This is a genomic window from Haloferax massiliensis, assembly GCF_001368915.1.
GTDB lineage: Archaea > Halobacteriota > Halobacteria > Halobacteriales > Haloferacaceae > Haloferax > Haloferax massiliensis.
Map to the genome: position 1 here is coordinate 643,976 of NZ_CSTE01000001.1, position 48,975 is coordinate 692,950.

The following is a 48,975-nucleotide window of genomic DNA, read 5'->3' on the forward strand; positions in this document are numbered from 1 at the left end:
GGTCGTCGTAGACGATGACGCTGCCGGGGCCGCCGAACTTCCGGTAGTCGACTTCCGCGCCCGTCTCGGCCGTGACGACGGCGGTCCCCTCGACCGCCGAGTCGGGGGCGTATCGCTCCGGCCCCGTGATGAACACGAGGTCGCCTTTGTGCATGTGCGGTTCCATGCTCCCGCTTTCGACGGCGACCATCGGCGGCCACACGCCGCTCACCGCGAACAGGAGCAACCCGACGGCCAACACGGCGAGCGCGCTCGTCAGGACTTCGCGGACGAACATAAGCGGCCCCTCTTCTGCCGTCCGGAGCCGAGTTAGAACGCCTTCGTCGGAGGCTTGACCGCGCCGCGAGTCGGGGGAGGGCGGGCGACCGTCGTCGTCACTCATCACTCCCAGTTTACCCGGACCGGGTTTCAACGTTCTGGGTTTCGGCATCCTTTTTGCCGCGTGTCGCACACTCCGGGTGTGCCACTGGAGACGCCGGCGCGCATCGTCCGGGCGCTCGTCGGTCGCGGCTACAACGCCGAACGCGAGGCCGTGACCCTCATCGCCGGCTCCGACGACCCCGGCCGGACCCTCGCCCGCGTCGTCGAAGCCGTTCCGGACGACGCGCTTCGCATCACCGCCGACCACGTCCGCGAGGTGCTCGCCTCCGCCCCCGCCGCGGACCCGCCGGGAACCGAATCGACGGGGTCGGCCGCCCCGGACGCCGCCGTATCCGATACCGCCGCCGACCCCGACCCCCCTGTTTCCGCTGCAACACCGCACGACAACGCGGACCACACCACTCAATCAGCTCCAGCTGAAGCGAAGGGCGGACCGGCCGGTCGGAACGTCGACCCATCGCTTCGGTCCCTCGAAATCGCCAACGACATGACCGGTCAGTCGACGGGGACCGGCGAGTACGGCGACTTCGTGAAGGTGTTCCGCGACCGCTACGAGAAGCTCTCGAAGATGCTCCGCGGGCGCGTCAACCACCGCCCCGCGAAGGCCATCTCGAACATGTCCGGCGGCGAGGACGCGGAACTCATCGGCCTCGTCGACGACGTTCGCTCCACCAAGAGCGGCCACTGGATTATCGACCTCGAAGACACGACGGGGACGTTCCCCTGTCTCGTGATGAAGGACAAGGACATCGCGAGCCACGTCGACGAGCTCCTCATGGACGAGTGCATCGCGGTGCAGGGGACGCTGTCGGGCGACGCGGGCATCCTCTTCGTCGACTCGCTGCACTTCCCCGACGTGCCGCGGAGCCACCGCCAAAACACCGCCGACAGGGACGTGCAGGCGGCGCTCATCTCGGACGTACACGTCGGCAGCCAGGAGTTCATGGCCGACGCGTGGAACCGCTTCGCCGACTGGCTCCACACCGAGGAAGCCGAGCGCATCGAGTACCTCCTCATCGCCGGCGACATGGTCGAGGGCGTCGGCGTCTACCCGAATCAGGACGAGGAACTCGACGTCATCGACATCTACGAGCAGTACGAGGCGTTCTCCGAGCACCTCAAATCGGTGCCCGGCGACCTCGACATCGTGATGATTCCGGGCAACCACGACGCGGTCCGACTCGCGGAGCCGCAACCCGGCTTCGACGACGAACTCCGTGACATCATGTCGGCCCACGACGCCCGCATCACGAGCAACCCCTCGATGGTCACCCTCGAAGGCGTCAACGTGCTCATGTACCACGGCGTCTCGCTCGACGAGGTCATCGCCGAACTGCCGGCGGACAAGGCGAGCTACGACGAGCCGCACAAGGCGATGTACCAGCTCCTGAAGAAGCGCCACGTCGCGCCGCAGTTCGGGGGCCACACCCGCCTCGCGCCCGAGGAACTCGACTACCTCGTCATGGAGGACGTGCCCGACATCTTCCACACCGGCCACGTCCACAAGCTCGGCTGGGGGAAGTACCACAACGTCCTCGCGGTCAACTCCGGCTGCTGGCAGGCCCAGACCGACTTCCAGAAATCCGTCAACATCGACCCCGACGCCGGCTACGCGCCCATCGTCGACCTCGACACGCTGAACATGACGGTTCGGAAGTTCTCCTGAGCCGGCCGTTCACTACTGACGTCCGTTCGACTCAGCGACCGCTCTCCCGACAGTATGCTCCCTGATAGCACGCCGGATGTGCGGCGTTCGGGACCATTCCGCCGTCGCTTTTTACCCGCGACGCACACAGAACCGGTGATGACCGACGACGCGCTGTTCGACGCGACGAGCCTGAACGACCTGTCGCTTTCCAATCGAGTCGGGCTGGCACCGATGACGCGCATCAGCGCCACCGACGAGGGCCTTGCGACGAACGAGATGGCCCACTACTACCGGAAGTTCGCCGACGGCGGCTTCGGCTTTCTCGTCACCGAGGGCGTCTACACGGACGACGCGTACAGTCAGGGCTACCTGAACCAGCCGGGGCTCGTCACCGACGACCACGTCGAGGCGTGGACGAACGTCACGGACGCCGTCCACGAGGTCGGGACGCCGATTTTCGCGCAGTTGATGCACGCCGGGGCGCAGTCGCAGGGTAACCCCCACCTCGGCGGCGACCGAACGCTCGCGCCCTCCGCGGTCCAGCCCGACGGCCAGAAGGCCGAAGCCTACGGCGGGAGCGGCGAGTTCGCCGTTCCGAAGGCGGCGGACGAGGCCGACCTCGAAACCGCCCGCGAGGGCTTCGTGCGGGCGGCGACGAACGCGGTCGAGGCCGGCTTCGACGGCGTGGAACTCCACGGCGCGAACGGCTACCTGCTGAACGAGTTCCTCGCGGCCGACGCGAACCGGCGCGACGACGAGTACGGCGGCGGACCCGAGTCCCGCGTCAAGTTCCCCGCGGAGGTCCTTTCGGCGGTCGCCGACGCGGTCCCCGAGGAGTTCGTCGTCGGCGTCCGCGTCTCGCAGGAGAAAGTGACCGACGGCGACTACGAGTGGCCCGAGGGCGAGGACGCGGCCGCGGTCTTCTTCGAGGAACTGTCGGCCGCCGGAGCCGACTACGTCCACGCGACCGAGACCGATGCCACGAGTCCGACCTTCGGCGCTGACGGCCCCTCGCTGGCCGAAGCCGCGGCCGAGTACGTCGCGGACGACACGGTCGTCATCGCCAACGGCGGACTCGGCGACCCGGACGCGGCGCGGGCCGCCGTCGACGCCGGCGCGGACCTCTTTACGCTGGGGACGAGCGCGCTCGCCAACCCGGACTGGCCGGCGCGCGTGGCCGCCGGCGACGACCTCGACGCGTTCGAGCCGACGAAGTTCCTCGCGCCGACCGCCGGGCTCTCGGACCACGAGGTGCCGTCGGAGCCGCCGCTCGCGGACGACTGACGCGCGCTCGACGCCGGACTCTCTGACGCTGAACCGACCACCGAACCCCTTCGCTTCCACTCGAACTCTCGTTTCACAGCTCCTCGACGGTCGCCGTATTCGGACGCGCTAACTCGATTCGACTACCCGAGCGTCACGTCGAGGTAGAGCATCACGACGACGCCGACCATCGTCCCGAACGTCGCCACGCGCTCGTGGCCGTTCGAGTGCGTCTCGGGGACGATTTCGTCGGAGATGACGAACAGCATCGCGCCGGCGGCGAACCCCATCGCGTAGGGGAGCAGCGCCGAGGCGTACTGGATGGCCCACGCGCCGAAGACGGCGAGCGGAATCTCCACGAGACCGGCGCGGATGCCCGCGAACGTCGCGTAGGTCGTGTTCCGAAGCCCGGCGTTGACGGCGGCGATGGAGACGGCGAGTCCCTCGGGGATGTTCTGGATGCCGATGGCGAGCATCAGCGGGATGGCGGTCCCGAGGTCGCCGGAGCCGAAGCCGACGCCGACGGCGAGGCCCTCGGGCATGTTGTGGATGGTGATGGCGACGATAAACAGGATGACCGAGGCCATCTTCTTCTCCGTTTCCGGGGCGTCCGTCCGGGTCTTCCCGGTCACGAGGATGTGGACGTGCGGAATCCACAGGTCCGCCTGGTCGAGGACGACGACGCCGATGACGAAGCCGACGAGGACGGGAATCGGACTTCCGCCCGCCGCCTCGATGCCGGGGAGGATGAGGCTCGTGAAGCTCGCGGCGAGCATGACGCCGGCGGCGAAGCCGAGGAGCGTGTCGAGCGAGCGCTTCGAGGGGTCGCGCCAGACGAGAATGAGAAGCGCGCCCAGCATGTTCATGCCGGCGATGACGATGCCGCCGAGGAGACCCTGCATCACCGGGTCCGAGCCGGCGAGCGAGACAAACAGCTCTTCGACCGCCATCACGGTCGTCTCACGCTCGGCGGTCGGTTTCCGCGTCGTTCGGTCATGGGCCACCTGACGGGCGGGAGGTATGTATTCCCTCCGTCGGTTCTCGTCGCCCGCGCCACCCGCGTCGGTCGGGACGGCGGGAGCGAGTCGAGTGGTCGCGGCCCGCGGGGGACCGGGCTACCCCGTCTCGTCGAGGACGTACCGGACCGTCGGCGACCCTTCGAACCGCGGACCGTGGCCGACCCGGTCGAAGCCGGCGTGCTCGACCGCGTCGCAAAGCGGCGTCTCGGATTCGAGGACGAGCACCTCGACCGGCAGGGATTCGGCGCTGGCGAAGCGGAGCGGTTCCTCCAGTAGTCGCCGCACCGCCGTCTCGGTCCCGCCGAGTCGGGTGACGTGGAGGACGCCGTCGCGGACGTCGAAGCCGACGAACCCGAGCACCGGTTCGTCGTCCGCCGGCGCGTCGGCGTGGGGGTCCGAGCCGGTGTCGGCGGTGGCGAGGCGAACCGTCCGGTCGCGTATCAGCCGCCGCATCGCCCGTACCGGCGCGTCGGCGACGGCGGCCAGCGCCTCGGCGTCGGCGTCCACGGCGTCTCTGACATCCATGCCCGAACGTTCCGCGGCTTCGGTGATAAATCTCCGCCCGCGAGGCGTCGGTACGGGCCGTCTCAGCGCCGGATTCGCGGGTGACGGCAACGGTTGAACCGGAGGACATAGTTATACGTCCCCCCGCGTTAGCCCCTCGCATGTTTACCAACGAAGCCCCGAAGCGACGCGACGCACCGGAGGGACGATGCGCGTAGTCGCGAAGTTCGGCGGCACCTCGCTCGGCAGCGGCGACCGAATCAACCGCGCCGCGGACTCCATCGCCGCGGCCGTCGAACACGGCCACGAAATCGCCGTCGTCGCCTCCGCGATGGGCTCGACGACCGACGACCTCCTCGACGAGATCAAGTTCGAGGCCGACGACCGCGACCGCGCCGAAATCGTCTCGATGGGCGAGCGGACCAGCGTGCGCATGCTCAAGGCGGCGCTGGCCGCCCGCGGCGTCAACGCCCTGTTCGTCGAACCCGGTACGGACGAGTGGCCGGTCATCACCAACGACCTCGGCGAGGTCGACGTCGAGGCCACGAGAGAGCGGGCCGCGAAGCTCGCGGCCGAACTCGACGGCGTCGTCCCGGTCATCACCGGCTTCCTCGCGCAGAACCACGACGGCGAAATCACGACGCTCGGTCGCGGCGGCTCCGACACCTCCGCCGTGATGCTCGGCAACTACATGGACGCCGACGAGGTCGTCATCGTGACCGACGTCGAGGGCGTCATGACCGGCGACCCGCGCGTGGTCGAAGGCGCGCGCAACGTCGGCCGCATCACCGTCGACGAGCTTCGGAACCTCTCGTTCCGCGGGGCCGAGGTCGTCGCGCCGTCGGCGCTGTCGTACAAGGACGCGGCGCTCGACGTTCGGGTCGTCCACTACCAGCACGGCGACCTGCTCACCGGCGGGACGCTCATCGAAGGCGAGTTCCACAACCTCATCGACATGCAGGAAGAGCCCCTCGCGTGTCTCACCGTCGCCGGGCGGGCGATTCGCAACCGACCGGGCATCCTCGCGGACCTCTCGACCGCCCTCCGAGAGGAGGACATCAACGTCGACTCGGTCGCCTCCGGGATGGACTCCATCACGTTCTACGTCCTCGAAGACGACTCCGACCGGGCCGAGGCCGTCCTCCACGACCGCGTCGTCGCCGACGACGCGCTGTCTTCTGTCACCGTCGAAGACGACATCGCCGTCGTCCGCGTCACCGGCGGCGAACTTCCGAACCGCCCCGGCGTCATCCTCGACATCGTTCAGCCGCTGTCCGATGCCGGCATCAACATCCACGACGCCATCACCTCCGCGACCTCCGTCGCCATCTTCGTGGCGTGGGACGACCGCGAGGAGACGCTCGGCATCATCCAAGACAAGTTCTGAGCCGGCCCCGCCCCGCAACTCGGTTCGAATCTATTTTCGCCGCCCTCGCGTCCCCGCCAGCGACGGCCAACGTCCGGTAGTACGCGACGGCCGCCGAGGTCGATTCGTGGCGGTTCGTGGCGACAGCCGACCAGCCGGCGACACCGATGTACACTCCCGTTCACGAGCGTCGAAAATCGGGCGTCGTCCATCGATTTTCTGCCTGCCGAATACTTCACATTCGCGGGCCTATTGCGGGCATGAAATCGTACAAGGCCAAGATGGTCGAACCCATCGAACTCCCCTCGCGCGAGGAGCGCGAGGCCGCCCTCGAACGGGCCGGCTACAACGCGTTCAACCTCGACGCCCGCGACGTGTACATCGACCTCCTGACCGACTCGGGGACGGGAACCATGTCCGCAGAGCAGTGGGCGGCGATGATTCGCGGCGACGAGGCCTACGCCGGAAGCGAGTCGTTCGCCCGCCTCGCCGACTCGGTCCGCGACGTGATGGGCTTCGAGCACGTCGTGCCGACCCATCAGGGCCGCGGCGCGGAGAACGTCCTCTACGGCGTCCTCTTGGAGGACGGCGACGTGGTGCCGAACAACTCGCACTTCGATACGACCCGCGCCCACGTCGTCAATCAGGGCGCGGAACCCGTCGACTGCCCGTCGCCCGCCTCGCGGGACCCCAACTCCACGGAGACGTTCAAGGGGAACTTCGACATCGACGCGGGCTACGCGCTCGTCGAGGAGGTCGGTGCCGACGCGATTCCCGTCGTCGTCCTCACCATCACGAACAACTCCGTCGCCGGCCAGCCCGTCTCGATGGCGAACATCCGCGCCACCGCCGAGTTCGCCCGCGACATCGACGCCATGTTCGCCATCGACGCCTGCCGGTTCGCCGAGAACGCCCACTTCATCAAGACCAACGAGGCGGGCTACGAGAACCACTCGGTCGCCGAAATCGCCCGCGCGCAGTTCGAACACGCCGACGCCGTCACCATGTCCGGCAAGAAGGACGCGCTCGTCAACATCGGCGGCTTCGCCGCGATGCGCGACGAGACGGTGTTCGAACACGCGAAACAGCGCGCCATCCTCTACGAGGGCTTTCCCACCTACGGCGGCCTCTCGGGCCGCGACATCGAGGCGATGGCCGTCGGCCTCCGCGAGGCCGTCACGCCGCCGTACGTGTCCGACCGCGTCGAGCAGGTGGCCGAACTGGGCGACCTGCTGGTCGAGGCCGGCGTCCCCGTCTACCAGCCGACGGGTGGTCACGCGGTCTACCTCGACGCCGGCGAGGTGTTCCCGCACGTCCCGAAAGACGAGTTCCCCGGACAGCAACTCGTCTGCGCGCTCTACCTCGAAGGCGGCGTTCGCGGCGTCGAACTCGGCGGCTTCGCGTTCCCCGGCACGGACCGCCCGGACCTCGTGCGCCTCGCGCTCCCGCGGCGCACCTACAGCCGCGAACACCTCGAACACGTCGCGGAGACGGCCGCGAAGGTGATGGAATCGGCCGGCGAGTACGGCGGCCTCGAAATCGTCGCGGAGCCGCCGATGAAGGAGCTTCGGCACTTCTCGGCGCGGCTCGAACCGGTGTCGAACTGACGGCTTCGGGATAGCTACTCGCTTTTTCCCTACTTCCCCTCGTACAGCCGACTCGCCAGCCGCTCCGGCAGGCCGACCTCGCGCACGCGCTCCGCGACGCGGTCGATGTCGTAGTTGACGCGCTCCGCCTCGATTTCCATCGCGTCGAGGTCGGCGACCGCGTAGGCCGCCCGCGGGTCGCCGTCGCGGGGTTGGCCGACGCTTCCGGGGTTCAGCACGATTCCGTCGTCGTAGATTCGGTGGCCCTGGACGTGGGTGTGGCCCAACACCAGCAGGTCCTCGCCGTCGAGGAGCGACGGCGAGAAGTCGTCGGGGTAGGTGTAGCGGTCGGGGTCGTTGGGGTGGCCGTGGGCGAGTTTGACCCGCTCGTCGGCGAGGTGTCGTGTTTTCGGAAGTGAGGATAGCCACTCCATCGACGCCGGGGAGAGCGCGTCGCGGGCGTAATCGACGCCCGCGGCCGCCATGCTGTTGAAGCGGAAGCCGGTCCCCGACGTGACCGCGCGGTCGTGGTTCCCCGAGACCGTCGGCACGTCCCGCTCGGCGAGTTCGGACACGCACTCGTCGGGCCACGGGTTGTAGCCGACCACGTCGCCGGCGCAGACCAATCGGTCGACCGGCGGCATCGATTCGAGCACCGCTTCGAGTGCCGGGAGGTTCCCGTGCACGTCCGAGATGACGCCCAGACGCATGGCTCGGTGTACGGGTGCGCGGCTGAAAAATCTCGGGCCGAGCCGAACTACTCGCCGTTGTAGAAGGCGGTCTCGACCGCGTCGCCGACGGTCGCGGCGGCGGCGCAGACGGCGTGTTCGAACTCGTGGTCGTAGAGTTCGCGGGCCGCGTCGGCGGCGGTCTCCGCGTCGAGGTCGAACGCGCGGGGGTCGTCTTCCTCGTAGGTCGCCACGAGCGTGGGTTCGGTGACGGCTTCCACGACGAGGGCGTCCCTGCGGACGATGCCGATGAAGGCCTCGTCGTCGCCGACGACGCCCGCGATTCGGGGGGTGTCGTAGTCGTCTTTCTCGTAGTCGAGCGCCAGCAGAATCTCCGCGAGGGCGTCCCGCGGCGGGTAGCCGAGGTCGAGTTTCTCCGCGATAGGGTCGACCTGCGAGCCGTTGCCGACGACGACGTAGTCGCCGCCCTCGCGGACGCAGTTGTAGGCGATGTAGGGGTTGTCAGTCTCGGGGGCGTCGGGCGTCGGTCCGACGGTCAGGGCGTCGTCCCGGTCGACGACCTGTCGGTTCGGGAAGGACCGAGAGGAGACGCGATACGCACCGATTCCGGGGCCAACGACGACGAATCGTCCGACGTACATACACGACAGTGGATAGAATAGGGGCAAATAGTTGGCGGTTTATGCACGTCTGTCCGTCACCGTGCGACGAAATCCCACGGAGGAATCGACACGCAACGTTTACAAATACCCGCGAAGTACGAACTGATGCGAAGTCCCATGGGGTAGTGGCCAATCCTGTTGCCTTCTGGGGGCAACGACCCAGGTTCGAATCCTGGTGGGACTACTTCTCAGCGTTCTACTCTCGACGAGGCCGCGCCGTCCCCCGTTCTCCAGTTGAAACGAAGGGGTAGGTCTCAGAAACCAAAGGGGCCCGTTTCGAGTGGAGTTTTTGATTCCAGACTCTCAGACTCACGAATACGGACGGTACGGGCCGCGAAAATCGTTTAGCGGTCGACCGCGAGGAGCGCGACTCGTTCTCTGACCAGCGCGGGGAGGTCGCCGTCGGCGACGCGCAACTCCGTCTCGCCCACGTCGAAGACGTCGCGGACGAGCGCTTCGTCGTAGTCGCCGAGGGTTTCTGCGGGTTCGAGGTCGAGTCGGTCGAACAGCGCGGCCTCGGCGTCGGCCTCGTCGCCGCCGTCGACGAGAATCACGACGGGGAGCGTCCCCTCCGAGACGCCGATTTCGAACGCGCGGTTGATCTGCCGGCGGCCGCTGGCGTAGAGGAGGATTTCGACCGCCCGGTCGCGGGCGATTTCGTTGCCGCGGGCGATGGCCCGGTCGGCGAGTTCGGTCGCCCGTTCGAGGTGTTCGCGGTCCACGACGTAGCGGGCGTCGAACGCCTGCACCGTCGCGCCCGTCTCGTCGGCTATCTCGCCGACGGCCGCGATGAACGAATCGAGGTCCGCGACGGTCGCGTCGGCTTCGACGAGCCTCATTCGAAATCACCCAGACTGGCCTGCTGGTCGGCGCGCTCTTTGGCCGTCTCGAAGCCGGCGTCGTCGGGGACGGCGTCGTCCGGCGCGTCGTCCTCGTCCACCTCGTCCATCGACGGATTCTTTCGACCCGCGGCTTCGAGGATGTTCTGTGCCGTCTTCCTGCGGCCCCGGAGGGCGGCGAGGATGCGCGATTTCTCGGCCTCGCGGAGGTCGGCGCGGCTCTCGACGCCGGCTTCGAACAGCCGGCGGGCGCGCTTCCGGCCGACGCCGCGGACGCCGGCGAGGTCGAGCAGTTCCTCGCGGACGCCGTACTCGACGCGCTTTTTCGCCTCGCGGACCGCGTACACCGAATCGAGGTCGAGTTCGGAGGCGAGTCGCTCGGCCGCGCCGAGGAGCCACTCGGCTGTCTCGACCTTCCCGCGGATGTCGCCGGGGCCGACGCCGTAGCGCTCCGTGATGCGGTCCTCGTCCACCTCGCCGACCCAGTCTTCGAGGAGTTTCGCGGTCTTCAGCGCCGACAGCCAGTCTTCGAACGCCACGTCCTCGTACTCCGAGGGCACGCGCCCGAGGAACTCCGGTTCGCGCTCGTAGCACAGCTCGGTGTAGGTCTCGCGGTCGCCGGACTTCAGGTAGAGCTGATACATGTCCGGCGTCCGGCAGACGAGGTGATAGAGACCGAGCGGCGTCGGATACGTCCGGTCGGTCTCGAACGCGTCGGCGTCTCCGTCGCCGCCGTCCCCGTCTTCGCCGCCTCCACTGCCGCCGTCGTCGGCGACCATCTCGCTGGCCCGCTGGAACCCGCCGGGTTCGTCGTCCGAGTCGCTCCGGTCTCCCTTCGGTTTCTCGGGCGTCTCCCCCGCGAGCGCCCGGAGCTTCTCGGCTCGGTGGTCGGCCGCCCATTCGAGGCCGTCGATGATTTCGGCGGCGCTCATCGGGTCGAGGTAGAGCCGCGAGACGGTGTGGCCGACGGGCGTCGCCCGAATCGTCTCGCCTTCGAACTCGACGAACCCGTTCACTTCGAGGTAGTCGAGCACGCGGTCTGTCACCTGTCCCAGTCGCTCGGGGTCGTCGGTCTGGGTCGCATAGAGCGTCTGGTCGAGGAATTCGAGCAGCCCCTCGCGGGTGTGGGCGAAACCCGAGGCGACCGTGGCGAGCAGGTGCATCCGCAGCGCGGGCTCGGCCGCGAGCTTCGACCGCACGTCTTCTGCGTCGGCCCAGATGTACCGCTCGAACAGTTCGTCGCGGGCGTCGGCGTCCTTCGCCAACAGCACCGCCTCGCCGTAGGGGTCGAGGCCGGGCCGACCGGCGCGGCCCATCATCTGGTGGACTTCGAGCACGTCCAGCGGCTTCATCCCGCCGTAGTCGCCGTCGTAGCGCTGCCAGTCGCGGACGACGACGCGGCGGCTCGGGGTGTTGACGCCGGCGGCGAGCGTCGGCGTCGCGCAGATACATTTGATGAGTCGGTCGCGGAAGGCGTCTTCAACGAGGGTGCGGTGCTCGGCGGCCAGCCCCGCGTGGTGGAACGCCGCGCCCTTGGCGACCGCCGCGGCGAGGTCTTCGGAGGTCTCGGTGTCGGACACGTCGCGTATCTCGGCGGCGAGTTCCGCGAGGTCGCTCCGCTCGTCGCCGGTGATGTACCGCTCCGTCACGTCGGCCATGCGGCGGGCCGCGGACTCGGCGTTGCGCCGCGAGTTCACGAAGACGAGCGAGGAGCCCTGGTCGCCGTCGTCGTCGCCCTCCAACGCGTCGGCGACGAGCGCGGGCGTCTGTCGTTCCCCGCGGCCGACCGGCACCTCGCGTTGGCTCCCGTCGGCGAAGGAGACGGCGTTGCCGTAGTGGACGCCCATCTTGAGGTCGATGGGTCGCCAGTCGGACTTGACGAGCCTCGCGTCGAGCCAGTCGGCGACGACGCCCGCGTTGCCGACGGTCGCCGACAGCGCGACGACCTGCAGGTTCGGGTTGAGCCGGCGGAGCTTCGCCAGCGTGACCTCCAGAGTCGGCCCGCGGTGGCGGTCGTCGACGAGGTGGACCTCGTCGGCGACGACGCAGGTGAGTTGGTCCATCCACGCCGCGTTGTTCCGGACGAGCGAGTCGACCTTCTCGGAGGTGGCGACGATGATGTCGCGCGAGGAGAGCCACTCGCCGTCGGACTCGTAGTTGCCGGTCGAGACGCCGACGTCGATGCCGTACTCCTCCCAGCGCTCGAACTCGGCTTTCTTCTCGGAGGCGAGCGCCCGGAGCGGGACGATGTACAGCGCCTTCCCGCCGCGCGCGACGCTCGACAGCATCGCCAGTTCGGCGACGAGCGTCTTCCCGCTCGCGGTCGGGACGGCGGCCACGAGGCTCTCGCCGTCCGTCAGGCCGGCCTCGACGGCCTCGGCCTGCGGCGGGTACAGCTCCTCGATGCCCTCGTCGCGGAGGGCCTCGGGAACCCCCGTCGGTAGGCCCGTCAGGTCCGCAGTTCGCATTGCATCCCCCTTGGACCGTCCCCCGGTTTAAGCCATCGGGTCGGGGCGGGTGCGGGCGCATCGGTCTCGCGTCGGCAGGGCTTTGTACGGCCCGGCGGTACGATTGCCCATGAAAGTCGAGTACGACCGCGACACCTGTATCGGCATGTTCCAGTGTGTCGACGAGTGGGAGGGCTTCGAGAAGAACGTCGACGACGGCAAGGCCGACCTCGTCGACGCCGAGGAGACCGACGACGGCGTCTTCGTCCGCGAGGTCCCCGAGGACGCCGAGTTCGACGCGAAGTTCGCCGCCCGCGTCTGCCCCGTCGAGGCCATCCGCGTCCTCGACGACGACGGCGAACAGCTCGTCCCCTGACCGCGACGCCGACGGGCCTGCTGTTTTCTCTCGCGTCCGCGACGCGGCCGAACCGTGTGACCGTCGACCGTGGGGCGCGTCCCCGAACCCCTCCGTTTCGACTGGAGATTCGGCCGACGATAGAGTGTAAAAGTTAAGCGGCGGCCCCCTAATCGTGCCACTATGAGCCAAGCGACGAAAATCGTGCTCGGTACCGTCGGCGTGTCGGCCCTGCTGGCCGTCGTGTTCATCGGGATGAGCATCGCCTGAGCGGATGTTCGAGACGCGCACCCTGCCGTCGGACCTCGAATCGGTCCGCGACGAGTACGCCCCCGGCGCGCTCGTCTTGGACGTGGCCGGCGACTTCGACACCATCCCCCCGGAGGCCGCGGAGAACCTCGGGCTGGTGGTCGAGTCGCTCTCCCCGGCGGCGTACCCCGCGGAGTGGCTACCAGACGACGCGCCCCAACAGCTCCGGCGCTACGCGTCGTCCGATTTCACCATCGGGATGCCCGGCGACGGCACGGTGACGTGGTCTCGACAGACCGCGCCGCCGGTCGTGCTGGTGAAGTACCGCGCGAAGGGGACGCCCGACGACTTTCTGGACTTCCTCATCGCCGAGGCGTTCGTGCAGGCCGGCAACGACGAGATTCCCGAACACTTCCTGCCCTTCTTCGGCGAGCGGTTCCCCGACCTCGCCGCGGCGACGCCCCTCGGCCCGAGCGAGACGTATCAGGTCGCCGCCGCGCTCTACGAGGGCTGGGTCGGGCTCCACACCCGCGAGGCGTTCGCGTCGTGGGAGGGGAGCCACGACCGCCTCCACGAGGCGTGGGTCGACGCCGGCGGCCGCCTCGACGACCGACTCGAAAACCTCCCGCGGCTCGTCGCGCTCGGCAGACTCTCGTTCGCCGAGGCGACCGAGTTCGCGTGTTCGGCTATCAAACACGGCCGCGACCTCCCCGCGCCGTTTTCGGCGCTGGACACCGCGGCGTACCGCGACCACGGGCCGAGCTACGCGGTCAAGTGGGCCGAAAAGACGTTCGAGCAACTCGCGGCGGACGACGATGTGGCGTCGGGCGGCGACGCCGACACCGACCCGACCGCCGACGACGCTGACTCGGCGTAGCCGGTCGCGTCGCGTTTCGCCTCAGAACTCGGTCGTGACGGTGCCGTCCTCGTTGAGGTCGACGACGCCGTCGAACAGTTCGCGGAAGCGGTCGAGCGTCTCCTGGTCGTGGACCTCCTTCGAGAGGTGGAACAGCCCCACCGCGTCGAACTCGTCGAGGAGTTCGAGAATCTGCTTCGTCGCCTCGAAGGCGCGGTCCTCGTCGGCGTAGTAGGCCATCTCAGTGACCGAATCGACGCTGAGCCGGAGCTTCCCGTCGTGGCGTTCGAGGAACTGCCGGGTCTTTTCGACGATGGCGTCGAGGTCGTCGGGGGCCGCGACGTAGTGGATGTTGTCCGAACTGCGTCGGGAGTAGCCGCGCTCGATAGAGAGCGTGTCGAGGATGGTGGCGCTGGATTCGTCGACCTCGTAGTGTTCCAGCTTCTGTTCGACCTCGCGCGCGGTGGTCCGCGTCGAGATGACGAGGAAGTGGTCGGTGTCGACCTTGAAGAAATCCGTGTCGATGCGGTCGGTCTCGCCGATGCTCGGATGAAGGAGCAAGATACCTGTGCCGCCCGGAATCGTCTCGGGCGTGTCTTCGATGGCGAGCTCGTAATCCATACCCCAAGCAGTTACCCTGCCGACTTAATCCTTCATACCGCTTGGCCGGCGTCGTCCCGGGACTGTGGTGCGTGTTGACACCTCGCTCGCTCCGCTCAGAACAGCGAGTCCGCCGTGGCCGCGCCGATGACGCTGAACACCGCGCCGACGCTCGTCGCCTTGAGCGTGATGCGGAGCACCGCGAGGTCGAGTTCGTACCCCAGCGCGGAGCCGACGACCTGACCCGACACGTCCGAGAGGAACGTCCCCGGCGCGTCGAACGCGAGCGCGAGGATGAACACGGAGAGATACGAGACGGAGATGAGCGAGATGAACCGGACGGGAATCCCGCCGACCTCGCGCTCCCTGTCGGGGTCGCGGTCGTCGGCCTTGTAGAGCGCGCCGTAGCCCACCGCGAGCACGATACAGAGCGTGAGGAGCGCCTGCGCGAACGACATGCTCCGCGCGAGCACCCACACCTCCTCGGTGACGACGAACGGCCCCGCGAGGAGGAAGCCGCCGACGACCTGCTGGGCGGTGTCGGCGAGCGCGAACCGGCGGCGGACTCCGACCATACACCGGTCGTCGTGACGGCGGTAATTAAAAGGCGCGTCGCGGCGACGGCGACACCGAGCGGCCGGGGGGTTCGACATCGCCGCGGGCCAGTTCGAACGCATTTTCACCCCGGCGCGCGAGGCTTCGGTATGAGCGTCCGCGACGAGTTCGACGCCTGGGCGGCCGACGGCCGCGACAGGGGCATGGAGGACCGACACTGGCACACCGCGAAGCACGCGCTCGCGCGGATGCCCGTCGAGGAAGGCGACACCGTCGTCGACCTCGGAACCGGGAGCGGCTACGCCCTCCGCGCGCTCCGCGACACGAAGGGTATCGGCCGGGGATTCGGCCTCGACGGCTCGCCCGAGATGGTCCAGAACGCCCGCGCGTACACCGACACCGACGACCTCTCGTTTCTCGTCGGCGACTTCGACGACCTCCCGTTCGAGGACGACAGCGTCGACCACGTCTGGTCGATGGAGGCGTTCTACTACGCCGCCGACCCGCACCACACCCTCGAAGAGGTCGCCCGCGTCCTCAGGCCGGGCGGCACGTTCTACTGCGCGGTGAACTACTACGAGGAGAACGTCCACTCCCACGAGTGGCAGGACCTCATCTCCATCGATATGACCCGCTGGTCCCACGCGGAGTACCGCGAGGCGTTCCGCGACGCCGGCCTCCACGTCGCCGAACAGGACTCCATCGCCGACCTCGACATCGACATCCCGGCGGCCGCCGAGTTCCCGACCGACGACTGGGAGACCCGCGAGGCGATGGTCGAACGCTACCGGACGTTCGGCACGCTCCTGACCGTCGGCGTCGCGCCCTGAACTGAACGGCGCGGAAAGACGACCGCCCCGCGCTACTCGACGATGTGAGCCGCCGCCGGGTCGAATCCGACCTCCATCGTCGTCCCGACCTCGAATCCGGCCGCCGATTCTTCGCCGCCGTCTTCGACCGCCACGACGAGTTCCGTCCCGTCCCAGTCGAGTCGCACCCGCGTCGTCGCCCCCTGAAACTCGGTGTCGACGACGGTCCCGCGAATCCGGTTCGTCCCCGCGTCGGCCCGGAGCCGTTCGGGCCGGACGCAGAAGGTGAGTTCGTCGCCGGGTTCGGGTCGGGGGGGCCCTTCGGCCCGCTCCGAACTTCCGTCACCGGGCTGCGTTCTCGACCGTCCGAGCACGCGCCGCCCCTCGGCCAGCGCGAACACCGCGTCGCCGACGCCGACGCGAACCCCCCCCGTTTCCGGTCGAGACTCGACGACCGCGTCGAGGACGTTGTTCTCGCCGAGGAACTCCGCGACGAACCGCGTCCGGGGTCGGTGGTAGAGTTCGCGGGGCTTGCCGACCTGCTCGACGCGGCCGCGGTTGAGGACGGCTAGTCGGTCTGAGACCGCCAGCGCCTCCGACTGGTCGTGGGTGACGTAGACGGTCGTCACGCCGAGTTCCGACTGGATGCGCTTTACCTGTCGGCGGAGCCGGTCGCGGAGGCGGGCGTCCAGCGCCGACATCGGCTCGTCGAGGAGCAGCAGGTCCGGGCCGGGAGCGAGCGCGCGAGCCAGCGCGACCCGCTGTTGTTGCCCGCCCGAGAGCGAGTCGGGGTCGCGGTCTTCGAACCCCGCGAGGTCGACGAGGTCAAGCAGTTCCGCGACGCGGTCGTCGCGGGAGCCGCCGCCCGGCGGGTCGGTAAAGCGGAGGCCGTAGGCGACGTTCTCGCCGACGCTGAGATGCGGGAACAGCGCGTAGTTCTGGAACACGACGCCGACGCCCCGCGACTCGGGCGCGACGCCGGCCATCGACTCGCCGTCGAAGCGGACGGTCCCCTCGGTCGGGGGCTCGAAGCCGGCGATACAGCGGAGCGTGGTCGTCTTGCCGCAGCCGGAGGGTCCGACGAGCGTGAAGAACTCGCCGTCGTCGACCGACAGCGAGACGGAATCGAGCGCCGTCGCCGACCCGTAGCGTTTGGACACCGCGTCGAGTTCGAGTCTCACGGGTTCGCCTCCGAAGTCACGTGCTCCCCTCGCCGGCGGACGGTCATAATTCTCACTTCCCGCGCTCCCCCGCGGCTCGCGTTCTGCGTCCGCCTCGTTTCGACCTTCGGTCCCCTCACAGTTCGCCCCATCGCCCGCCGAAGCGGTCAACGACGAGGAAGCTGGCGGACGTGACGAGAAGCAGGAGACAGCCCATCGCCGTCGCGGGGCCGAGCCGTCGCCCGAGGAACCGCTCGACTGCGACGGGCATCGTGTAGCTCCCCGCCCCCTCCGCGAGGATGATGGTCGAGTCGAACTCGCCGATGCTGATGGCGACGGCGAACGCCGCGCCCGCGACGACGCCGGTCCAGACGAGCGGCAGTTCGATGTCCACGAGCGCGCGGGTTCTGGTCGCGCCGAGCGACCGCGCGGACTCCACGAGCCGGCCGTCGAGCCGGGCGAAAAGCGGCGCGACGTTCCGGGTGACGAAGGGGTACGCGCCGACGGCGTGGGCCGCGACGATGGCGAGCGCGCCGGTGACGCGGATTCGCGTCCCCAGCACGTCGACGCCGAAGACGAGGCCGCGGAGCAGGCCGAGGCCGACGACGATGCCCGAGACGGCGAAGGGGGCCATCGAGAGCACGTCGATGAGCCCGCGCCCGCGGTACCGGCGGGTCGTGAGGACGGCCATCGTCACGCCCATCGGGACGGCCACGACGAGCGTCCCCGCGGCGAAGGCCAGCGAGTTCAGGATGGCCGGGAGGGGCTTGACCTGAAAGCTCGCGCCGGTCGCCTGTCGCTCGGCGAGGAAGGCGTAGTTGGCGAGGGTGAAGCCGCCGTCGCCGCCGGTGACGCTCGCCAGTATCATGCTGGCGATGGGGACGACGAACACCAGTCCGACGACGAGGGCGTAGCCGGCGATGCCCGCCGTCCGGAGCGCCGATTTCGGCGTCCAGTCGGACGGGACGACGGACCGGCGGGGAAGCGGGTTCGCCGCGCCGCCGGCCGACCGCTGGCCCGCCTCGTACCGGAGGTAGACGGCGGTCAGCGTGATGGAGACGGCCGTCTCGACGACCGCGAGGCTGGCGGCCTCGGCGTACGCGAGGTCTCGCACCCGCGAGTAGACGAACACCTCGATGGTCGCCAGTTGGAAGCCGCCGAGCGCGAGGACGATGGGGAACGACGCGAAGGTGAAGATGAACGTCAGCGTCGCGCCGACGCCGATAGACGGCAGGAGTTGCGGGAGGACCACGTCGCGGAAGGCCCGCCGCGGGCTCGCGCCGAGCGAGCGGGCGGTCTCGACGGTTCGGGCGTCCACGCTCTCCCACGCCGCGGTGACGACGCGGGCGACGAGCGGGGCGTTGTAGAACGCGTGGGCGACGACGATGGCTTCGAGCGTGAACAGCAGTTCGACCGGCGGGAGGCCGACGAGCGAGAGCGCGCGGTTCAGCGTCCCGTTGCGGCCGAACGTCGCCACGAAGCCGATGGCGACCATGATGGAAGGCATGACGAACGGGAGGATGGTGAGAGAGCGGAGCGTCTCGCGGCCGCGGAACTCGAAGCGGGCGAACAGCCACGCGGCGGGGAGGCCGAGCGCGAGGCTGGCGAGCGTCGAGTAGAACGCCTGCTTCGCCGTGAACCAGATGATGTCGACGAGGTAGAACTCGCTCGTCAGCACCGCCGCGATGGGTTCGACAGTGAGTCGGCCGTCGGCGAGGACGGCGTCGGCGAAGACGGTGGCGACGGGGTAGTAAAACAGGACCAGAAGGACGACGGCGGTGAGCGCCGCGACGAGGGTGAGCAGTCGCTGTTCGAGGGCGCGGGCGGCCCGTCGAACCGAGGCCGAGACGCGGCTCACCGGCTCACCTCACTTGCTGGCGAACTCGCGGGCCCACGCGTCGGTCCAGTCACTCAGGTTGTTCTGAAGCCGGTCGTAGGAGAACGTGACGGCTTCCGGCGGCTCTTGGGCGTACTGCGCGAACTCCTCGGGGAGTTCCGCGGTGGTCGTCGCCGGGAACTGGACGTTGCGGACGGCGATTTCGGCCTGCACCTCGGGCCGGAGCACGAAGTCCATGAATTCGGCGGCGAGGTCGGGGTTCGACGCGTCGGCGAAGGGGGCCATCCCCTCGGGGTTGGCGTAGCCCTCGTCGTTCAGGAAGCGAATCTGGTGTCTCGCCATGTCCTCGCCGGACTCGGCGGCGTACACCTGATCGGTCGAGTACGAGACGACCATCGGGGCCTCCCCGTTCGAGTAGGCGTTGTAGGAGTCCTCCCAGTTGCCGAGGACGCGCACGTCGTTTTCCTTCAGGCTCGCCCAGTAGTCGAGGTAGCCGTCTTCGCCCTTGGCGTCGATGGTGTGGAGTAAGAACGCCTGTCCCGTCGCCGACGACGTGGGGTTCTGCGCGAGGAGCGCGCCCGCGTACTCGGACTCCAGCAGGCCGTCGAACGTCTCGGGGGCGGCGAAGTCGCCGTCGCCGTAGGTCTCGTCGTAGACGAGCGAGATGTACCCCGTGTCGTAGGGGACCGCGCGGCCCTGCGGGTCGAAGTTCAGTTGCTCGTTCACGTCGCCGATGCGGGACAGCCCCTCGGCGGGCGAGAACAGCGCCTCGTCGAGGTTCTGGTCGATGCGGACGAGCATCTGCGCGTCGAGGCCGACGTAGAGGTCCGCGCCGGACTCGACGCCCTGGAGGGCGCGCTCGATGTAGTAGTTCACGCCCGAGTCGGGCGTCTGCCACTCAAGGGTCGCGTCGAACTCGGATTCGAACGTCTCTTTCAGCCACGGCCCGGGGCTCGAACTCGGCGCGTCGACGAACGAGCCGTAGGTGCCGACGGTGAGCGTCGGCGACTCGCCGCCCGCGGTCGTCCCCTCGGCCGTCTCGGTCGTGTCGCCCGACGCTTCGGTCGTCGTCTCTCCGCCGCCGGTCCCGGTACAGCCGGCGAGGAGCGCGGAGACGCCTCCCGCCCCCGCGGCCTTCAGGAAGCTACGTCGTCTCATTACTCGGTTGTTGTACTCTGTGGTACTTAACGAGCGTGATGTTCTCGAAGGCGGTACGCGGCCGAAACCGTCGGGTTCGAGGCTCGTCGCGGGAGAACGACTTTACCCTCTGCCGGAGTATCGTGAAAGGTGACTGCTTCTCGCCCGTACGTCTTCGGCGGTGTGCTCGCCCTCTTTGCGCTCCTCGCGGCGGTCATGCTCGCGGACGTGCTGGCGACGGTGTTTTTCGCCATCACCGTCGCCTACCTGCTCGTGCCGCTCAGGCGAGGCCTCGAAGCGCGCGGGGCCTCCCGGTGGGTCGCCAGCCTCGCCGCCACCGTCGTCGCGGCGGTCGGCGTCGCCGTGGTGCTCGCGCCGCTCGTCGTCATCCTCTTTCTCCGCCTGAACGACATCCTCGGCCTCGCGGCGCTCCTCCCCGACGTGGTGACCGTGGAGTTCCTCGGGATGGTCGAGACGGTGACGCTGGACGACGTGGTCGCGGTCGGCCTCGACCTGCTCCGGTCGGTCGGCCGCGCCGCCGCCACCGCCGCGCCCGTGGTGCTCATCAAACTCACGCTGTTCGGCTTCCTCGTGTTCGCGCTCCTCCTCAGCGGCGACGCCGTCGGCCGGACGCTCCTCGCGCTGGTCCCCGCCGACTACCGGGACGCGGCGACGGCGCTCAACGAGCGGGCCCGCGAGACGCTGTTCGCCATCTACGTCCTGCAGGCGGCGACCGCCGTCGGCACGTTCGCCATCGGCCTCGTCGTCTTCTGGGCGCTCGGCTACGACTACGTCGTCACGCTCGCCACGGTCGCGGCCATCCTCCAGTTCATCCCCATCGTCGGCCCGAGCGTCCTGCTCGCGGCGATGGCGGCCTACCACGTCGCCGTCGGCGACCTCGTCGCCGCCGCGCTCGTCGTCATCGTCGGCGGATTCGCGGTCGCGTGGCTCCCGGACATCCTGATTCGCCCGCGCCTCGCCAAGGAGACCGCCGACCTGCCGGGGAGCCTCTACTTCGTCGGCTTCGTCGGCGGCCTGCTTAGCCTCGGTCCGGTCGGCATCATCGCCGGCCCGCTCGTCGTCGCGCTCCTCGCGGAGTCGGTGGACCTGCTCGGCGCGGAGCTACGCGTCGACGATGACGGTGACGGTGACGGGGCTGCGGGCGGTGACGCCGTCGACTCGCTCCAGTCGTAACCCCGCCCGTCAGTCCTCGACGACCGCACCGTCGCGGGCCTCCCACTCGGTGAGACTGCCCTCGTAGAACGCCACGTCGTCGTAGCCGAGGTGCGAGAGCACGACGTAGGTGTGGCTGATGCGCCGGGCGGTGTTGCAGTAGAGGACGACTCGCCGGTCCGGCGCGATGCCCGCGGCGTCCAGAATCGAGTCGAGTTCGTCCCGCGGTTTCAGCCCGCGCGTCTCGTCGTCGACGAGTTCGCGCCAGTCGAGGTTGACCGCGCCGGGGAGGTGGCCCTCCTCGTACTCCGCGGGGTCGCGGGTGTCGACGATGACGGTCTCGGGGTCGTCGAGCGCGGCCTCGACCGCCTCGAAGTCCACGAGCGGCGTCTCGGCCGGCTCGGTTATCTCGTAGACCGTCCCCGAGACATCGGTCGCCTCGGTCGTCGTCTCGCGCTCGCGGTTCCACGCGCTGAAGTCGCCGTCGAGGAGGTGGAGTTTCTCGGGGTCGTGCCCGTAGAGGAGCGCTGTGACGAGGAAGCGCGCGGCGAACACGCCGTGGGTGTCGTCGTAGGCGACCACGTCGTCGTCGGCGGCGATGCCCACGCCCGACAGGAGGTCGGTCCACGCGTCGCGGCCGGGGAGCATCCCCACGTCGCCGTCGGCGCTCCGGAATCTGTCGAAGGGTATCGACACCGCGCCGGGGAGGTGTCCGATGCCGTCGAACTCCCAGCCGTCCCGCACGTCCACGACGCGCACGTCGCCGAGTCGGTCCGCGAGCCAATCCGAAGAGACCACGTCTACCATGACCCCACGTTTCCGGGCCGCGGATTTAGGTCCGCCCCTCCTCGCACCCCTCGCCACGTGTCCGGGGTAGCGGATGTTGTTGCTGGTTCCGTCGGATACCGGACTCAGACAGCGCGTGACGGCTGTTCTCCGAGTCGCTTTCGGCGTCTCCCCCGCCATATCTGGGACAATATTGCCGCATCACCCGAGGTCAGGCCGTACATGCCGTCGGTGTGAGAGTTATGGGCCTTCCTGTTGTACGGAGAAACGCGATGTCAAACTCCGATTACGCGAAGGACGTACTCGTCTCTGCGGACTGGGTGGAGAGCCACCTCGACGAGTTCCAGAGCGACGACGCGGCGTACCGACTCGTCGAAGTGGACGTGGACACCGAGGCGTACGACGAGAGTCACGCCCCCGGTGCCATCGGGTTCAACTGGGAGTCCCAGCTGCAGGACCAGACGACCCGCGACGTGCTGACCAAGGAGGACTTCGAGGACCTCCTCGGCTCGCACGGCATCTCCGAGGACTCCACGGTCGTCCTCTACGGCGACAACTCCAACTGGTTCGCCGCCTACACCTACTGGCAGTTCAAGTACTACGGCCACGAGGACGTTCACCTCATGAACGGCGGCCGCGACTACTGGGTCGACAACGACTATCCGACGACCGACGAAGTCCCGTCCTTCCCGGAGCAAGACTACACCGCCAAGGGTCCCTTCGAGGACATCCGCGCGTACCGCGACGACGTCGAGAAGGCGGTCGACAAGGGCCTTCCCCTCGTCGACGTTCGCTCGCCCGAGGAGTTCTCCGGCGAGATTCTCGCGCCCCCGGGACTGCAGGAGACCGCCCAGCGCGGCGGCCACATCCCCGGCGCGAGCAACATCTCGTGGGCCGCGACCGTCAACGACGACGGCACCTTCAAGTCCGCCGACGAACTCCGCGAACTCTACGCGGACCAGGGCATCGAAGGCGACGAGTCCACCATCGCCTACTGCCGCATCGGCGAGCGCTCCTCTATCGCGTGGTTCGCCCTTCACGAACTCCTCGGCTACGAGAACGTCACCAACTACGACGGCTCGTGGACGGAGTGGGGCAACCTCGTCGGCGCGCCCGTCGAAAAGGGTAACTGAGCCGCCTCGGCTCGGTTCGAGTCGGACCCGACCGTACGGTTCTTTTTGCGGCTTACATCGGGAGAACGCTGATGCCGACGGCGACGAGCACGCCCGCGCCGAGAAGCACCATCACGCAGTAGCCCATGATGTCGCGGACCGACAGGCCGCTGATGGAGAGAAGCGGGATGGCCCAGAAGGGCTGAATCATGTTGGTCCACGCGTCGCCCCACGAGGCGGCGACGGCGACCCGCGGGATGGACTCGCCGGACGCCTTCGCGGCCGTGACGAGCGTCTCGCCGATGACGGCCCACTCGCCCCCGCCGGAGGGAACGAAGAAGTTCACGAGGCCGGCGGTGAAGAAGGCGAAGGCCGGGAGCGTCCCGTCGGGCGCGACGGCGACCATTCCCTGTGCGATCTGCGTGGCGAGGCTGACCGAGCCCTCCGGCGCGTAGGCCATGATGCCCATGATGCCCGCGTAGAAGGGGAACTGGAGGATGATGCCCCAGACGTTCTCGACGGCCTCGACGATGGCCTCGATGTACGCCTTCGGCGTCCCGTGGAACAGCAGGCCGAGGAAGAGGAAGCCGAAGTTGACGATGTTCAGGTTGAGGTTGTTCCACGGCATCGTTCCGTTTTGGATTCCCTCGACGAAGTACAGCCCGACGGCGAACAGGCCGACGAGGCCGATGGTCACGCCGATACCGAGCGAGTGCTCGACGCGCGTGGCGAGCGAGGCGTCGTCGGGGACGGCCGTGGAGGCCCACCCGCCGCTCGCCTGCTCGCCGCCGTCGGTCGCCGCCTCGAACTCCGCGGGGTCGATTGGGGTCTTCTTCGCCTCGTCGGTCGGGTACATGAGCGCGAACAGCGCCGGCAGGAAGAGGAAGCCGACCGCGACGACCAACACGAGGTTGGCGACCGTGAAGATGGTCCCGCCGGTGCCGAACGTCGCGTCGAGGATGCCCGCTTCGATGAGGAAGTTATCCTCGGTGTTCAACAACAGCGGAATCGACCCCGCGAGGCCGCCGTGCCAGACGACGAACCCGGAGTACGCGCCGGCGACGACGATGGGGAAGTCGATGCCGCGCATCTCGGTCGCTATCTTCCGGGCGAAAAGCGCCCCGACGACGAGGCCGAGGCCCCAGTGGACGAACGACGCCGCGGCGGCGACGACCGGCACCATCGCGGCCGCGCCCCGTTCCGTGCTCGGGACGCGCGCGAGTCGCGTCAGGAGCCAGTCCACGGGCTTCGTCTGCGCGAGCGCGTAGCCCGTCATCAGGATGAGCGTCATCTGCATCCCGAACGAAAGCAGGTTCCAGAAGCCGCCGTACCAGCCGTCGAGAAGCAGGTTTCCGGCGTGTCCGACGACGCCGGTCCCCTCGCCCGGCGCGACCGATACCAGCGCCAGCACGAACGCCACGCCCGTCAGAATGATGGCGAACAGAAACGCGTCGGGGAGGTACTGTTCGACCAGTTTCGAACTGCGCTCCGCCGCCTGCCTGATAGCGTTTGTCATAGCCCGCGTTATTTCATGATAATACAATACATAATGTTTAATATTCGAACGGGTTCGGCTCGGTTGGATGTCATGAACCGGCCGACTCGGCGGGCGACTTGCCAGTCACCTCCTCGCCCGTCGCAGACTCGAGCCGGACTCGCCGCCGCCGATGGGTACAAACCCGAGACGACCATACGGGGCCGTATGACCGAACTCCTCGACACCCTCCGCGACGACCACGAGACGCCGCTTTCCCGACTCGGCTCCTCGAAGGCGCTGTACGCCGTCACCGGCGGCGAGATGGACGGCGACGCGGTTCGCACGGCCGCCGCGTCCGAGGCCGCCGCCGCCGCCGACCTGTTCGACTGGTGGGCCGACGACGAACCGAACGACGAGGCCGCCGCGCTCTTTTCGGACCTCGCCGACACCGCCCGCGAGCACGCCGAGACCGTCGGCGCGGAGCCGGACGGGTCGAAGCCGAACGTCTACGACGTGCTCGCCGAGTTCGAGACGACCGACGGCCGCCTCGGCGGCGCGCTCGCCCGCGCGCTCGTGTCGCTGAAGACCGTCGAGCAGATGGTCGGCTTCTTCGTCGGCGACGCGGACCCGATGGCCGCAAACGACTTCCGCACGCTCAAGTCCGACCTCAACGACCAACTCGACACTATCGAAGACGCCGTCGACGACCACGTCGAAGACGACGCCGTCGCCCGCGAGGCCGCCGACGCGGTGGTCAAAGCCGCCTACGACGAGTACGTCGAGACGCTCGAAGGCATGGGCGTCAAGCCGAAGAACGTCTGCTGACCCACGTTTCGCCCCTCCGGGTCGCGGAGCGACCCCCTCGGCGTACAACCTTCTCCGTGAGCGATAGCGAACGAAGACTCGCGAGACGCACTGCGTCTCACGATGGCCGAAAAAGCGGCCGCGAGGCTCGGCTTGGGCCTCGCGCGCGGTGCGACGTGCCCGCGAATCTGGCGTCCCGGCGGCCGAGTGTCGACCGCGCCGACTCGGGGCGTAGCGGGTGAGCTCCAGTAGAAACGAAGGGGTCTGTCAGCCGGTCGTCAGACGCCGGGGACGCCCTTGCGGTATTCGAGGACCTCGCTTCGGGCCTCGCGGACCGTCTCGGCGACGTCGCCGTCGAGGTCCTCGGCGAGGTCGTGGAGGACCGTCATGTGCCGGGCGAGTCGCCCGTGGTCCGGTCCCTGCTCGCGCGTCGCCAGCTTCGCGAGCTGGTCGGACTGTTCGTAGAGTCGCTCCTGTACGTCGCCGTCGGTCGCCTCGGCGGCTTCCTTGAGCAGGTTGCTCGCGCGTTCGAGTTCGGCTCGCGTCATACAGGAACGTTCGACAGCCCGCCCCAAAACCGTTCCTCCGGCGACAAGCACCGCCTCGCTCAAGTACGCCGCGACCCAAGGACCGGCAATGAGCGAGTCCGGTCCCCTGTCCGCCGACAGACCCGACGCAGACCGCGAATTCCGCGTCGACGCCCCCTTCGACCCCGCCGGCGACCAACCCGAGGCCATCGAGGCGCTGGCCCGCGGCTTCCGCGAGGGTGCCGACGTACAGACCCTGCTCGGTGTCACCGGCTCCGGCAAGACCAACACCGTCTCGTGGGTCGTCGAGGAGATTCAGAAGCCGACGCTCGTCCTCGCGCACAACAAGACCCTCGCCGCCCAGTTGTACGAGGAGTTCAAGGGGCTGTTTCCCGACAACGCCGTCGAGTACTTCGTCTCCTACTACGACTACTACCAGCCCGAGGCGTACATCGAACAGACCGACACCTACATCGACAAGGACATGTCGATAAACGAGGAAATAGACCGGCTCCGCCACTCCGCGACCCGGTCGCTTCTCACCCGCGACGACGTCATCGTCGTCGCCTCGGTGTCGGCCATCTACGGCCTCGGCGACCCGAAGAACTACACCGACCTGTCGCTCCGGCTGGAGGTCGGCCAACAGATGGACCGCGACGAACTGCTCCGCGCGCTCGTCGACCTCAACTACGAGCGCAACGACGTGGACTTCCGACAGGGCACGTTCCGCGTCCGCGGCGACACCGTCGAGGTGTTCCCGATGTACGGTCGCTACGCCGTCCGCATCGAGTTCTGGGGCGACGAAATCGACCGGATGCTGAAGCTCGACCCGCTTGCGGGCGAGGTGAAGTCGTCGGAGCCGGCGGTGCTCGTCCACCCGGCGGAACACTACTCCATCCCCGAAGAACAGCTCGAAGGAGCCATCTCGGAAATCGAGGAGTTGATGGAACAGCGGGTGAAGCACTTCCAGCGACAGGGCGACCTCGTGGCCGCCCAGCGCATCGAAGAGCGCACCACCTTCGACATCGAGATGCTCCGCGAGACGGGCCACTGCTCCGGCATCGAGAACTACTCGGTCCACCTCTCGGACCGCGAACCCGGCGACGCCCCCTACACGCTCCTCGACTACTTCCCCGACGACTTCCTCACCGTCATCGACGAGTCGCACGTCACGCTCCCGCAGATTAAGGGCCAGTACGCCGGCGACAAGTCCCGGAAGGACTCGCTGGTCGAAAACGGCTTCCGCCTGCCGACGGCCTACGACAACCGCCCGCTCACCTTCGAGGAGTTCGAAGAGACCGTCGGACAGGCGCTTTTCGTCTCCGCGACGCCCGGCGACTACGAGCGCGAGCACTCCGACCAAATCGTCGAGCAAATCGTCCGCCCGACCCACCTCGTGGATCCGAGGGTCGAGGTGACGGAGGCGACCGGGCAGGTCGACGACCTGATGGCCCGCATCGACGAGCGCATCGACCGCGACGAGCGCGTGCTCGTCACGACGCTCACGAAGCGGATGGCCGAGGACCTCACCGAGTACCTCGAAGAGGCCGGCGTCGACGTGGCCTACATGCACGACGAGACCGACACGCTCGAACGCCACGAACTCATCCGGTCGCTCCGCCTCGGCGACATCGACGTGCTCGTCGGCATCAACCTCCTCCGCGAGGGCCTCGACATCCCCGAAGTCTCCTTGGTCGCCATCCTCGACGCCGACCAGCAGGGCTTCCTGCGCTCGGAGACCACGCTCGTCCAGACGATGGGCCGCGCCGCCCGCAACGTCAACGGCGAGGTCGTGCTCTACGCCGACGAGATGACCGACGCGATGGAGGCCGCCATCTCCGAGACTCAGCGCCGCCGCCGCATCCAACAGGCGTTCAACGAGGAACACGGCTACACCCCGACGACCATCGAAAAGGAGGTCGGCGAGACGAACCTGCCGGGGAGCAAGACCGACACCCGCGGCGTCTCCGGCGACGAACCCGCCGACGCGGACGAGGCGGCGGAACAGATAGCGTTCCTCGAAGACCGGATGCAGGAGGCCGCCGACAACCTCGAATTCGAACTCGCCGCCGACATCCGCGACCGCATCCAGACGCTCCGCCGCGAGTTCGACGTGGACGCGCTCGAAGACGGCGTCGCGCCCGAGTACCCCGACGAACACGACGGCGAGGGCGACGACGGCCTGACGCCGCCGGACGAGTTCTGACCGGCCGTGTCCCAACCGCCAACCCTGACGTTCGCGGCCGGCGGCCTCCTCCGCCGCGACGACGGCCGACTCTGTCTCGTCCACCGACCGCGCTACGACGACTGGTCGCTCCCGAAGGGGAAACTCGAACCCGGCGAGACGCTGGTCGAGACCGCCGTCAGGGAGGTCCGCGAGGAGACGCGCTGCGCGGTCGACTGCGGCCGGTTCGCCGGGCGCTACGAGTACCGCGTCCCCGACGACGCGGGGACGCCGGGCGGGCCGAAGGGCGTGTTCGTCTGGCACATGCGCGTCGCCGACGAGCGCCCGTTCGAACCGGACGGCGAGGTCGACGCGCGCCGGTGGGTCACCCCGGCCGAAGCCCTCGAACGGCTCTCCTACGAGACCGAACGGGCGCTGGTCAGACGGCTGTTCGAACCCAACGAGTGAGCGCAGATTTTGGATAGAAACACATGTTACTGGTTTTTCGACGCGCGTCGGTGTGTGGACCGTACCCAAAATGCCGGGGCGACATTAAGACTTATTAGCCCATCCTCGCTATGCCCGTTCCACCGTGATCCGCACCTCGGCGGACGAGCCTGCAACCCACACCGTTCACCACGCCTACCCCAACGGAGGCATTACCTGAATGGTCCGCGGATTCGAGCACTCCGTGCTCGACAGTTCGGGCGGCCACGGCACGCCGGTCCCCCCGGCGTGCGACGCGGTCGCATCCTCGGGAGACGGTGAACGCGCGCGGGTCGGTGCCGCTGATGACTCGGCAAACGGGCTGTTTTCGACGCGTCACTCCACGCGAGTGCACGCGAACGTTACTGCGTACTGACAACAACGAGAACCATGAGCTCTCAGTCTCTCAGTCACGTCCAGAAGTCGTTCCTGAAGTACCAACACATCCTCGTGTTCATCGCTCCCCTGCTGTTCCTCGTCTCGGTGTTAACCATGGCACCGACGCCGTCGGGTGCAGGCATGGAGTACTGGCTCCAGTACTGGTGGCTGTTCCCGGTGTTCCTCACCGGCGCGACCATCGTGAACACGGTCGGCATCAGCGGGTCGGCGCTCTTCGTCCCGTTTCTCATCTTCATCTTCCCCATCTTCGCGCACCCGCTCGACTCGTCGACGCTGGTGAAGGTGGGCCTCATCAGCGAGGCGTTCGGCCTCTCCAGTTCGGCCGTCGCCTTCATCCAGTACGGGCTCGTCGACCGTCGACTGGCGCTGACGCTCGTCGGCGGGTCGATTCCGTTCGTCGTCGGCGGCGCGCTGCTTTCGTTCGTCATCCCCGACGTGGTGTTCCACGCGCTGCTCGGCATCGCGCTGCTCGCCGCGTCGTACCTGCTTTTCACCGCCGACCTCGGTCACGAGGACCACGGTTCGTCGGGCTCCGACCACGCCGCGGCCACCGACGGCGGCGTCTCCGCGAGCCTCCCCAACGACCCCGGTAAGCTCGGCCCCGCGGGCGTCAACACGGCCGACGACGGGACCGTCACCCGCGTCGACCGCGACGGCGACGACTACACCTACACCCGCGGCGGCTACCTGCGCCGCTTCGCCAACTACAGCGTCGGCGGGATGTTCCAGGGCCTCGCCGGCTTCGGTATCGGCGAACTCGGCATCATCTCGATGCTCGGCACGAAAGTTCCCGTCCGCGTCGCCATCGGTACGAACCACATCGTGGTCGCGCTGACCGCCATCCTGGCGTCGCTGGTCCACGTCTTCGGCGGCGGCCTCGTCGGCGGCCACTCGCTGAGCCTCGCGACGACGCCGTGGAACATGGTCGTCTTCACCGTCCCCGCGACGGTCCTCGGCGGCCAGATCGCGCCCTACGTGTCGAACGCGCTGGAGACGAGCGTCATCAAGAACTTCGTCGGCGTCCTGTTCGCCGTCATCTCGCTGGCGCTGTTCCTGATGGCGCTGGGCATCTGACGACCATCGACCCACTCACACATCCGAATCGCCCCCACCGGCACCACTTTCACAGTCCTCGATTCTGAACCCTCACCCATGTACGACCACATCCTGCTTCCGACCGACGGCAGTGACGCGACCGACGCGACAATCGAACACGCGGCGACCCTCGCCGAGACGTACGGCGCGACGGTCCACGTCCTGTCCGTGGCCGACTCGCGCAACCGCTTCGAGTCTCCCTCGGCCGGCATCGCGCCGGACGTGTGGGAGAAGTCCGAACTCGACCGCGCGGAGTCCGCGGCCGACGCCGCAGTCGAGGCGCTCCCCGAGGGCGTCGAGACCGAACGCATCGTCGTCGAGGGCGTCCCGCACTCGACCATCGTCGACTACGCCGCCGACGGCGACATCGACCTCGTCGTGATGGCGACCCACGGCCGCACCGGTCTCGACCACTACCTCGTCGGTTCCGTCACGGAGCGCGTCGTCCGGCAGTCGGACGCGCCGGTGTTGACCGTCCGCGCGGCGGGCGAAGAGTAAGACCCGGGCCTCTCGCGGTCCGCGCTACTCGAACTCTTCGGCCAGCGCGGCGCGGTGCTCGCGGCGCTTCTGGAGCGCCGCGTCGCGCAGTTCGCGCTCCTCTTGGGAGTCGCAGACGAGGTCCGGGACCGGAATCGGCTTCTCGTCGTCGTCAAGCGCGACGAACGTGAAAAAGGAGGTGATGGTCTCGCGGCGGTCGCCCTCGCTCGGCCGCTCGGCGGTCACGTCCACCTTGATGTCCATGCTGGTGCGGCCGGTGTCGAAGACGTACGCCTCGACGGTCACCACGTCGCCCACGTCGATGGGCGCGAGGAAGTCCACGTGGTCCATCGACGCCGTGACCACCTGCCGCTCGGCGAAGCGACGACCGGCGATGGCCCCGCAGACGTCCATCCACTCCAAAATCCGCCCCCCGAGGGCGCGCCCGAGGTTGTTCGTGTCGTTGGGCATCAGAATCTCGCTCATCTCGGCACGAGACGCCGACAGCGACCGCGTCCCGACCGACGACTGCTGTTGCATACCACACAGTCGGAGTCGGACGTGGTTAAATTATTCTACGTCGTGAAAAATGGAAATAAAGGCGATTAATCGCTCGGGTTGGGGGCGGCCGCCGCACGTCGCGCGACGTTTCAACGACCTAGATGATTAATAGTGTTTGTCACGTATGTGACGGTGTCTGCGCGAACCGCAGACCGGTGGTGGGACGCCGACGCCCGTCTCTCGTCCGCGTTCGGGGGAACGTTCCGACGGCTCAGACTCTCGTTCGGCCGGACGAGCGGGGAATCAGCCACGACCCGAAGTCGACGCACCGAGCGGTCTCCCGTCTCACGTCCGCCTCGCGCCTCGCCGAACCGCGACGGCCGGACGACGGGACTCGCGCCGGTCGCCCCCGCAGACCGGGCACGACGCTGCACCGGACCCTCGGTGCGTCGGGTGGGTTCGCGGCCGATTCGCGTATCGGATTTTTTCGCTCACTCGACGCGCTCAGTCTCGACGCCGCCGTCTTCGATCTCGATGTCGACGGCGTCCGCGGAGATGTCCGCCGTCTCGACGCCGTCCAACTCGCCGAGTATCTCGCCGATGTCGTCGAGGCCGAGGAGTTCGCGGGTCTCCTCGTCGAACGCCTTGCTTTCGAGTCCCGCCGCCTGCTGTACGTCGGAACCGCTCAGACCCTTCCCGTAGCGACCGAGCAGCGACGTGAGTTCCTGCGGCAGGACGTACGTCGCCGACGGCGAGGTGCCGATGTTCGCCAGCGTCTCCATGCCTTTGTCGATGATGGCGCGCTCGCCCATCGACTCCGCCGCGCGGGCCCGAAGCACCGTCGAGATGGCGTCGCCCTGCGCTTCGAGAATCTGCGACTGCTTTTCGCCCTGCGCGCGGATGATGTTCGACTGCTTGTCCCCCTCCGCTTTCTCGACGGCGGAGCGGCGCTCGCCCTGCGCTTCGAGAATCATGGCGCGGCGGCGGCGCTCGGCGGAGGTCTGCTGTTCCATCGCGTTCTCGACGTCCTTCGAGGGCTTCACCTCGCGGACCTCGACGGACTCCACGCGGACGCCCCACTCGTCGGTCGGCTCGTCGAGTTCCCGGCGGATGCGCGCGTTGATGTGGTCGCGTCGCGCCAGCGTGTCGTCGAGTTCCATGTCGCCGAGGGCGGCCCGGAGCGTCGTCTGGGCGAGCAGCGAGACGGCCCGGCGGTAGTTGTCGACCTGGAGGAAGGCGCGCTCGGGGTCCATCACGCGGATGTAGACGACGGCGTCGGCCGTGACCGGCGAGTTGTCCTCCGTGATGGCCTCTTGGGAGGGCACGTCTAACGTCTGGGTCCGCATGTCGAAGCGATAGGTCTTCGAGACGAACGGCGGGACGACGTTCAGCCCCGGTTCGAGGATTCCCTTGTAGTCGCCGAACACCGTCAGCGTCCGCTTTTCGTACGCCTGCACGATTTCGACCGCGTCGTACACCGCGGCGACGGCGAGCGCGATGACGACGTAGCCCGCGAGCGTCAGCGGCGTGACGGGGAAGACGACGACTGCGAGGCCGAAGACGACCACCGCGACCGCGAGGGGACCGAGCCACCGCGGGATTCGGCCGGGGTCGCTGTCGACCCGTTCCGCGCCCGACGACGAGGAACTCGCCGAGAGCCGGCCGAGTTGGTAGAACAGGCTGTCCATGGTGGAGAGTGACACCGAAGCGGAATAAAGCTACCCGGCCACCAACTATTTGGCCCCGAACGCCCCACGGCCCGATATGCGAACCAACCGCGGCCGAATCGACGTGGAGGACCTGCTGAAAATCATCCTCCTGCTCGTCCTCGTCTGGCTCGTCCTCGAAATCATCGGCGAGGTGCTCGGGCTGTTCGGCGCGTTGCTCGGCCCGCTCCAGCCGCTTTTGGGCCTCGTCGTCGCGGTGCTCATCATCCTCTGGCTGCTCGACCGAATCTAACCGTCGCCCGCGGCGACGACGATACGCCTTTGTGTCTCTCCCGTGAGACACGGGCGTGTACAGTCTGAACGTCCCGGTTCCGGGGCGGGTCGCCCGCCTCGCGTCCGACCTGTTTCCGTACCTCGCCCCGTTCGACCGGGCCCGCGACCGGCACACCCTCGTCTGTAAGCGGTTCGAAGACGTCGAGTTCGACCGCCTGCGCGAACAGTTGCGGCGCGCGCTCGCCGGGCAACCGGCGTTCGAAGCCCGCGTGACCGATATCCGGTTCTTCGAGGAGCCGCCCCGCGGAGCCGCGCCGGTCGTCTACCTCGCGGTCGAGAGCCCCGGCCTCCTCGACCTCCACCGCACGCTCGCAGACGAGTTCGGCGCTATCGAGGGGATAGAAGGTGACGACTACGTCCCGCACGTCACGCTCGCCCGCGGTGGCAGCCTCGCCGACGCCCGCGCGGTCGCGAGCCAACCGCTCGACCCCATCGAGTGGACCGTCTCACAGCTCGACGTCTACGACTCGTCGTTCCGCGAGACCGCCGCCTCGATTTCGCTTCCGGCCTGACCGCGAGGCCCTGACGGTCGTTGGAGATTCGACTGTCGTCGTCGCCGGCGGCGGCGCGCAGACCACTGTCCGTCACTCTCGCGCCCGGAGTCGCATCCCCATCGGCTCTTCGGGGTGCATCGTCAGCGACCCGCGGAGCGAGAACGGCTCGTCGCGGACGTAGTCGAGTTCGTATCGCTGGGCGACGGTGCCGAGGATGAGCCGGCCTTCGAGCAGCGAGAGGTGCTTGCCGATGCAGTGACGCGGCCCCCCGCCGAACGGGAAGTACGCGAAGCGCGGGCGGTCGACGGTCCGCTCGGACGCCCAGCGGTCCGGGTCGAACGAAAGCGGCTCGTCCCACCAGCGCTCCGAGCGGTGGACGACCCACTGCGGGAGCATGATGGCCGACCCCGCGGGGACGCGATAGCCGCCGAGGCGAACGTCCACCTTCGGCTCGCGGAACATGACGTACACCGGCGGGTACAGCCGCATCGCCTCGTTCAGCACGCGCTCGGTGTATTCCAGTTTTCGCACGTCCTCGAACGTCGGCGTCCGCCCGCCGAGCACCTCGTCCAGTTCGCGGTGGAGTTTCGCCTCCGCCTCGGGGTGTTGCGAGAGCAGATACCACGCGTACGTCAGCGTCAGCGCCGTCGTGTCGTGGCCCGCGAGGAGCATCGTCATCAGCTCGTCGCGGAGGTTCTGTTCGGTCTGCTCGCCCTCGTCGTAGGCGCGGAGCAGAATCGAAAGCAGGTCCATCGGCCGGTCGTCGCCCGTCGCGCCGGCCGGCACCGACGACGCCGGCGTCTCGCCGTACTCGGTCCCGCGGCGCTCCTCGACGATGTCCCAGACGAGCGATTCGAGCTTCGACAGCGCCTCTTTGTACTGGCGGTTCTCCCGCGTCGGTGCCCAGTCGGGCGTCAGGAACCGAAGCGGGTCGGGTTCGAACCGCGCGCCGAGCGGTTCGAGGTTCTCCTGTACCCGCCGGACGCGCCCCTCGTCGAGGTCGGTGCCGAACATGGCGTCGACGATTATCTCGACGGTCAGCCGCGCCATCTCCAACTGCACGTCGACCACGTCGCCGTCTCCCCACGACGACAGCATCGACTCCGTCCGGTCTGTCATCATGCCGGCCATCGTCGAGACGCGTCGCACGTCGAACGCCGGCTGGGCGAGCCGGCGCTGTTTCTTCCACGTCGCGCCCTCGCTCATGAGCAGGCCGTCGCCCAGCAGGTCGCCGATGGCGCGGTCTTGGAACTGCGGCTTCCTGAACTTCGACGCCTCGCTCACGAGCACCGTCTCGACGTCCGTCGGGTTCGTGAGCATGTACGTGTCGAGCGGGCCGAGGTCGAAGTGGATCACGTCGCCGTAGGCGTCCGCGACGGCCGTCAGGAACGTAAACGGGTCGCGGGCGTACTGCCTGCTCGCGCCGAACAACGGGAGGCCCTTCGGTCCGGGAGGGGTCGCACTCATCACCCTGTGTTGGTTCGAACAGGTAAGAACTGCACGGCGGTCGCGGTCGTCGCTCTCGCTCCGACTGCGAGCGCGACCCGCTCAGGGTCGCGGCGGGTCGCCGTCGTAGGCGTCGCGGTCGGTGTAGAAGTTCAGCATGGCGAACTTGAGTTTGTTCGGCGCGATGTCGACCATCTCGGCGCGCTCTTCGACCGGGAACGACCCGCGGACGCCGTACTTGCCCATCGAGGAGCTCTCGCGGGTGTAGCGCTTGTCGGCCAGCACGCGGACGCCGAAGTCGTCGGGCGCGCGGATGACCCGCCCGAGCGCCTGTCTGGTCTTCCGAATCGTCGGAATCTCGACGGCGTAGCGCCAGCCGGCGTCCCTCTTGCCGCGGTAGGCGCGGTCGTAGGCGGCCTGTACCGCCTCCAGCCGCTCGGAGAGATGCGGGTAGGGAACGCCGACGACCACGACGGTTCGGGCGTCGTCGCCGTCGAAGCTCACGCTCTCGGCGAGCGTCCCCCACAGCGAGGTGAGAAGCACCGCGCCGTCCTTGCCGACGAACTCGCGGCGCAACTCCTCGGCGCGGACGCCCGGCTCGTCCAAAAACAGCTCCGCGTCGACGTCCGGATTCGTCCGCAGGCGCTCGTGGTGGCGCTCCGCCTCGGCGTACGACGGGAAGAACACGAGCGTGTTGCCCGGCGTGAAGGCGGCCGCGTCAGCGAGCATCTCCTCGATGGTCTCCTGCGTGCCGGGGTCGTCGCGTTCGGAGGAGAACAGCGCGGGCAGCGAGACGGAGAACGTCCGGCGGTTCTCCTCGGGGTATTCGAGGCCGTAGGCCATCGTCACCGGGTCTTCGAGGCCCAGCGTGCCCTCCGTCACGTCGAACGGGCGGAGCGTCGCCGACATCAGGATGCTCGCGTGGACCTCCTCGAACAGCTCTTTCGTGACCTCTCGCGGGATGCAGGTGTACAGCTCTGCGCGGCCGTAAATCTCGTCTGTGCCGCCGTCGCGGCGGACCGACAGCATCGGGTGGCGGCCGAGTTCGCCGCCCATCTCCGTCCAGTCGGCGATGAAGTTCGCCGCCTGGAGCGTCTGGCACTCCTTGCGCGTCGTCGCCTCGCCGTTCTTGTACGCGTCTTCGTACTGCTCGTCCAACTGCTTGCCCAACTGGAGGGCGAGTTCGACCTCCACGTCGATGCCGCGGCCCTCGTAGGACTGCAGGAACTCCATCGTCAGGTCGTCGCGGCGGCCCTGATTGGCGATAGAGAGGTCGTACCAGTTCTCGCCGACCTGCTCGCGCTCGCCGAAGCCGAACGCCTCCTCGTAGCTGTCGCGAAGCGCGTCGAGGAACGTCCCGATGACGTTGCGGGCGCTCTCGGCCCGCGAGTCGTCTTCGTCTTCCAGCTCGTTCATCGCGCTTTCGAGCGTGTTCTCGGTGAGCGCGCGACTCGCGTGGTCGCGGGCGGCGCTCTCGATGTTGTGCGCCTCGTCGAACACCGTAATCACGTCGTCGGGGTCGCGGTCCAACCACCGGAAGAACTGCTCGCGTATCATCGGGTCGAGCAGGTGGTGGTAGTTGCAGACGACGAGGTCGATGCCCTCCATGCCCTCTTTGAGCAGTTCGTAGCCGCAGAGGTTCTGCTTCCCCGCGTACTCGAAAATCTCGTCGGGCGTCCGCACGTCGTCGAACAGCCACTGGAAGAACTCGTCTGTGTTCCGCGTGAGGTTGTTGTAGTAGTGCTCGCAGTAGTTGCCCTCCTTCAACTCCTCCAGTTCGTCGTCGAGGGCGTCGAGTTCGTCCGTGACGGCGCTTCGCGCGTCGGCCGCGCCGGACTCGCCCTCACGCATCCCGTCGAGGAGCGACTGCGCCTGCTCGGAGAGTTCGGCCTTGTCGGACTCCTTTTCGACGATGCTCCGGGTCGTATCGCGGAGGGTCTGACACTCCTGAAAGCCCACGTCGATGTGGCACATCGAGGACTTCCCCCGGAACACCACCGCGCGGATGGCCTCCTCTCTGGTGATGGCGCGGGCGTCCTCGACGAACTGGCGCATCTGCTGGTGGACGTTCGTCGTGATGACGACCGTCTTGTCGTGCTCGCGGGCGTACGAGAGCGCGGGCACGAGCGCGGAGATGGTCTTCCCCGTCCCGGTCGCCCCTTCGAGGAGGACGTTCCGCTCGTCGTCGAGGGCGTCGGCGATGCCGGCCATCGCCGCCTCCTGATTGGGGTACGGCTCGTCGTACGGGAAGAACCGCCACGCTCCGTCCGCGTCGCCGTCGTCGGGTGCGCCGTTGGCGTGGGCCACGGGAGAATCTCGGCCGCCATCCGATTAAAAGGCTCGGAGCCCTCGACACCGCCGGAGACGACGGGGACGGTGTGTGGCTCTCTCCGCCCTCGGCGGCGTCGTCTGAGAAGAAAACGACCGTGTCGGACTCGTTTCGGGCCCGACTGCTACTCTTCGAGCAGTTCGACGATGAGGCCCTTCTGGGCGTGCAGGCGGTTCTCCGCTTGGTCCCAGACGAGCGAGCGCTCGCCTTCGAGCACGTCGCCGGTAATCTCCTCGCCGCGGTGGGCCGGCAGGCAGTGCATGACCTTCGCGTCGGTGTCAGAAAGCAGGTCCTCGTTGAGCTGGAACCCCTCGAACGCCTGCAGTTTCTCGTGGCGCTGGTCCTCTTGGCCCATCGAAATCCACACGTCGGTGTAGACCACGTCCGCGTCCGCGACGGCCTCCTCGGGGTCGGTCGTAATCGTCGGGACCGAGCCGAGCTCTGCGGCCTTTTCGAGCACGTCGTCGTCGACGCCGTACTCCGGCGGGGTCGCCACCGTGAGGTCGATACCGGCCATCGCACAGCCGAGGACGAACGACTGGCCGACGTTGTTGCCGTCGCCGACCCACGCCGCGGACACCTCGGCGAAGTCGCCGACGTGCTCGCGGATGGTGAGCAGGTCGGCGAGCGTCTGACAGGGGTGGGCGTCGTCGGTCAGGCCGTTGATGACCGGCGCGTCGGAGTGCTCGGCGATTTCGAGCAGGTCCTCGTGGTCGAACAGGCGGACCATGATGGCGTCGCCGTAGCGACCCAGCACGCGCGCGGTGTCCGAAAGCGGCTCGCCGTGGCCGAGCTGGATGTCCTCGGGGCCGAGGAACAGCGCGTGGCCGCCCAGTTCGGTCATCCCCGTCTCGAAGGAGACACGCGTCCGGGTACTCGGCTTCTCGAAGAGCATCGCCAGCGTCGCTCGGGTGAGCTGCGTCTCGTCGTCGCCGGACTTGATGTCGGCGGCGCGGGTGAGGACGCGGTCTAACTCCGATGCGCTGATGTCGTCGATGTCGGTGAAGTGGGTGGTTTCGAGCATTGTGTCGTGTGTCGTGTCTCCGTGTCGGTTCGTCGTCTCGGTCGTTCGGTCGCCGCCGCTCGGCTCGCCTCAGTCGTCAGCGAGGCGCTCGCACACGTCGACGAGCACGTCGATGGCGCTGTCGAACTCGGCGAGGTCGAGGTGTTCGTTCGGGGCGTGGTCGAGGTCCGAGTCGCCGGGGCCGTAGGTCGCCATCGGGCAGTCCCACGTCCCGGCGAAGATGTTCATGTCGCTGGTTCCGGTCTTGCGGAGGAGCCGGGGCTTCACGCCGCCGACGTTGCGGATGGCGACGCGGAACGCCCGCGCCACGTCGGTGCGGGGGCTCATCATGACCGGCGGGATGGGTTTGTTCCAGTGGACGCCGCCGCGGGTGAGTTCGCTCTCCGCGACCTCGCGCACGTCGTCGATGGTGTACCGCGGCGGGACGCGGAACTGCACGTCCACCGTCGCCTCGACCGCGAGGCCGTCGTCGCTCGGGCCGCCGTCGAAGCGCACCGGCTTGGTCGTCACCGTGTCGAAGACGCCGTCGCGCTCCTCGTCGAAGAAGTCGGCCACGCGGGACCACCACGCGACCGCGGACTGGATGGCGTTCTCCTCGGGGCGCGAGGAGTGGCCCAGTTCGCTCGTCGAGATGTACGTCCCGGAGAGGAAGCCGCGGTAGCCGAGGGTGACGCCGTCCCAGCCCGAGGGTTCGCCGTTGACGACCGCGTCGGGCTCCTCGCGGTCCTCCACGAGGTGCCACGCGCCGCGCGAGGAGGTCTCCTCGCCGACGACGCCGACGAACGAGACGCCCGTCTCGACGGCCGCCGCGGCCATCGAACAGAGCGGTCCGGTCGCGTCGACGCTGCCGCGTCCCCAGAGGACGCCGTCTTCGATTTTCACCGGCACGTCGCCGGGGACGGTGTCGATGTGGGAGGTGAGAAGCACCGCGTCGTCGGCCGGCGCGCGGACGTTGCCGACCTCGTCTATCCACACCTCGCGGTCGTGCGCCTCGAAGAACGCCTTCAGCACCTCGGCGGCCGCCTCCTCCTCACCCGACACCGAGGGCGTCGAGACCATGTCGTAGAGGAGGTGGCGCGCCTCGGCCCACTCGCCTTCGTCGAGGGCGTCGGTCCCGTCGTCGGAGACGGCGCTCGCGTCGGTCTCGGCGTCGGCCGCTCCCGCGTTCTCCACGTCTGCCTCGTCGTCTTCGCGTTCGATTTCGGCGTTCATGATAACACGTTCGTCATGGCGTCGACCGCGCGGTCGGCGTGTTCCTCCTCGATGACCAGCGGCGGCAGGAACCGGACGACTGTCCGGCCCGCCGGGAGCGCGAGCAACTGCTCGGACAGCGCGAGGTGCTTCAGCGTGCGGTTCGCGCCGCGTTTGACCTCGACGCCGACCATGAGGCCGTCGCCGCGGACCTCGCGGACCGGCAGGTCGTGTTCCTCGACGGCGGCTTCGAGTTCCGTCGTGAGGTAGTCGCCCACCGCGGCCGCGTGGCCCGGCAGGTCTTCCTCGACGATTGTGTCGAGGGTGGCGTTCGCCGCCGCACAGACCACGGGACCGCCGGAGAACGTCGAGCCGTGGGAGGCCGCGCCGTCGGCAATCCAGTCGGCACACAGCGTCGCGCCGAGCGGGAGACCGTTGGCGATGCCCTTCGCGCTCGTGAGGATGTCGGGGACGACGCCGGCGTTCTCGCAGGCCCACAGCGACCCGGTGCGACCGATGCCGGTCTGAATCTCGTCGAAGACGAGCGCGGCACCCGCGTCCTCGGTCAGGTCGCGGGCGGTCTGGAGATATTCCGCCGTCGCGGGGTTGATGCCGCCTTCGCCCTGAATCGGCTCTAAGAACACGGCGGCCGTCTCGTCGTCGACGGCCTCGGCGAGTTCCGCTTCGTCGCCGTAGCTGACGAACTCCACGCCGCCGGCGACCGGCTCGTAGGGCTTCTTGTACTTCTGTTTCCACGTCAGCGCGAGGCTCCCGAGGGTGCGACCGTGGAAGGCGCGCTTCGTGGCGACGATTTTCTCGCGGCCGGTCGCCGAGCGGGCGAACTTCATCGCCGCCTCGTTGGCTTCGGTGCCGGAGTTACAGAGCCAGACGTTCGAGATGTCGCCGGGCGCGAGCGTCGCCAGCTTCTCGTACAGTTCGGTGCGGACCTCGACGGGGTACGACGCCTGCACGTAGGTCAGCTTCGCGGCCTGTTCCTGAATCGCGGAGGTGACCGCTGGGTGGGAGTGGCCGAGCGCCGCGACGGCGTAGCTCGCGCCGAAGTCGAGGTACTCGGTGCCGTCGTCCGAGTAGAGATACGGCCCCTCGCCGGACTCGATGGCGATGGGTTTCTCGTTGAAGACGAAGCCGCTCATTGTTCGGCCCCCTCGGCTTCGACCAGCGCGCCGGGCGTCACGTGCGTGCCGCCGCCGTTGAGCGCCGTCACGATGGGGTCGTTGAGGTTCGCGTCGGAGACGACGACCTCGGCGGCCCCGCCGTCGAGCGCCTCCTTCGCGGCCATGACCTTCTTCGTCATGAACCCCTCGGCGGCCGATTCGAGCGCCGAGAACCCCTCGGGCGTGTCGGCCGTCTCGATGAGCGTCGACTCGTCGTCGGGGTCGGCGTAGACGCCCTTCACGTCGGTGAGGACGACGAGTTTCGCGCCGAGCGCGCCCGCGACAGCGGCCGCGGCGCGGTCGGCGTCGGCGTTGACCGGCACGCCGTCGTCGGCGAGCATCGGAACGGTCACGATGGGCGTGTAGCCGCCGTCGAGGAGCGCTTCGAGGAGCGTCGCGTTCACCGAGGTAATCTTCCCGGAGTGGTCGCCGCGCTTGATCTTCTTCTTGCCGTCTTCGACGACGCGGACGGCCGACTTGCGCGGGCCGGTCAGGAGACCGCCGTCGACGCCCGAGAGGCCGAGCGCGTCGACGCCCGCCTCGCGGAACAGCGCCGTCAGGTCCGTGTTGAGCTTGCCGGGCATCACCATCGAGAAGACCTCCATGGTGCGCTCGTCGGTGAAGCGCCCGGAGACGCCCGAGGGCGACTCGACGTAGGTCGGCTCCTCGCCGAGTTCTTCGAGCGTCTCGTCGACGGCGGTCGAGCCGCCGTGGACGACGACGACGTCGGTGCCGTTGGCGACGAGGTGGGCCACGTCGGAGACGGCCCCCTGCGGGTCGACGGCTTTCGCGCCGCCGATTTTGACGACGACCGGCGGCTCGGAACCGCCATCGGTGAGTAGGTTCGCTTCGTTGTCGACGAGCTGTTCGTGTGCCGCGAGCAGTTCCTCGCGTGTGTATCCTGTCATAGTCGAAATGGTGCGTAAATCGTGGGCCGGGGCGAGCGTTCGGGGGCGGTGCGGTCAGGGCGAGCCGACGGGGTGGAAGCCGGTGAAGTCGAGTCCGGCGGTCTCGTCCAGCCCGAGCGCGATGTTGGCGGCGTGGACCGCCTGCCCCGCGGAGCCTTTCATCATGTTGTCGATGGCCGAGAAGACGACGAGTCGTCGGTTTCCGGGGTCGATTTCGAAGCCGACCTCGCCGAAGTTCGTCCCGGCGACCGACTTCGGTTCCGGGTAGCGGTAGACGCCGCCGCCGCCGGCGACGGTGCGCATGAACGGTTCGTCGCCGTAGGAGCCGCGGAACGCTTTCCACATGTCGCCCTTCGAGACGGGGCCGTCGGGGAAGACGTGACAGGTCGCCGCCGCGCCGCGGACCATGTCGACCGCGTGGACGGTAAACGAGACCGAAAGTCCGAGGTACTCCTCGATTTCGGCCTCGTGGCGGTGGCCGGTCGGCGCGTAGGGGCGGACGATGCCCGAGCGCTCGGCGTGCGACGACGCCTTGCTCGCGCCCGCGCCGCCCTCCGACGAGCCGACTTTCACGTCCACGACGACCTGCTCGTCGCCGGAGAGGATGCCGGCGTCGAAAAGCGGCTTGAGGCCGAGAATCGTCGCGGTCGCGTTACAGCCGCCCGCGGCGATGAGGTCCGCGCCGGGGAGGTTCTCGCGGTTCAGTTCGGGGAGCGCGTACTCCGACTGTTCGAGGTATTCGGGGCAGACGTGGCCGTCGTACCACTCGTCGTACTGCGCCGCCTCCGAGAGGCGGAAGTCCGCGGAGAGGTCGACGACGGTGTCCGCCGCGTCCTGAAAGGCGTCGATGTGCTCCATCGAGACGCCGTGGGGCGTCGCCGTGAACAGCACGTCGACGGATTCGAGGTCCTCCGGCGAGGTGAAACGGAGGTCGAGGTGACGAAGGTTCGGGTGGACGTGACCGACGGTTTTGCGCTCGTAGGAGCGGCTCGTCGCCTGTTCGATATCGAAGTTCGGGTGGCCGTCGAGCAGACGGAGCAGTTCGCCGCCGGTGAACCCGGAGCCGCCGACGACGCCCGCGGTGAGCTGGTCGCTCACGCCGAGACCTCCGCCAGCGACTGCTCGCCGTCGGCCTTGGCTTCGAGCCAGTCGACGACCGTCGCGGGAACGTCCGCCTCGACGGCGTCGTTGAGCGCCTTGAACTCGACGGTGTGGTTGACCTCGTGGACGGTGTAACTATCTCCCGTCTCCATGAGGTCGACGCCGAGCAGGCCGCCGCCGACCGCGTCGGACGCCTGCTTCACGAGTTCCTTCGCGCGGTCGTCGAGTTCGAACTCCTCGACGCTCGCGCCCTTCGCGGCGTTCGTGAGCCAGTGGTCCGACGAGCGGACCATCGCGGCGACGGGTTCGCCGTCGACGGCGAGCACGCGGATGTCGCGGCCCGGCTTCTCGACGAACTCCTGGATGTAGAACACCTTGTGCTCGTAGTTGCCGAGCGTCGACTTGTGTTCGAGGATGGCCTCGGCGGCCGACTCGGAGTCGATTTTCGCCATCAGGCGACCCCACGAGCCGACCACCGGCTTGAGGACGCAGGGGTAGCCGAACTCCTCGACGATTTCCATCGCCGATTCGACCGTGAACGCGACTTTCGTGTTCGGCGTGGGAACGCCCGCGTCCGCGAGCGCGAGGCTGTTTTTCGCCTTGTCGGCGCAGATGTCGGCGGTCTCGTGGGAGTTGACGACCGGGATTCCGTACGACTGCAGGAAGCGCGTGATGTAGATGCTCCTGCTCGTCGCCAGACAGCGGTCGACCACCACGTCGAGTCCGTCGAACGATTCCGGCGGCTCAGTGAGGTCGAACTGCTCTTTCCGAACGTCTATCTTCGTCACCTCGTGGCCGCGGTCGCGAAGCTCGTTGAGCAGGAGCTTCTCGTCGCGGCGAATCCGGGAATAGAGCAGTCCAACGTGCAATTTACTCTCCCCAGTCCTCTTCGAGTTCGGGCGCTTCTTCGAGTGTCACGGGGTCGAGGGAGACGACTTCCAGCTCTGCGCCCGTGGCGGGGCTGTCGATGATTTCGCCGACTTCGACGTCGGCCGGCAGCTCGATTTCCTCTCCGCTCAGCGGGTCTTCCGCGGTGATGGTGTCGCTCATTACATCCGTGGCTGGTCGACGGACGGTATTAAAGGCGTCGAAAATTACGCGAGGAAAATAAGCGCAAAGAAGTCTCTAACGGGTGTTATCTGTCGAATCGGCCGAACGTACGGACCGACCGAACGACGCGTCGAGCTTGGGTGCCACGCTCACTCGACGCCGGAGACGGGACCGGTCGTCGGACCGGTCGACCCGTCCCCCGCGTCGGGCGTGGTGGTCGTCGTCGCGGCGCGGTCGCTCGCGGTCGTCGAAGCAGGCCCGCGGGCGTCGCGCGTCCGGACTCAGACATAGCTCGAAACCTCCTCGTCGAGGCCCTCGGCGGCCGCCGCGAGCGAGTCGCGGGCGTCGGCGACGGCGGCGGCGTCGTCCGAGAGCTCGTCGCGGGCCGTCGAGAGCGTCGCCTCCACGGCGGCGGGCGCGGGCCCGCCGACCGAATCGCGACTCGCCACGCTCTCGGTCGGGTCGAGCGCGGCTTCGACGGCCTCGGCTGTCACGTGCGTAAAGAGTGACTCACCTAATACGTCCGTAGCGACGGCGTCAAGTGTTGCCACGTCGGGCGTTCCCTCCGAGCGGGCGGCCGCCTCCGCGACGACCTCGTGGGCCGTGCGGAACGGCAGGCCGGCCATCGCCAGCAGGTCCGCCACGCCGGTCGCGGTCGAAAAGCCGTCGCCCGCGGCCGCGGCGAGTTCGTCCTCGGGCCACGTCGCCGACCCGACCGCGCCCGCGGCCACCGCGGCCGCCTCGGCCACGTCGTCGACGGTGCGGAACGCGTGTTTGTGGGCGCGCTGGAGGTCGCGGTTGTACGCGCGCGGCAGTCCCTTCAGCGTCGTCAGGAGGCCGGTGAGTTCCCCGACCGCGTCGCCCGCGACGGCGCGGACGAGCTCCATCGTGTCGGGGTTCTTCTTCTGCGGCATGATGGAGGAGGTCGACGAGTAGTCGTCCGACAGCTCGACGAGGCCCTTGTTCGAGAATATCACGAGGTCCTCGGCGAGACCGGAGAGCGTGACCGCGTGGGTCGTGAGCGCCGACAGCGTCTCCGCGAGGAAGTCGCGGGTCGCCGAGGCGTCCATCGAGTTCTCCATCACGCGGTCGAAGCCGAGCAGGTCGGACACGAGTTCGCGGTTCACGTCGAATGGCGTGCCCGCGAACGCCGCCGACCCGAGCGGCGACTGGTTGATGCGCTCGTACGCGCACATGAGGCGGGCGCAGTCGCGGGCGACCGCCCGCTCGTACGAGCACAGGAAGTGCGCGACCGTCGTCGGTTGCGCGGGCTGGAGGTGCGTGTAGCCGGGCATCACCGTCTCGGTGTGTTCGGCGGCCGTCTCGATTAACGACTCGCGCAGGGCGAGCGCGGCGTCGAGGGCCGAAAGCACGTCCTCGCGCAGGCGGTAGCGGATGCAGGTCGCCACCTCGTCGTTGCGCGAGCGGGCGGTGTGCATCTTCCCGCCGTCGGGGCCGACGATGTCGATGACGGCGGCCTCGATGGCCTCGTGGACGTCTTCGCCGCCCGAAAGCGCGTCGTGGCCCGCGGCCTCGACCTCGTCCAGCGCGGCGAGAATCTCGCTTGCGACCTCGGACTCGATGACGTCCTGTGACGCGAGCATCACGACGTGCGCCCGGTCGACGGCGAGGTCGGCCTCGAAGATGCGCTCGTCGGCCGCGAGGCTCGACATGAACCCGCGGGCGGGGCCGCCGCTGAAGCGGTCCCGGCGGATGACGCCCTCGGAGTCGCCGTCCTCGCCTGCCATCTCAGTCGCTACCGCCGTCGGCGGCGAGCTCGGGCTTCTGCTTTTCGACGCTCTGGTTGGCGAGACGCGCCTGGAAGCCGTGGTACTTGGCGACGCCCGTGGCGTCGGCCTGCTTGATGCCGTCGACCGTCTCCGTGTTGAAGGAGGCGGCCGACTCGGAGTAGGCGGCGTACTCGGACTCGCGGCCGACCGGGCGGGCCTGTCCGCCCTCGAACTTGATGGTCACGGTGCCCGTGACGCGCTGTTGGGTCTTCTCGACGAAGGCGTTCAGCGCGCCCACGAGCGGGGCGTCGATGAGGCCCTCGTAGGCCTTCTGGGACCACTCGTTGTCGACGGTGGCCTTGAAGTCACGCTCTTCTTTCGTGAGGACGAGGCCTTCGAGCGCCTCGTGGGCGTTCAGGAGCGTCGTCGCGGCCGGGTGCTCGTAGTTCTCGCGCACCTTGAGGCCGAGCATGCGGTCTTCCATCATGTCGGTGCGGCCGACGCCGTGCTTGCCGGCCTTCTCGTTGAGAAGCGAGATGAGTTCGAGGGGTTCGAGTTCCTCGTCGTCGACGGCGACCGGGTAGCCGTCTTCGAACGCGATTTCGATGAGCTCCGTCTCGTCCGAGGGCTGGTCGGTCCACTCGTAGATGTCCTCCGGCGGGACGTAGCCGGGGTCTTCGAGGTTGCCGCCCTCGATGGAACGGCTCCAGAGGTTCGTGTCGATGGACCAGACGCCCTCGTTGCCGCCCTGCACCGGGAGGTCCTTCTCGGCGGCGTACTCGATTTCCCACTCGCGGGTCATGCCCATCTCGCGGACGGGCGCGATGACTTCGAGGTCGGAGGCGCGCCAGACCGCCTCGAAGCGGAGCTGGTCGTTACCCTTGCCCGTACAGCCGTGCGCGATGCCGTCACAGTCCTGCTCCTCCGCGAGTCCGAGGATGGCCTTGGCGATGACCGGGCGCGCGAGCGCGGTGCCGAGCGGATAGCCCTGATAGTCCGCGTTGGCGCACACCGAGTCGAGACAGAGCTGTGCGAACTCCTGTTTCGCGTCGACGACGTGGTGCTCCAGTCCGAGGGCCTCGGCCGTCTCGTAGGCCTCCTCGAACTCCTCTTCGGGCTGGCCGACGTCGACGGTGACGCCGACGACTTCGTCGTATCCGTACTCCTCTTCGAGAATCGGGACGCAGACTGTCGTGTCGAGTCCGCCCGAGAACGCGAGTGCGACTTTCTTCATGTACTCGTCTGTGGCGGGGACATACAGATAAATTCTTTGCATTCGTTTTATGAAATTAAGTGGTAGAGATGCCTATGGGCACGAAAACAGGAGATTAGCGATTTCGACGTGTCCCGAAGGAGATGATGATTGTGGCCCTAAAGGGCCCGTCGTCGGGGTCGGACAGCCGCGGCTCGCAGTGGGGCAAAAGTGGCGCAAGTACTGCGAGCCGCCATCGTTGTGAGACGCTACAACGTCGTCCCTATTAAACGCTTGCGGCGACGCAAACGTTTCCTCAGTCGAGCAACTCCCCGGCGAGTTCGACCAGCAGTTCGTTGTCGACGAGCGCGAGGACGAGCGCGATAATCGCGACCACGACGACTGCGATGACGAGCCACTCGATAAGGGTCATAGCACCCGCAACGTGACGACTCCTCCAATAAGTGTTCTGTGGCCGGCCGAGGCGGTCGGCGTCGACGGGGCGCAAACGCCGCGTCGGGACGAATCAGGCGCTCTCGGTCGAGGCCTCTCCGTCCGCCGCGCCGCCGCGGAAGACCAGTCGCTCCACGAGGTCCGACCGCTGCATCAGCACCGTCCCGAGCGCGCTCATGACGAAGACGTAGCCGACGGCGAACGCCGGGATGATTTCGCGCATCACCGGCGTCGTGCCCGCGGCGGCCAGCGCCGCGATGACGAGCGAGAACTCGCCGCGGGGGACCATCCCGACGCCGACCCGGAGCGACCGGTGCGCCGAGAGGTCGTACGCCCGGCCGCCGAGGTAGCCCGAGACGACCTTCGACGGCGTCGAAACGACGACCGCGATGGCCAGCGGGACGGCCGCCGCCGCCAACAGCGTCGGGTCGGTTCCGAGGCCGATCCAGAAGAAGAACACCGCGGCGAACACGTCGCGCACGGAGACGAGCAGGTGTTCGAGCCGCTCTCTGTGGCCGCTCGTCGAAAAGCCCATGCCGACGAAGAACGCCGCGACGGCCTCGCTCACCCCGAGCGCGAGCGCCGCGCCCGAGATGGGGACGACGACCGCGAGCGCCCGCAGGACGAACGCCTCCTGGTTCTCCACGTCGAGGACGCGGGCGAAAAGCGCCGTCCCGTACTGGACGGCCACGAACAGGAGGCCCAGGAAGCCGAAGGCGATGGCGAGCGACCGCCCGATGGCCGCGACGCCGCCGTCGCCGCCGAGCACGAGCGAGGTGACGACCGCGAGGTAGACCGCGATGGCGAGGTCCTCGAAGACGAGCGTGCCCAAAATCGGCTCCGACTCGGGGTCCGCAATCCACCCGAGGTCGATGAGCGTCTTCGTCACGATGGCCGACGACGAGATGTAGACGATGCCGCCGAGCAGGAGCGCCTCGACCGGCGACCACCCGAGGACGAGGCCGATGGCGACGCCGATGGGGAGGTTCACCGCGAGGTCGATGACGCCCGCGCGGCCGATTTTCGCCCCGGACGCCCGGAGCCGGTCGAGGCTGAACTCCAAGCCGAGGAAAAACAGGAGGAGGACGATACCGAGTTCCGCCAGAATCGTCACGACCTCGCCGTTCGGGACGTACGGGAGGCCGAACCGCCCGGCGACGTACGGTCCGGCGACGACGCCGCCGACGACGTAGAGGGGAATCACCGACAGGCCGAGGCGGAGCGCGACCGCTCCGACGACCGCGAGGACGGCGAACAGGTAGCCGAATTCGAGGAGCGCCGCCGCCATCAGGTCCCTTTGACGAGCGCGACGAAGTCTCGGCAGGCCGTCTTGGGACCGATGACGACGAGCGTGTCGCCGGCTTCGACCATCGCGTCGCCGCCGGGCGAGGTGATGACCTCGTCTCCGCGCTCGATGGCGATGACGGACGCGCCGGTCGCCTGTCTGAGGTCGGACTCGCGGAGGTTCTTGCCCGCGATGTCGGAGTCCGCGCCGACTTCGACCCACTCGATGAGCGTGTTGTCGCCCAGAAGCGTCTCGATGGTCTCGGTCTGGACCGGCTGGAAGTACGCGCCTTCGAGGAGCGTCCCCACCTGCCGGGCGAGCTTGTCGGTGAGCTCGAACAGCTTCTCCGAGTCGCTGTCGGCGCTCGCGCGCCGGAACACCTCTCGTTTCCCCGTGTTGTGCGTCACGATGACGAGCCGGGAGCCGTCGCCGAGCTCAACCTCGTGTTTCTTCCCGACGCCCGGAAGGTCGCTCTCGTAGACAGTCATGACTCGACGATTAGCGAGCGGACGAAATAAAGCCGCCTTCCGCTCAGGCGAGAAGCCAGAGCGTCACCGCGATGGCGGTACAGGCGACCGGCGGAATCGAGAGGTTGTCGTCGATGACGTAGCCGGCGACGACCGGCTTCGCGCCG

Annotated in this window: 47 protein-coding genes, 1 tRNA gene and 1 pseudogene (1 of these 49 running past the window's edge); 18 read left to right on the forward strand and 31 right to left on the reverse strand. The window is 68.2% G+C overall.

Annotated elements, in window-relative coordinates; genetic code table 11:
• Positions 1-382: the beginning of a S26 family signal peptidase gene (locus tag BN996_RS03090; protein WP_193310921.1), read on the reverse strand. Its footprint begins 458 nt before the window's first position; the window shows 382 of its 840 coding nt (coding positions 1-382); the start codon lies at positions 380-382; its stop codon lies off the left edge, out of view.
• Positions 383-460: 78 nt separating this feature from the next.
• On the opposite strand from BN996_RS03090, the gene BN996_RS03095 reads away from it, so the two are divergent.
• Together BN996_RS03095 and BN996_RS03100 are read left to right on the forward strand one after the other, a co-directional pair.
• Positions 461-2,047: a DNA-directed DNA polymerase II small subunit gene (locus BN996_RS03095; protein WP_042663594.1), complete on the forward strand. Its 1,587-nt coding sequence runs from the start codon at positions 461-463 to the stop codon at positions 2,045-2,047.
• Between the two features lie 138 nt (positions 2,048-2,185).
• Complete coding sequence (locus BN996_RS03100) at positions 2,186-3,313, forward strand: oxidoreductase (RefSeq protein ID WP_089777124.1); 1,128 nt, start codon at positions 2,186-2,188, stop codon at positions 3,311-3,313.
• A gap of 122 nt (positions 3,314-3,435) precedes the next feature.
• On the opposite strand, the gene BN996_RS03105 is transcribed toward BN996_RS03100, so the two are convergent.
• Positions 3,436-4,245, reverse strand: coding sequence for a ZIP family metal transporter (locus BN996_RS03105; RefSeq protein ID WP_089777306.1), 810 nt, complete (start codon positions 4,243-4,245; stop codon positions 3,436-3,438).
• A 162-nt stretch (positions 4,246-4,407) separates the two neighbouring features.
• On the reverse strand, positions 4,408-4,836 hold the full coding sequence (locus tag BN996_RS03110; RefSeq protein ID WP_042663596.1) for a hypothetical protein: 429 nt from the start codon (positions 4,834-4,836) through the stop codon (positions 4,408-4,410).
• 187 nt (positions 4,837-5,023) lie between these two features.
• On the opposite strand from BN996_RS03110, the gene BN996_RS03115 reads away from it, so the two are divergent.
• Positions 5,024-6,202: an aspartate kinase gene (locus BN996_RS03115; protein WP_042663597.1), complete on the forward strand. Its 1,179-nt coding sequence runs from the start codon at positions 5,024-5,026 to the stop codon at positions 6,200-6,202.
• Between the two features lie 239 nt (positions 6,203-6,441).
• On the forward strand, positions 6,442-7,788 hold the full coding sequence (locus tag BN996_RS03120) for a tryptophanase (RefSeq protein WP_089777125.1): 1,347 nt from the start codon (positions 6,442-6,444) through the stop codon (positions 7,786-7,788).
• A gap of 29 nt (positions 7,789-7,817) precedes the next feature.
• Here BN996_RS03120 and BN996_RS03125 read toward each other — a convergent pair whose 3' ends face one another.
• Both BN996_RS03125 and BN996_RS03130 read right to left on the reverse strand, forming a co-directional pair.
• A complete protein-coding gene (locus tag BN996_RS03125; RefSeq protein ID WP_089777126.1) occupies positions 7,818-8,477 on the reverse strand; it encodes a metallophosphoesterase family protein in 660 nt (219 codons plus the stop codon).
• 47 nt (positions 8,478-8,524) lie between these two features.
• On the reverse strand, positions 8,525-9,097 hold the full coding sequence (locus BN996_RS03130; RefSeq protein WP_042663601.1) for an IMP cyclohydrolase: 573 nt from the start codon (positions 9,095-9,097) through the stop codon (positions 8,525-8,527).
• Between the two features lie 132 nt (positions 9,098-9,229).
• Here BN996_RS03130 and BN996_RS03135 point away from each other — a divergent pair.
• Positions 9,230-9,302, forward strand: a tRNA-Gln gene (locus tag BN996_RS03135).
• A 160-nt stretch (positions 9,303-9,462) separates the two neighbouring features.
• Here the strand turns inward: BN996_RS03135 and cgi121 are convergent.
• Together cgi121 and BN996_RS03145 are read right to left on the reverse strand one after the other, a co-directional pair.
• Positions 9,463-9,957, reverse strand: a complete 495-nt coding sequence (gene cgi121 / locus BN996_RS03140) for a KEOPS complex subunit Cgi121 (RefSeq protein WP_089777127.1) — start codon at positions 9,955-9,957, stop codon at positions 9,463-9,465.
• On the reverse strand, positions 9,954-12,425 hold the full coding sequence (locus tag BN996_RS03145) for an ATP-dependent DNA helicase (RefSeq protein WP_089777128.1): 2,472 nt from the start codon (positions 12,423-12,425) through the stop codon (positions 9,954-9,956). The genes cgi121 and BN996_RS03145 overlap by 4 nt, the downstream gene beginning before the upstream one ends.
• Positions 12,426-12,534: 109 nt before the next feature.
• On the opposite strand from BN996_RS03145, the gene BN996_RS03150 reads away from it, so the two are divergent.
• The 3 genes from BN996_RS03150 to BN996_RS03155 all read left to right on the forward strand — a co-directional run bounded on the left by BN996_RS03150 (position 12,535) and on the right by BN996_RS03155 (position 13,885).
• Entirely contained in the window at positions 12,535-12,780 is a 246-nt protein-coding gene (locus BN996_RS03150; RefSeq protein WP_042665300.1) for a ferredoxin, read from the forward strand.
• A 162-nt stretch (positions 12,781-12,942) separates the two neighbouring features.
• Positions 12,943-13,029, forward strand: coding sequence for a hypothetical protein (locus BN996_RS20875; RefSeq protein WP_424008935.1), 87 nt, complete (start codon positions 12,943-12,945; stop codon positions 13,027-13,029).
• Between the two features lie 4 nt (positions 13,030-13,033).
• Complete coding sequence (locus tag BN996_RS03155) at positions 13,034-13,885, forward strand: DUF7089 family protein (RefSeq protein WP_089777129.1); 852 nt, start codon at positions 13,034-13,036, stop codon at positions 13,883-13,885.
• Between the two features lie 21 nt (positions 13,886-13,906).
• Here BN996_RS03155 and BN996_RS03160 read toward each other — a convergent pair whose 3' ends face one another.
• Both BN996_RS03160 and BN996_RS03165 read right to left on the reverse strand, forming a co-directional pair.
• Positions 13,907-14,485, reverse strand: a complete 579-nt coding sequence (locus tag BN996_RS03160) for a DUF7090 family protein (RefSeq protein WP_089777130.1) — start codon at positions 14,483-14,485, stop codon at positions 13,907-13,909.
• A 95-nt stretch (positions 14,486-14,580) separates the two neighbouring features.
• On the reverse strand, positions 14,581-15,039 hold the full coding sequence (locus BN996_RS03165; RefSeq protein ID WP_089777131.1) for a DUF2391 family protein: 459 nt from the start codon (positions 15,037-15,039) through the stop codon (positions 14,581-14,583).
• 129 nt (positions 15,040-15,168) lie between these two features.
• On the opposite strand from BN996_RS03165, the gene BN996_RS03170 reads away from it, so the two are divergent.
• Positions 15,169-15,849, forward strand: a complete 681-nt coding sequence (locus tag BN996_RS03170; protein ID WP_042663608.1) for a class I SAM-dependent methyltransferase — start codon at positions 15,169-15,171, stop codon at positions 15,847-15,849.
• A gap of 32 nt (positions 15,850-15,881) precedes the next feature.
• On the opposite strand, the gene BN996_RS03175 is transcribed toward BN996_RS03170, so the two are convergent.
• The 3 genes from BN996_RS03175 to BN996_RS03185 all read right to left on the reverse strand — a co-directional run bounded on the left by BN996_RS03175 (position 15,882) and on the right by BN996_RS03185 (position 19,983).
• Positions 15,882-17,009: an ABC transporter ATP-binding protein gene (locus BN996_RS03175; RefSeq protein ID WP_089777132.1), complete on the reverse strand. Its 1,128-nt coding sequence runs from the start codon at positions 17,007-17,009 to the stop codon at positions 15,882-15,884.
• Positions 17,010-17,124: 115 nt separating this feature from the next.
• Positions 17,125-18,846 carry an ABC transporter permease gene (locus BN996_RS03180; protein WP_089777133.1) on the reverse strand — a complete coding sequence of 574 codons (1,722 nt, stop codon included), beginning with the start codon at positions 18,844-18,846 and terminating at the stop codon, positions 17,125-17,127.
• 9 nt (positions 18,847-18,855) lie between these two features.
• Positions 18,856-19,983, reverse strand: a complete 1,128-nt coding sequence (locus BN996_RS03185) for a thiamine ABC transporter substrate-binding protein (RefSeq protein WP_089777134.1) — start codon at positions 19,981-19,983, stop codon at positions 18,856-18,858.
• A 129-nt stretch (positions 19,984-20,112) separates the two neighbouring features.
• Here BN996_RS03185 and BN996_RS03190 point away from each other — a divergent pair, with 129 nt between their 5' ends.
• Positions 20,113-21,156, forward strand: coding sequence for an AI-2E family transporter (locus tag BN996_RS03190; protein ID WP_089777135.1), 1,044 nt, complete (start codon positions 20,113-20,115; stop codon positions 21,154-21,156).
• A 9-nt stretch (positions 21,157-21,165) separates the two neighbouring features.
• Here the strand turns inward: BN996_RS03190 and BN996_RS03195 are convergent, their stop codons facing one another.
• Positions 21,166-21,942, reverse strand: a complete 777-nt coding sequence (locus tag BN996_RS03195; protein WP_089777136.1) for a sulfurtransferase — start codon at positions 21,940-21,942, stop codon at positions 21,166-21,168.
• Between the two features lie 251 nt (positions 21,943-22,193).
• Here BN996_RS03195 and BN996_RS03200 point away from each other — a divergent pair, with 251 nt between their 5' ends.
• A complete protein-coding gene (locus tag BN996_RS03200) occupies positions 22,194-23,054 on the forward strand; it encodes a sulfurtransferase (protein WP_042663616.1) in 861 nt (286 codons plus the stop codon).
• A gap of 52 nt (positions 23,055-23,106) precedes the next feature.
• On the opposite strand, the gene BN996_RS03205 is transcribed toward BN996_RS03200, so the two are convergent.
• Complete coding sequence (locus BN996_RS03205) at positions 23,107-24,549, reverse strand: short-chain fatty acid transporter (protein ID WP_089777137.1); 1,443 nt, start codon at positions 24,547-24,549, stop codon at positions 23,107-23,109.
• A 186-nt stretch (positions 24,550-24,735) separates the two neighbouring features.
• Here BN996_RS03205 and BN996_RS03210 point away from each other — a divergent pair, with 186 nt between their 5' ends.
• Positions 24,736-25,335, forward strand: a complete 600-nt coding sequence (locus tag BN996_RS03210; protein ID WP_089777138.1) for a transcription antitermination protein — start codon at positions 24,736-24,738, stop codon at positions 25,333-25,335.
• 257 nt (positions 25,336-25,592) lie between these two features.
• On the opposite strand, the gene BN996_RS03215 is transcribed toward BN996_RS03210, so the two are convergent.
• Positions 25,593-25,862 (reverse strand): DUF7553 family protein, encoded by a 270-nt coding sequence (locus BN996_RS03215; protein WP_007275806.1) that lies wholly within the window; start codon positions 25,860-25,862, stop codon positions 25,593-25,595.
• Between the two features lie 88 nt (positions 25,863-25,950).
• Between BN996_RS03215 and uvrB the strand changes: the two genes are divergently transcribed.
• From uvrB to BN996_RS03240, 4 genes are all read left to right on the forward strand, one after another.
• Entirely contained in the window at positions 25,951-28,047 is a 2,097-nt protein-coding gene (gene uvrB / locus BN996_RS03220; protein WP_089777139.1) for an excinuclease ABC subunit UvrB, read from the forward strand.
• Positions 28,048-28,053: 6 nt separating this feature from the next.
• Entirely contained in the window at positions 28,054-28,473 is a 420-nt protein-coding gene (locus BN996_RS03225) for an NUDIX hydrolase (RefSeq protein ID WP_089777140.1), read from the forward strand.
• Positions 28,474-28,881: 408 nt separating this feature from the next.
• On the forward strand, positions 28,882-29,964 hold the full coding sequence (locus BN996_RS03235) for a sulfite exporter TauE/SafE family protein (protein ID WP_089777142.1): 1,083 nt from the start codon (positions 28,882-28,884) through the stop codon (positions 29,962-29,964).
• A gap of 78 nt (positions 29,965-30,042) precedes the next feature.
• Positions 30,043-30,483, forward strand: a complete 441-nt coding sequence (locus BN996_RS03240; RefSeq protein WP_089777143.1) for a universal stress protein — start codon at positions 30,043-30,045, stop codon at positions 30,481-30,483.
• 24 nt (positions 30,484-30,507) lie between these two features.
• On the opposite strand, the gene BN996_RS03245 is transcribed toward BN996_RS03240, so the two are convergent.
• The gene (locus tag BN996_RS03245) at positions 30,508-31,002 is read right to left on the reverse strand and encodes an acyl-CoA thioesterase (RefSeq protein ID WP_042665339.1); all 495 of its coding nucleotides are present in this window, start codon (positions 31,000-31,002) and stop codon (positions 30,508-30,510) included.
• A 452-nt stretch (positions 31,003-31,454) separates the two neighbouring features.
• Positions 31,455-32,651 carry an SPFH domain-containing protein gene (locus BN996_RS03250; protein ID WP_089777144.1) on the reverse strand — a complete coding sequence of 399 codons (1,197 nt, stop codon included), beginning with the start codon at positions 32,649-32,651 and terminating at the stop codon, positions 31,455-31,457.
• A gap of 76 nt (positions 32,652-32,727) precedes the next feature.
• Here BN996_RS03250 and BN996_RS03255 point away from each other — a divergent pair, with 76 nt between their 5' ends.
• Positions 32,728-32,922, forward strand: a complete 195-nt coding sequence (locus BN996_RS03255; protein ID WP_089777145.1) for a DUF7554 family protein — start codon at positions 32,728-32,730, stop codon at positions 32,920-32,922.
• A 55-nt stretch (positions 32,923-32,977) separates the two neighbouring features.
• Complete coding sequence (locus BN996_RS03260) at positions 32,978-33,475, forward strand: 2'-5' RNA ligase family protein (protein ID WP_089777146.1); 498 nt, start codon at positions 32,978-32,980, stop codon at positions 33,473-33,475.
• 72 nt (positions 33,476-33,547) lie between these two features.
• Here the strand turns inward: BN996_RS03260 and BN996_RS03265 are convergent, their stop codons facing one another.
• The 14 genes and pseudogenes from BN996_RS03265 to BN996_RS20880 form a co-directional block, all read right to left on the reverse strand.
• On the reverse strand, positions 33,548-34,924 hold the full coding sequence (locus tag BN996_RS03265; protein WP_089777147.1) for a cytochrome P450: 1,377 nt from the start codon (positions 34,922-34,924) through the stop codon (positions 33,548-33,550).
• An 81-nt stretch (positions 34,925-35,005) separates the two neighbouring features.
• The gene (locus BN996_RS03270) at positions 35,006-37,210 is read right to left on the reverse strand and encodes an ATP-dependent DNA helicase (RefSeq protein ID WP_089777148.1); all 2,205 of its coding nucleotides are present in this window, start codon (positions 37,208-37,210) and stop codon (positions 35,006-35,008) included.
• 146 nt (positions 37,211-37,356) lie between these two features.
• Positions 37,357-38,256, reverse strand: a complete 900-nt coding sequence (gene argF, locus BN996_RS03275) for an ornithine carbamoyltransferase (RefSeq protein ID WP_089777149.1) — start codon at positions 38,254-38,256, stop codon at positions 37,357-37,359.
• Positions 38,257-38,325: 69 nt separating this feature from the next.
• On the reverse strand, positions 38,326-39,468 hold the full coding sequence (locus BN996_RS03280) for a [LysW]-lysine hydrolase (RefSeq protein ID WP_089777150.1): 1,143 nt from the start codon (positions 39,466-39,468) through the stop codon (positions 38,326-38,328).
• Positions 39,465-40,601 carry an aspartate aminotransferase family protein gene (locus BN996_RS03285; protein ID WP_089777151.1) on the reverse strand — a complete coding sequence of 379 codons (1,137 nt, stop codon included), beginning with the start codon at positions 40,599-40,601 and terminating at the stop codon, positions 39,465-39,467. The genes BN996_RS03280 and BN996_RS03285 overlap by 4 nt, the downstream gene beginning before the upstream one ends.
• Positions 40,598-41,530, reverse strand: coding sequence for an acetylglutamate/acetylaminoadipate kinase (locus BN996_RS03290; RefSeq protein WP_089777152.1), 933 nt, complete (start codon positions 41,528-41,530; stop codon positions 40,598-40,600). Before BN996_RS03290 ends, BN996_RS03285 begins: the two co-directional genes overlap by 4 nt.
• Before the next feature lie 54 nt (positions 41,531-41,584).
• Positions 41,585-42,628: an N-acetyl-gamma-glutamyl-phosphate reductase gene (gene argC / locus BN996_RS03295; RefSeq protein ID WP_089777153.1), complete on the reverse strand. Its 1,044-nt coding sequence runs from the start codon at positions 42,626-42,628 to the stop codon at positions 41,585-41,587.
• Positions 42,625-43,500 (reverse strand): lysine biosynthesis protein LysX, encoded by an 876-nt coding sequence (lysX, locus tag BN996_RS03300; RefSeq protein WP_089777154.1) that lies wholly within the window; start codon positions 43,498-43,500, stop codon positions 42,625-42,627. Before lysX ends, argC begins: the two co-directional genes overlap by 4 nt.
• A gap of 1 nt (position 43,501) precedes the next feature.
• The gene (gene lysW, locus BN996_RS03305; RefSeq protein ID WP_004045057.1) at positions 43,502-43,681 is read right to left on the reverse strand and encodes a lysine biosynthesis protein LysW; all 180 of its coding nucleotides are present in this window, start codon (positions 43,679-43,681) and stop codon (positions 43,502-43,504) included.
• 281 nt (positions 43,682-43,962) lie between these two features.
• A complete protein-coding gene (gene argH, locus BN996_RS03310) occupies positions 43,963-45,429 on the reverse strand; it encodes an argininosuccinate lyase (protein ID WP_089777155.1) in 1,467 nt (488 codons plus the stop codon).
• A gap of 1 nt (position 45,430) precedes the next feature.
• The gene (locus tag BN996_RS03315) at positions 45,431-46,645 is read right to left on the reverse strand and encodes an argininosuccinate synthase (protein WP_089777156.1); all 1,215 of its coding nucleotides are present in this window, start codon (positions 46,643-46,645) and stop codon (positions 45,431-45,433) included.
• Positions 46,646-47,129: 484 nt separating this feature from the next.
• Positions 47,130-48,344 (reverse strand): cation:proton antiporter, encoded by a 1,215-nt coding sequence (locus BN996_RS03320; RefSeq protein ID WP_089777157.1) that lies wholly within the window; start codon positions 48,342-48,344, stop codon positions 47,130-47,132.
• Positions 48,344-48,829 carry a cation:proton antiporter regulatory subunit gene (locus BN996_RS03325; RefSeq protein WP_089777158.1) on the reverse strand — a complete coding sequence of 162 codons (486 nt, stop codon included), beginning with the start codon at positions 48,827-48,829 and terminating at the stop codon, positions 48,344-48,346. Before BN996_RS03325 ends, BN996_RS03320 begins: the two co-directional genes overlap by 1 nt.
• A 43-nt stretch (positions 48,830-48,872) precedes the next feature.
• A pseudogene (locus tag BN996_RS20880) lies at positions 48,873-48,975 on the reverse strand (dolichol kinase); the annotation flags it as partial.

Coding starts and splice junctions, on each gene's coding strand:
- BN996_RS03155 (WP_089777129.1), top strand. CDS start 13,034: ATGTTCGAGACGCGCACCCTGCCGTCGGACCTCGAATCGGTCCGCGAC.
- BN996_RS03315 (WP_089777156.1), bottom strand. CDS start 46,645: ATGAAGAAAGTCGCACTCGCGTTCTCGGGCGGACTCGACACGACAGTC.
- BN996_RS03120 (WP_089777125.1), top strand. CDS start 6,442: ATGAAATCGTACAAGGCCAAGATGGTCGAACCCATCGAACTCCCCTCG.
- BN996_RS03100 (WP_089777124.1), top strand. CDS start 2,186: ATGACCGACGACGCGCTGTTCGACGCGACGAGCCTGAACGACCTGTCG.
- BN996_RS03250 (WP_089777144.1), bottom strand. CDS start 32,651: ATGGACAGCCTGTTCTACCAACTCGGCCGGCTCTCGGCGAGTTCCTCG.
- BN996_RS03160 (WP_089777130.1), bottom strand. CDS start 14,485: ATGGATTACGAGCTCGCCATCGAAGACACGCCCGAGACGATTCCGGGC.
- BN996_RS03205 (WP_089777137.1), bottom strand. CDS start 24,549: ATGACAAACGCTATCAGGCAGGCGGCGGAGCGCAGTTCGAAACTGGTC.
- BN996_RS03245 (WP_042665339.1), bottom strand. CDS start 31,002: ATGCAACAGCAGTCGTCGGTCGGGACGCGGTCGCTGTCGGCGTCTCGT.
- BN996_RS03130 (WP_042663601.1), bottom strand. CDS start 9,097: ATGTACGTCGGACGATTCGTCGTCGTTGGCCCCGGAATCGGTGCGTAT.
- BN996_RS03210 (WP_089777138.1), top strand. CDS start 24,736: ATGACCGAACTCCTCGACACCCTCCGCGACGACCACGAGACGCCGCTT.
- BN996_RS03215 (WP_007275806.1), bottom strand. CDS start 25,862: ATGACGCGAGCCGAACTCGAACGCGCGAGCAACCTGCTCAAGGAAGCC.
- BN996_RS03170 (WP_042663608.1), top strand. CDS start 15,169: ATGAGCGTCCGCGACGAGTTCGACGCCTGGGCGGCCGACGGCCGCGAC.
- argF (WP_089777149.1), bottom strand. CDS start 38,256: ATGCTCGAAACCACCCACTTCACCGACATCGACGACATCAGCGCATCG.
- uvrB (WP_089777139.1), top strand. CDS start 25,951: ATGAGCGAGTCCGGTCCCCTGTCCGCCGACAGACCCGACGCAGACCGC.
- BN996_RS03145 (WP_089777128.1), bottom strand. CDS start 12,425: ATGCGAACTGCGGACCTGACGGGCCTACCGACGGGGGTTCCCGAGGCC.
- lysW (WP_004045057.1), bottom strand. CDS start 43,681: ATGAGCGACACCATCACCGCGGAAGACCCGCTGAGCGGAGAGGAAATC.
- BN996_RS03115 (WP_042663597.1), top strand. CDS start 5,024: ATGCGCGTAGTCGCGAAGTTCGGCGGCACCTCGCTCGGCAGCGGCGAC.
- BN996_RS03235 (WP_089777142.1), top strand. CDS start 28,882: ATGAGCTCTCAGTCTCTCAGTCACGTCCAGAAGTCGTTCCTGAAGTAC.
- BN996_RS03185 (WP_089777134.1), bottom strand. CDS start 19,983: ATGAGACGACGTAGCTTCCTGAAGGCCGCGGGGGCGGGAGGCGTCTCC.
- BN996_RS03200 (WP_042663616.1), top strand. CDS start 22,194: ATGTCAAACTCCGATTACGCGAAGGACGTACTCGTCTCTGCGGACTGG.
- BN996_RS03265 (WP_089777147.1), bottom strand. CDS start 34,924: ATGAGTGCGACCCCTCCCGGACCGAAGGGCCTCCCGTTGTTCGGCGCG.
- BN996_RS03110 (WP_042663596.1), bottom strand. CDS start 4,836: ATGGATGTCAGAGACGCCGTGGACGCCGACGCCGAGGCGCTGGCCGCC.
- BN996_RS03320 (WP_089777157.1), bottom strand. CDS start 48,344: ATGGCGGCGGCGCTCCTCGAATTCGGCTACCTGTTCGCCGTCCTCGCG.
- BN996_RS03195 (WP_089777136.1), bottom strand. CDS start 21,942: ATGGTAGACGTGGTCTCTTCGGATTGGCTCGCGGACCGACTCGGCGAC.
- BN996_RS03165 (WP_089777131.1), bottom strand. CDS start 15,039: ATGGTCGGAGTCCGCCGCCGGTTCGCGCTCGCCGACACCGCCCAGCAG.
- BN996_RS03280 (WP_089777150.1), bottom strand. CDS start 39,468: ATGAACGCCGAAATCGAACGCGAAGACGACGAGGCAGACGTGGAGAAC.
- BN996_RS20875 (WP_424008935.1), top strand. CDS start 12,943: ATGAGCCAAGCGACGAAAATCGTGCTCGGTACCGTCGGCGTGTCGGCC.
- BN996_RS03240 (WP_089777143.1), top strand. CDS start 30,043: ATGTACGACCACATCCTGCTTCCGACCGACGGCAGTGACGCGACCGAC.
- argH (WP_089777155.1), bottom strand. CDS start 45,429: ATGGCAGGCGAGGACGGCGACTCCGAGGGCGTCATCCGCCGGGACCGC.
- BN996_RS03150 (WP_042665300.1), top strand. CDS start 12,535: ATGAAAGTCGAGTACGACCGCGACACCTGTATCGGCATGTTCCAGTGT.
- BN996_RS03290 (WP_089777152.1), bottom strand. CDS start 41,530: ATGACAGGATACACACGCGAGGAACTGCTCGCGGCACACGAACAGCTC.
- BN996_RS03255 (WP_089777145.1), top strand. CDS start 32,728: ATGCGAACCAACCGCGGCCGAATCGACGTGGAGGACCTGCTGAAAATC.
- cgi121 (WP_089777127.1), bottom strand. CDS start 9,957: ATGAGGCTCGTCGAAGCCGACGCGACCGTCGCGGACCTCGATTCGTTC.
- BN996_RS03285 (WP_089777151.1), bottom strand. CDS start 40,601: ATGAGCGGCTTCGTCTTCAACGAGAAACCCATCGCCATCGAGTCCGGC.
- BN996_RS03325 (WP_089777158.1), bottom strand. CDS start 48,829: ATGACTGTCTACGAGAGCGACCTTCCGGGCGTCGGGAAGAAACACGAG.
- BN996_RS03125 (WP_089777126.1), bottom strand. CDS start 8,477: ATGCGTCTGGGCGTCATCTCGGACGTGCACGGGAACCTCCCGGCACTC.